The organism is Photorhabdus noenieputensis, assembly GCF_018448935.1.
In the GTDB taxonomy this organism is placed as follows: domain Bacteria; phylum Pseudomonadota; class Gammaproteobacteria; order Enterobacterales; family Enterobacteriaceae; genus Photorhabdus; species Photorhabdus noenieputensis.
The window spans coordinates 1-54,348 of sequence record NZ_RCWC01000041.1 but is presented as its reverse complement, the minus strand read 5'-3'; the positions used below and the strand labels follow the sequence as shown (position 1 = coordinate 54,348).

Sequence of the window (54,348 nt, the reverse complement as noted above, 5' to 3'; positions counted from 1 at the left end):
TATGTCTATTAATGGATTATTCGGTTACAAACTTGAATCAGATAGTCAACGGTTATATCGGTATATAAATGCAGATCTGCTTGTTGGCTTAAAACGACAAGGTATAGAAATAATGAATTACAAAGAGATAGCTCTAGAAATCACTGGCAACGCTAATACCATTTATGGACAATATAGATCATATTGAGGAGAAATAAAATGGTTGACTATTTATACATTACTTTCTCTTTACTTGCACTTTATCCTCTATACATTGCTTTTAAAAAACTCCTAACTCCCTATGATGTTTACATTAATTTTTCATCCGTATTACTTATGATAGCATCCAATCTTTTCCATATACATGTTTTCTATACCAATCAAATTCCATTTTTGGGTGTGTCAATATCAAATAATGACTTTATGATTTATACTTCTTTTACACTATCTTGGTTATGTACTATTATATTTATGATCGCACACAGCAGACATTATAGGAAAAACAAATGGTAATTTTGCAAATAGAATAAACTCACCCTAGATTAATGATTTATTCATCAGATATATTAAGGATGTAAATAATAATTCATTTTTATGCTTTATTTAATAACGGTGATTTAAACACTATATATGGTCAGAATAGGAGTTATTGATGAATTTGGCTTATATTTCATTATCCTTAATTCTTCTATTCCCTGTTTATTTCTGCATAAAAAGACTATTGATGTCATCTAATTTTTATCCCCATTTTTACGCAATAATATTACCATTGGTCTTTTCAGCATTTCATCTTTATGTTTTTAATTTCGATTCAATACCTTTTTTTAATGTGGATATCACTGACAATGACTTTTTACATTGTTACTCTTTAGCTTTAGGTTATTTAAGCTGCGTTCCTTATATAATAGTGATACGAGTTGTTATCAAATAAATATGAAAAATAGATTCTAATAATATATGGACAATACAAGTCATCTTAGTGGGTAAAAAATGGGCTACATATACATTGTTTGTTCTTTACTCATACTTCATCCTCTATATTTTACTTTTAAAAAGCTGTTAATGTCTTATGATGTCTATATTAACTTTTCAACAGCACTGCTTTTGATAGCATTTATTGCGTTTCATTTATATGCCTTTCATTTCGACTATATTCCGTTTTTTTATGTTGATGACTTTGTGTTTTATAGTTCTATTGTACTGGCTATATTGTGTAGTATTACATGTATGATTGCACATGATAGAAGTAGAAAGAAGTTGTAATTGTTGAAAGTTAAATATAATCTTTAAGCTTGTGGTGACGCAGATACTATTTAAATCATATTGAAGGAAGAAGAGAATGGTTGACTATTTATACATTACTTTTTCTTTACTTGCACTTTATCCACTATATTGTGCTTTTAAGAAACTTTTAATTCCCTATGATGTTTACATTAATTTTTTAGCTGTATTACTTATGATGGCATCTAACATTTTTCATCTAAATGTTGCCTATACTGGTCGAATTCCATTTCTTAGTGTATCTACATCAGATAATGATTTTATGCTATACACTTCTTTTATACTATCTTTCTTGTGTACCATTACATTTATGATCGCATGCGGCAAACATTATAGGAAAAACAAATGGTAATTTTGCCGGTAAAACAACACTATTTTACCGGCAATTAAATTAATAAACGCGATCATCCCAAATACTATAAGCACTTGTCCCTGCTATATGATGAGTCCATGTGATACTCTTATAACGTAAAGATATCGTTTCCTGCGGCTGTGCGCCAGCATGTGTTATCGAATGGGGGTGATAAACAGCTAAATCAACTATCGTCGCCTCAATTACCTTTATAGTGTAATATAACTCCTGAATCCCAAATCGATTCGTTCTATAAATATCAAAGATACCGTCCAATACTTCATTTTCTGACATCGCTATTCCCAAAAGTGGTGACGATTTATCAACAGGTTTCTTAAATGTTATGGGATGGTGCTTGGCATGCTGATCCCAAGTTAAAGAATGATTGAGATTATATATGAATATCTGGTCTGTATGATCTAATTGGCCTTTATTTCCTATTGAATCTATCGATGAACAACCTGCCGATATCAGGCCCTGCCTACGGCCCTTTAAAGTTAAATAAATTAAGTCTGACATATGTGCTCCTTCTCAGCGTTAAAATGCCAACTACTAACTATTAGTAGTGCTTTCCATTCTACAGAAAAAAACACCCAATGGAATTAAAATCATTCCGATTATATGGGGTAGAAGTTAATTAAATTCAGCCGTCAGTTAACATTGAAACACTTTATTACAATTATTATCAATTTGATACAATTAGAAATAATTAGCAACACTTTGTAGGAAATCATTTATCTTTTCTGGTCGCGACTTATATTTAATGCTTGTTGAACAATAGAATTAATATAATATATTTACCTAATCTCTCAATCTGACTGCATCTTCCGAGATAAAGTCAAAAAGGCGATTTGAAATATCATGTATCAACACATTAATTGGAAAATTATATGGATAATCAAAACTTAAATTTTAACTCCAACGCTATGACTAATGACCATCAGGAAGTATTTATTCCTAATGGTCAGTCCCTCAGTAGCACAGAAGGTGTGAAATGGATTGCTCAAGCATGGCAACTTGTCAAGAACAAATGGGGCATGTGGATACTACTCTATGTTATCTATTCTATATGTATAGCTAGTTTCATGCTTATTCCTTTTATTGGAATATTTTCCTTGTTTCTGAACCCAGTATTTATCGGCGGTATAATTGCCGTGTGCGAAAAACAGAGGACTAGCGGAGAATTCGAGCTAGGGCTGTTATTCAACGGATTTCAGAAAAACTTTGCGTCACTGCTCGGCGTTGGTGCTTTAACGCTTGGCATTATAATCCTCAGTGTTATCACAATGTTTATTGCCGGTGGTAGTGCCGTAATTCATATTCTATTAGCCTTAGCCTCTCAACATAGTGAAATTTCAACCGAAATGCTTCTAAATAGTCTGTCCTCATTACTTCTTGGTCTCTTTATTCTGATGATTTTCTCAATTGTGAATGCCGCATTGACCTGGTTTGCACCAGCGCTAATTGTTATCCATAATTTGAAATTTGGTGCCGCCATATCAATGAGCCTGGCAGCAGTGAAAAAAAATCTATTGCCCGGTTTATTATTCTTTATCACCTATGCGATCATTTTCATAATCTCGGTAATGACTTTTGGTCTAGGTTTTCTAATCTCTATACCAGTACTTTTAGTTAGTTATTATTCCTCCTACCGCAGCATTTTTATCAGTAAGGAGAAATCATCCACATTTTAATCGACTAAAAAATACTTAGGTTGACAAGCCTCGCTATTTTAAACGAGGTTTGTTTTTTTATGATGGGAAAACTCCTGCCATTTTCCCGATTTAACCCGTTTGATTGCTATTAGAAGCTACATTTTTACCTTAGAGCGTCAACCAATTAAGGATCGTTTAAAACGAGTAAAAAAATCCGAGGTTATACTGATATTAGCAGAAAAAACATTAGGAAAAACAAGGTCTAAATTGTTTAACAAAGTGGCAAAACAACAAATCACCGCATTAAGCAAACTTGCTTAACCAAAAGATTTTATGTAGTCGTAATACATTTTCGCAAAATCAGATAAATCATTAAAAGAAATCGGAAAATTCTTAGATTAACCAGATTAACCGCAAAAAATAAAAAAGTTTAACAATATTAAAGAAATAGGCTTTGATTTTAATACCATTAATACCAGATTTTAAAAAATACAGGCGCTAAAAACGACCTATTTCCCCATCATGTTTAATGCATTTATCGGCGATTTTATCCCCCTCTCATTTTACATTTATTTAACCTGCTATAACCATTTAAAATCACGAACATAAAGAGATTAAGGTTTTTATGTGGCAGGAAGATTTAACTATAGTGCAATTTTTTATAAAGGTAATTAATTACACTTAATAGAAAACTGAAAAGAAATCAGCATGCAAAGGAATATTATCCAAATAGATTGATATTAAAGTGTTTTCTCGCCATTATTTTATGAAACAAACCATAAAAATAACCTAATAAAAAACGGATAAAACGATTAATGTGTCGGAATTTAAGCCCTAAAAAAGAAAGGGATTATTCGAGAAAACATAAAGGTATATCTTTATATCATCATGCTATTTACTGGCTGATTTATCAAGATAAGATAAAGGTAAAACAGAGCCAGTAAAGATAAAAAAGTATGATTAATGTTGGTTAAATGTAAAACACGATGTTTCATAATGATTAAACTTAATAAAAAGCAGGCGTTAAAAGTGGTAAAAAATGGTTAAAACCTTATGCCAATTAAAACCTAAGGTTAAAACAATGGTTTTTAATAACAGTGTAAAACCTTCTCTTGATAAAGCTTACCAGTGAAAACAAAACTGATTTATTAATGCTTATATAAGCCAGGAAATAAGGATATAAGGATATAAGGATATAAGGATATAAGGATATAAGGATATAAATAGATTAATCAAACAATCTGTTTTTCCAAAGGAAACGACTTTAATAGCGTTTTCAACCACAAGAGTAAATTTCTTCAAAACCAGTTAAATAATCGACAATGAAAAAACAGCATTGAAAATATAAATATTAATTCAGTTCTATAAAATAAGATGCAATATATTACAGAGATAGCTTAGTTATTTAGGTAATGGTAAAACCATTTGATCAAGTCAAAACAAAACATTGCTTGTAAGTCCATCACTTTATTGGCTAATTACTCCTATTTAGTACTTGTTAGTTAATAAAATTAATATAATATACTTACCAGCTTTTTACGACTGACTGTGACTTTCAAGATGCAGATAGAAAAAGCGACTGAATAAATTACAAATCAATAATTAAATTGGAAAATACATGGATAACAAGAACCTAAGTTTTAATTCCAATACTATATCCAACAATCAGGAGGTATTTATTCCTGGTGGTCAATTCCTCAGTAGCGGCGAAGGCATAAAATGGATTAGTCAGTCATGGAGACTCGTCAGAAATAAATTAAGTATATGGATACTGCTCGGTATTATTTATTTCATCATTGCAATAGCTATCCAATTTATTCCTTTTCTTGGGATACTTTCTGAAATTTTTAGTTCAGTATTTCTTGGTGGTCTTATTACCATGTGTGAAAAACAAAGAACAACTGGCCAATGCAAGCCAAAATTATTATTCAGCGGATTTCAGAAAAATTTTGCATCACTGCTTGGTGTTGGTGCTTTATCGCTTGGCGTTACGCTCCTTGGCATTATCGCAATGCTTATTATTAGCAATAGTACAATGGATCACATATTGTTATATAGCCAAGATGGTGAGATCCCTATCGATATATTCGAAAATGATCTCTCTTCATTATACCTTGGTGCTTTCGTTCTGATTATTTTTAACATTTTTGCTACTGCTTTAACCTGGTTTGCACCAGCATTAATCGTTATTCATAATTTGAAATTTGGTGTTGCCGTGTCAATGAGCCTGGAAGCGGTGAAAAGAAACCTATTGCCCGGTTTATTATTTTTCATCACCTTAGCAGTCATTTTCATAATCTCGGTAATGACTTTGGGTTTAGGTTTTCTAATCTCTATTCCGGTATTTATCGTTAGTTATTACTCCTCCTACCGCAGCATTTTTATCAATACGAATAAATCATCCACTCTTTAATTAACTAAAAGATACGCCTACTATTTGCTGAGAATAAAGTGATTATTTTCAGCAAATCATCACGAAGGAAAAAAAGCGCTATTTAACCTCAAGTCGTTGAGAAGCCCTGTTATTTAAAATAAAGTTTGTTTTTTCATGATGGAAAATGCCCTGCAATTTTTCTCGATTAAATCTTAATAGCATTATCATATGATATTTATTATGCGAAACCTCGATATCTTAAATACTCCACATTAAACTTAATACAAAGTAGGCATCAAAAGTGATAAAAACAACAGTTAAAACCTCATACCGATTAAAATCATAAGTTAAAACAATGATTTTTAATAACAGGTTTAAAACCGACCTATCATCAAGCTATCGGTGAAAAATGAAAAACAAAAATTGACTTTATTAATGCTTATATTACATGAAAAAGGATAATAAAAATATAAATAGGTTAATCAGATAATCCATTGTCCTAAAAAAAATTAATTTTAATAATATTTTCAACCACAAGAGTAAACTTTTTCACAAACCAGTTAAATAGTCCATGATGAAAAATCAGCATTGAAATATAGATATTAATTAAGTTATATGATAAGAAACCACAATATATTACAGAAATAGCTTAGTTATTTAGGTAAGTATAAAACCACTTTAACAAGTTAAAGCACACGGCAACACATTGCTTGTAAATCCACCGCACCCATTAGGTAATTACTCCTATTTAGTACTTGTTGATTAATAAATTTAATATATTATACTTGCCAGCTTTTTATGACTGACTGTAACTTTGAAGATGCAGACAGAAAAAGCGATTCAATAAATTACAAGTCAATAATTAAATCGGAAAATACATGGATAATAAGAACCTAGATTTTAATTCCAACGCTATATACAACAATCAGGAGGTATTTATCCCTGGAGGTCAATCCCTCAGTAGCGGCGAAGGTATGGGATGGATTAGTCAAGCATGGGGTCTCGTCAAACGTAAATTGGGTATGTGGATACTACTTAGTATCATTTATTTCATTATCATATCTGTTTTACAGCTTATTCCTTTCCTTGGGATATTTGCAGGGATTTTGGGTCTAGTACTGACCGGGGGCATTATTGCTCTGTGTGAAAAACAGAGAACTACCGGAGAATTTGAACTAGGGCTGTTATTCAGCGGATTCCAGAAGAACTTTGCGTCACTACTTGCCGTTGGTGCTTTATCGTTTGGTATTATGATCCTTGGTATCATAGCAATGTTTATTGTCGGCGGTAGTGCAGTGATTAACATTTTTTTAGCTAGTCAATATGGTGAAATTCCTGTTGATATATTCCTAGGCGATTCGTCTCCATTATTTCTTAGTGTCTTTATTCTATTTATTTTCAGTATCATTGCTGCTGCTTTAACCTGGTTTGCACCAGCGTTAATCGTTCTTCATAATTTGAAATTTGGGGCTGCCGTATCAATGAGCCTGGAGGCAGTGAAGAAGAATTTATTGCCCGGTTTATTATTCTTTAGTATCTTTGGGTTAATGATGGTACTTTCTATAGTGACTTTAGGCTTGGGCTTTTTAGTCTCTATACCCATATTTTTCGCCAGCTATTATTCTTCTTATCGTAGCATTTTTATCGGTAAGGAAAAATCATCGACTTTAGTGAACTAAAAGATAAAGATAAAGATAAAGATAAAGATAAAGATACATTTATTATTTACTGAATTCGGTAATTTTATTTTTAGTAAATTTGTAATTAATAAAATAGACAGCAAAAAGCGCCAAACCTGGCGCTTTTCATTAACACAATAATCAACCAATATATTCCAAACCACCCATATATGGACGCAATACTTCGGGTATTTCAATGCGGCCATCGGCTTGCTGATAGTTTTCCATAATGGCAACCAGAGTACGGCCTACAGCTAAACCAGAGCCATTCAGAGTATGAAGTAATTGAGTTTTCTTATCCTCTTTACTGCGGAAACGTGCCTGCATACGGCGCGCCTGGAAATCCCACATGTTAGAACAGGAAGAGATTTCACGATATGTGTTCTGAGCCGGTAACCACACTTCCAAGTCATAAGTTTTGCATGCGCTAAAACCCATATCACCGGTACACAATAAGACTTTACGATAGGGCAGATTCAGTAATTGCAGTACTTTCTCTGCATGACCTGTCAGCGCTTCCAGTGCATCCATTGATTCATCAGGATGAACAATCTGAACCAACTCAACTTTATCAAACTGGTGCATACGGATCAGGCCACGAGTATCACGACCATAAGAACCCGCTTCTGAACGGAAGCAAGGGGTATGAGCAGTCATTTTCAGTGGCAGTTCACTTTCATCCAGAATGTCACCACGAACCAAGTTGGTTATCGGAACTTCCGCAGTCGGGATCAACGCATAATGGCTTTCTGCCTCTTCTTCCAGCGGTTTGGTATGGAAAAGGTCTTCACCAAATTTCGGCAATTGGCCCGTTCCATATAAGGTTTCGTGGTTAACCAGATAAGGAACATAAGTTTCTAAATAGCCATGCTGTTCTGTGTGAAGGTTTAGCATAAATTGCGCTAATGCCCGATGTAGACGAGCAATTTGCCCTTTCATCACCACAAAACGCGAACCCGTTAGTTTAACCGCAGCGGCAAAGTCCAGCCCATTGGTCAACTCACCTAATGAAACATGATCTTGGATCTCAAAATCATATTTACGTGGCTCGCCCCAACGGCTCACTTCCAAATTATCGTTCTCATCTTTACCTACCGGTACAGAGTCATCCGGAATGTTAGGGATACTTAAAGCCAAATCACGGATTTCAGCCTGAAGTTTTTCCAGTTCGGCTTTCGCTGTATCCAACTTTTCACCTAACTGGTTCACTTCCTGACGCAGTGGATCAATATCTTCACCACGGGCTTTTGCTGCACCAATAGCTTTCGATCGGGAATTACGTTCTGCTTGCAGGGTTTCAGTTTCAACTTGTAAAACTTTACGGCGCTCTTCTTGTTTGCGCAGCGTATCCACGTCAAGGGCATAACCCCTGCGAGCCAGTTTTTCGGCGACTGCGCCTAGCTCATTACGCAGTATGTTTGGATCGAGCATGCTAGTCCTGTGCTTGTCGTTATTAAGTTAGATGATATAAATAGGCCCACACAAGTTGATGGGCCATAAGGTATTTTTACCCGTCAACCTTACCGCAACAATAACGTTAGCGATAGCGTTTTATCGGGCTATTTTGATCCTGTTCAGCAAGCCAGGCGAGTTTATCGCCTATTTTACTTTCTAACCCTCGGTTAGTCGGATGATAATAGCGAGTTTCCCGTATCTCAGATGGAAAATAAACTTCACCCGCCGCATAAGCATTAGGCTCGTCATGGGCATAACGATATTCTTCGCCAAGCCCCATCCCTTTCATCAATTTTGTCGGCGCATTGCGCAAATGCACAGGAACATCATAATCAGGTTTTTCCTTCGCATCAGCCATCGCTGCTTTAAAAGCGGTATAAACCGCGTTACTTTTCGGCGCACAGGCAAGGTAAACAATAGCTTGAGCAATCGCTCTTTCACCTTCTGCCGGCCCAACACGCGTAAAACAATCCCACGCAGCAATGGCTACCTGCATTCCCCGCGGATCGGCATTACCAATATCTTCGGAAGCAATTGCCAATAAACGACGTGCAACATATAGCGGATCACCACCAGCAGTAATGATCCGCGCATACCAGTAAAGCGCAGCATCAGGTGCAGAACCGCGTATAGATTTATGCAGCGCTGAAATCAAATCGTAATAACGATCACCTTTATTATCAAAACGAGCACTTCGCTCTCCACTGACTTCTTTCAATAGCGCCGGTGTCAAAACCCTCTGTCCCTGAGCATTGGTTTCTGCCATATCCGCCATCATTTCCAGCAAATTCAATGAACGACGGGCATCGCCAGCAACCAGCTCGGCAATCATGTGACGGGTATTTTCAGGCAAAATGATATTCTGACCATGATAACCGCGTTCTTTATCATTCATTGCCTGATCGAGTACCTGCTCAATCTCTTCTGTTGTCAATGATTTAAGCAGATAGACTCGTGCCCGTGAAAGTAATGCGGAATTCAGTTCAAAAGAGGGGTTCTCCGTTGTCGCACCGATAAAAGTGATCGTGCCATCTTCAATGTGTGGCAGAAAAGCATCCTGTTGACTTTTGTTAAAACGATGTACTTCATCAACAAACAAGATAGTTCTACGCCCTGCGTTCCGATTCTGGCGCGCCTTTTCAATAGATTCACGTATCTCTTTGATGCCGGAAGTAACCGCGGATATCCGTTCAACATCAGCCTGAGCACAATGCCCAATAATTTCAGCTAATGTTGTTTTGCCCGTCCCCGGAGGCCCCCATAAAATCATGGAGTGCAATTGTCCAGCCCGGATAGCCCTTGGAAGCGGCTTTCCTACGGCTAATAAATGCTGCTGGCCGATATATTGCTCTAATGTCATCGGCCGCATACGCGCGGCCAATGGCTGGAATTCATTTTGTGAAAAATCGAGTGACAGGTTGTTCACTTAAACCTCACTGGCGCTGATCATCCAGCGTAACGCCTTTCGGTAGGGTAAAACTGAATTTTGCCGCATCCACATGGGTATTTTGCTGCCCTTTTAATTGATAAGCACTCTTTTGGCCATCCTGTTCTATGGCTGAAAACTTTTGGATAGTGCCATCCGTCGTGACGGTAATCGAGAAGCGTTTCAGGTTGCCAGCGACATTATTCGGCGTCAGTTCAAAATCATTCCCTTGCTGGCTAATTTTATATTGGGACCAATCTTTAGCATCGTTACGAGTAATTAACATAAACGGCGTGTTACCTGTGGCATCTTTCAACCAATTAGCCGTTACCTGCTCAACAAATGGATTATAGAACCACAATGTTTTACCGTCCGATACCAAGACGCTTTCATCAGGGGATGTCATGTGCCAGTTAAATAGGTTTGGTCGTTTAACCCACAACTGCCCTTCACCTTCCTGAATTGTTGCCCCATCATCACTGGTGACTGTCTGAGTAAAGCTGGCATGAAAACTGTTTACTTTACTCAAACGTTCCTGCAAATTCTGGCTGGCATTTGCCCATGCCGCATTGATATTCATGCCAGCCATTAAACAACCAATCAATATCAGCTTTTTCATGTAAGAGATACCTTTCTCAGCGTTATTACTTCTTTCTCAACGTTATTACTTAAGTGATTTATTATCAGAGTCTTCAACGTTCAATATTCACTATCAGCTCTCATGTGGCGGTGGGGCCAATACTTCACGATTACCATTATGACCTGGAGCACTGACAATCTGTTGCGCCTCCATCTGTTCCACAATACGCGCCGCTCGGTTATAACCAATACGGAATTGACGCTGAACACCAGAAATCGAAACTCGTCGTTTTTCCGTCACGAATTGAACTGCCTGATCAAACAGGGCGTCCAGCTCTTCATCACTGTCAAAACCTAAGCCACCCTCAGCATCATCACCACCACTGATAATACTGTCAACATACTCTGGACGACCACGGGCTTTCCAATCATTCACCACTTCATGAACTTCCTGATCCCGAACAAATGCACCATGAACACGCACCGGAATCGAGGAGTTTGGTGCTAGATAAAGCATATCTCCCATGCCCAACAGGGATTCAGCGCCACCTTGATCAAGGATGGTGCGGGAGTCAATTTTGCTGGAAACGGTAAAAGCAATACGCGTCGGAATATTTGCTTTAATCAAACCAGTAATAATATCAACCGATGGACGTTGAGTCGCCAGAACCAGATGGATACCAGCAGCACGCGCTTTCTGTGCTAATCGGGCAATCAGCTCTTCAACTTTTTTACCGACAGTCATCATTAAATCAGCAAATTCATCGACCATGACAACAATGTATGGCTCTTTTTTCAGCACCGGATGAGTAATATCCATACTGTCACCGGGCTTCCAGAATGGGTGAGGGATTGGACGTCCCATCTCTTCCGCCTGTTTAACCTTTTCGTTATAACCCGCCAGATTACGTACTCCTAATGCGGACATCAGTTTATAACGGCGTTCCATTTCACTAACGCACCAACGCAGTGCATTAGCAGCATCTTTCATATCGGTAACAACTTCGGTTAACAGATGCGGAATACCTTCATAAACCGATAATTCCAACATTTTCGGGTCAATCATAATAAAGCGGACATCCTCTGGTTTTGCTTTATAGAGGATACTGAGGATCATGGCGTTGACGCCAACAGATTTACCCGAACCGGTTGTCCCCGCCACCAGCAAGTGCGGCATTTTACCTAAATCAGCTACTACCGGCTGGCCGCCAATATCTTTACCCAACACAATGGTTAGTGGTGACGGATTATCGCGGAATTTTTCACAATCCAATACTTCACGCAAATAGACCGTCTGACGTTTTTTATTCGGTAATTCCAAACCAACATAAGGTTTACCCGGAATCACTTCAACAATACGCACGGCGACCGCTGATAGAGAGCGAGCCAAGTCTCTTGATAAGTTGGAAATACGTGCTGCTTTAACACCCGGGGCCAAATCCAGTTCAAACCGAGTAATCACCGGACCGGGTGAGAAACCCACGACATCAGCTTTAACTCGATAATCACTCAGACGCGCTTCAATTAAACGTGATGTTTGCTCAAGGGCAAACATATCAACGGGTTCTTCTTCTGCTAAAGGACTGGTTAACAGTTCGAGCGAAGGCATTGGTGTCGTTGGTTTTGGCAACGGTTGATCGTTACGAACCAAAAACGGATGAAATAAGCTATTTTGCTGCGGTTGCTGCGGTTGCTGCGGTTGCTGCGGTTGCTGCGGTTGCTGCGGTTGCTGCGGTTGCTGCGGTTGCTGCGGTTGCTGCGGTTGCTGCGGTTGCTGCGGTTGCTGCGGTTGCTGCGGTTGCTGCGCAGTATTGTGTACAGGCGCTGACGCAAAAGCAATTTCTGTCGGCCGTTCTGATTGATTTTTCGGCGCTGATTGAACAGAAGGCATAAACAGCGGCTCTGTTGGCTCCTTTTCAACTAAATCTTCAACCGGCGAGAAGTTATTTAAAATCGATAAACTCTCCAGAGCCGAGAGCTCTTTTTTCTCCTGGTGACTTTGCTCCTGATAACGCTTATGTTGCGACTGCTCAACTGTCTGTTTAACAATCTCTGTCGCGGCTTGAGCCCGTTCTTCCACCACAGGCCGATTTTCCGGCTCAAATAGATTCTGTCCTATTTGAGGAGGGATTGGGGCCTGTTTTTCTGTATCCGTCGTAATACGATAACGCTCGCGCTGTTGTTCAAGAAACTGCTGACGCAGCAACGCTGCTTGTTGTTTATCAGCCTCAATATCGCCATCCGATTCATCTACTTGCTGTTTGGCCTCCTCTTCACGCTGTTGCTCTGCAAGACGCTGTGAAGGAACTTTAATGCCATACAGTTCACGGCGGGTTGGAATACGGACAGGATTAGGACGAGGCAGTTCTGGCCCGATTCCTTGTTTAACCTGTGAGTTACCCGTTATAACCGTTGCGGCGGTTGCTGCCATAACATTTTTTTGCTCGGTATTTTTTGGCTCTATTTCAGGCATAAAAGTGAAAGTATCACTGCTATTTTGGCTACTTTCGACGGGTTCAAATGTTGGCGGCCCTTGACGGTGAGATTCAGATATAGGTTCAAAATGGTACTCAGCAGGAATTTCAAATGTATAACGAACAGGTTCGTCGTTATTATTCTTTTCACTTTCTTCCATTAATGGCTGAGACTGTACAATATCATCATCAGATGTATTGACCAGAATTTTAGGTTCAACATCAATATCAGCCATATTAATGGTAGGAATATCCGTTGGCTGTTCTTGCTCGATTTCTGTTTTCACTGATTCTGGTTCATCCAGTTCAGTTTTTGCTAACTCTGCGGCTGAAGGTGCTGTAAATAGCACATCATCATGATCAATATCAGCCGCGGTGAATTCAGGTTCTGTTTTATCATCGGCGAGATTTTCCCGCGCAATAGCCGTTTCATCGTATGGCGTATATTCTTGTTCATTACGGCTGCGGTTGGTAATAAATCCTATTGCCCCCAGAATCACTGCCCCTGTTTTTTCAGCAATAGTTAACCATGACCAGCCAGTAAATAGCGTAAACCCAATTGCCCAAATACACAGCAAGACTAAAGTCGCGCCCAATTCATTAAACCAAGGCAACATTGCGCTGCTAAACAGGCTGCCAATAATACCGCCGGAAGCAAAGTAATGGAGATCGTCAATATTCAGTGCCGCTAATCCACATGAAGTTAAGACAATTGCCAATGCGCCAATAACGCGCAAAGCCAGCGCAAAGAAATCGACATACTCCCGGTCATCATGTTGCCTAAAAGCACTCCAGCAACCCAATATCATCACCGGAGGGATGGCATAAGCTAGAATCCCAAATGCAGAAAACAACGTATCAGCCAGCCACGCACCAACTCCTCCACCCAAATTATGCACCGGCTCATGCCATGCAGTCTGAGACCAACTGGGATCAGAAGGATTAAAACTGACAAGCGCGACCATCAGATAAGCCGCTAGAATGACAATAACAAGCAACACAGCTTCTAACAGCCTGCGCCCACTACTCAGTCTCTTTAACTTAATATTTTTATCTTCTGTATATTCCTGGCTCAAGAAAGGCTCTCCAGGTTTCCTGTTGATTTAACGGAACAATTGATTTAACGGAACAACGCCGAGATAGCTCAGCGTTGAAACTGTATGCATAAACAGGAGTGTACCTAAGTTTTTCCAGTTTTGCACCTGTACATTTTTGGTAAGATTTTAGCGCGTCTTAATGACCAGACGGTTGCTCTGCTTAACTTCTTCCATTACAACATATGTGCGGGTGTCATTAACACCTGGCAAACGCAACAATGTTTCGCCCAGCAACTTACGATAAGCTGACATGTCTGGTACGCGGGTTTTTAATAGATAGTCGAAATCACCGGAAACCAAGTGACATTCCTGAATCTCTTCCAATTTTTGTACAGCAGCATTGAATTGTTCAAAAACATCTGGAGCACCACGGTTTAAAGTAATTTCAACAAATACCAGCAAAGATGCATCCAAATAGTGAGGATTCAGCAATGCCGTGTATCCAGTAATAAACCCTTGACGTTCCAAACGACGAACACGCTCCAGACACGGGGTTGGAGACAAACCTACCCGTTTAGACAGTTCTACGTTAGAAATTCGCCCATCTTTTTGTAGCTCATTTAGGATATTACGATCTATGCGATCAAGATCTTTTCCCGGACGTTTTTTATTATCTATCATCTTGTTGATCTCTCTTTATTTTCCTACACCCATAACATTTTCCCCTATCTCTCTGAGTTTGAGTTGGAAAAGATGTCTTAAAGTTAAAGCCTCGCTCTATCAGCGTAAAGCAACCCACAGGCCATTTTTTTATGCTACACAAAAGAGGATTATCCACTTGTCGATTTTTATAGAAACGAATTTAGCGAGGTGGATAATTATCTCTTACAGTGATGTTTTCGCAAATGCACAGCCGATTGTCAAAGTAAATGAGCAAAAATCAGAACAACCTGTGGAACAAATTTTCAGTTAATCGTTTCGATAGTCTACCATTAATTGATAACGAGCAAATGAAATCCAACCAACACTAAAAGAACACTTTTCTCAGGTTAAAGTCATTATTAGTTAATATCTATCGGTAAAATCGTTAGTAACATGAGTCTTTTAGCTTTTTTTACCCTCCTATTTCTCCTACAATCGCTCGATATTCGATTAGGTGATAAATGGAAATGAGGTATTCATGAGCGCCGCCAAACACCACAAACTCATTATTCTTGGCTCCGGTCCAGCAGGCTATACTGCCGCGGTTTACGCTGCCCGAGCAAATTTAAATCCGGTTCTTATTACCGGAGTTGAAAGAGGCGGTCAGTTGACTACCACCACCGAGGTCGAAAACTGGCCGGGCGATCCGGAAGGTCTGACCGGCCCTGGGTTAATGGAACGCATGCACCAACATGCTGAGAAATTCCAAACCGAAATCATTTCTGACCATATTCAAAAAGTTGATCTGCAAAACCGGCCTTTACGCCTTTATGGTGATGAACAAGAATATACCTGTGACGCACTGATTATCGCAACAGGTGCTTCTGCCCGTTATTTAGGTTTACCTTCTGAAGAGGCATTCAAAGGGCGTGGTATTTCAGCCTGTGCAACTTGTGATGGTTTCTTTTATCGTAACCAGAAAGTCGCCGTTGTCGGTGGTGGTAATACCGCCGTAGAAGAAGCTTTATATCTGGCAAATATTGCAGCAGAAGTTCACCTAATTCATCGCCGTGATACTTTCCGTTCAGAGAAGATTTTGATTGGTCGGCTGATGGATAAAGTAAAAAATGGCAATATCATCCTGCACACCGATCGTATTCTAGATGAAGTACTTGGTGATGATATGGGCGTTACTGGTGTTCGTCTACGCGATACCCAAAATGGCGCTACAGAAGAATTGGCGGTTACCGGCACATTCATTGCTATCGGCCATACTCCCAATACCGCTATCTTTAAAGGCCAATTAGAACTGGATAATGGTTACATTAAAGTTCAATCCGGTTTGCAGGGTAACGCCACTCAGACTTCAATTCCCGGTGTATTTGCCGCCGGTGATGTTATGGACCATACCTACCGTCAGGCAATTACATCCGCCGGTACAGGCTGTATGGCAGCCCTTGACGCAGAACGTTTCCTTGATGGGCTAGCCGCTAAATAAATTCTTTTTCTTTCAAGGCGCTATTTCGGTAGCGCCTTTTAACATGTAACATATCAGCAGGATGCTGACACATAGGATATGTCCAGCCTTTTGGTACACCATTACCCTCACCTGCTAGATTAGAATTTTTTCTATGGACAAAACAAGACAGTACGAATTGGTTCGCTGGCTGAAACAGCAAAGTGCCCCGGCCCAACGCTGGCTCCGCCTGTCCATGTTACTCGGCTTAATCAGTGGATTGTTGATTATCACTCAAGCCTGGTTACTTGCCTCAATTCTGCAAGCTTTAATCATGGATAACCTTCCGCGCGAGCACATCTCGAATGAATTTTGGTTGTTAGCAGCCATCTTTGCTCTACGGGCCATCATCAGTGCTATTCGGGAACGAATAGGCTTTATCTGTGGCAAAGTCGTGCGTCAAAAAATCCGCGCTATGGTATTGGATAAACTTGAACAACTTGGCCCAGCGTGGGTTAAAGGCAAACCAGCCGGTAGTTGGGCAACCATTATCCTTGAGCAAATAGAAGATATGCAGAATTATTACTCCCGCTATCTGCCGCAGATGTCTCTTGCCGTCATGATCCCTATTCTTATCCTGATCACCCTATTCCCTGTTAACTGGGCTGCCGGGCTAATTTTATTCGCGACGGCTCCGCTGATTCCCCTGTTTATGGCACTGGTTGGTTTAGGTGCCGCAGACGCTAATCGGCGTAATTTTGTCGCACTAGGCCGGTTAAGCGGTAATTTCTTGGATCGGCTACGTGGGCTGGAAACGCTGCGCCTGTTTTATCGCGGCAATGCAGAAGCACAACAAATCAGCGAATCTACCGAAAACTTCCGTCGCAGGACGATGGAAGTGCTGAGATTAGCGTTCCTTTCTTCCGCGGTGCTGGAATTCTTTGCTGCCATTTCTATTGCCATTGTCGCTGTCTATTTCGGTTTCTCCTATCTGGGGGAGCTTAATTTTGGCAGCTATGGGATGGGCGTTACCCTGTTTGCCGGTTTTCTGGTATTAACCCTCGCCCCAGAATTTTTCCAGCCATTGCGTGATCTCGGCACTTACTATCACGCCAAAGCACAGGCGGTTGGTGCCGCAGAAGCATTAGTGACTTTATTAAGCAGTGATGGCGAACACGCACCTGCCGGTGGTGATAAAACGCTAAACCCTCACGATTCGTTAACCATCATTGCTAATAATCTGGAAATTTTAGCCCACGATGGCAACCGGCTTGCTGGCCCGTTGAATTTTACTATAGAGAAAAATCAGCGGGTGGCATTAGTTGGCCTGAGCGGAGCAGGTAAAAGCTCCCTCTTGAATTTACTGTTAGGGTTCCTGCCCTATCGTGGCTCAATACAAATTAATGGCGCTGAGCTGCGTGAGTTGGATCTACAGAGATGGCGTAACCAACTGAGTTGGGTTGGACAAAATCCACATCTGCCTGAACAGACTTTGCTTGATAATATTCGTCTGAACCAACCTAATGCCAATCAACAACAAATCCATCAGGTTATGGAGCAAGCATACGTCACCGAATTCATTCATGATTTACCCGATGGGCTGAATACTATTATCGGTGATAATGCAGCACGATTATCCGTTGGTCAGGCCCAACGTATCGCTGTCGCCCGTGCCCTATTGAAACCCCGCCAGTTATTATTACTGGATGAACCTGCCGCCAGCCTGGATGCGCATAGCGAACAACGGGTTATGGCAACACTCAATCAGGCATCTCATCATCAGACAACCTTGTTAGTTACCCACCAATTGGAAGAGACACTGGAATATGATCAGATTTGGGTCATGGAAAAGGGGCTGATTATTGAACAGGGAGATTATCAGACGCTAAGCCAATCCCAAGGGGTATTCACCCGACTGTTATCCTATCGAAGTGAGGAGCTGTAATTATGCGGGTATTGCTTCCTTTTCTGGCGCTCTATCGCCGTCATTGGTTTCTTATCAGTTTAGGCATGGTTCTGGCCATTGTTACGCTACTCGCCAGTATAAGTTTACTGACTCTCTCTGGCTGGTTCCTTGCAGGCGCAGCACTAGCAGGTTTTGCCGGTTATACCTTCAACTATATGCTACCGGCCGCGGGTGTCCGTGGCTCTGCCATTCTTCGAACTGCCGGACGCTATGCTGAACGGTTGGTTAGCCATGACGCCACTTTCCGGGTATTGGCACATTTACGGGTTTTTGCCTTTCAGAAAATTTTGCCACTCTCACCGGGAGGAATGGCTCGTTTTCGTCAGGGCGAATTATTAAACCGGCTAGTCGCTGACGTTGAAACATTGGATCACCTCTATTTACGGGTGATTTCGCCGATATTATCAGCTTTTATCGTTATTATAGTTCTCACTTTCGGTCTTGGTTTTCTGGATCTCACATTAGCCTATACTCTTGGCGGTATTATGCTGACGCTGTTGATCCTGCTGCCATTGGTATTTTATAACGCAGGTAAATCCGTCGGCCGCGATCTGACTATTCTGCGTGGTCAATACCGCACCCAACTTACAGCGGCGTTGCAAGGGCAAGCTGAATTGATGGTATTTGGTGCTATTGGCCGTTTCCGCAAGTCAATGGCCGATATTGAGTCACGTTGGTTAAGACGTCAACAACAGCAAGCCAATCTGACCGGTTTGTCACAGGCAATCATGATTTTCGCCACTGGTATGACTGTCACATTGATCTTATGGCTGGCTGCTAACGGCGTAGGGGGAAACAGCCAGCCGGGAGCATTAATTGCGCTGTTTGTCTTCTGTTCTCTTGCTGCGTTTGAAAGTCTGGGGCCTGTTGCTGTTGCATTCCAACATCTGGGGCAAGTCATTACCTCTGCAACCCGTGTTTCTCAATTGATGCAACAAGAACCGGAAGTCACATTTCCTACATCAGGACCGGAAAGTTCAGCGCAAGCCAGTATTGATATCAAAAATATCAGTTTCACCTATCCTGATCAGCCAATGGCTGTCCTGAAAAATGTCTCTCTCTGCCTGAAAGCGGGAGAACATATCGCGCTGTTAGGCAAAACCGGTTGTGGTAAATCCACCTTACTACAATTACTGACCCGAGCCTGGGATGTTGATTTAGGCACAATCTGTCTGAACCAACATCCCATTACTACTTATGACGAATCCACTCTGCGCAGCATGATATCGGTTGTTCCACAACGTGTGCATGTATTCAGTCATACTTTACGCCAGAATTTATTACTGGCAAAACCACATGCAACCGATAATGAACTGGAAACTGTGCTGAAACAGGTGGGTTTAAGCAATCTACTGGAAACCAATGAGGGACTAAACTGCTGGATGGGCGAAGGTGGTCGTCAGTTATCAGGTGGTGAACAGCGTCGCTTGGGGATTGCCAGAGCGTTATTGCACTCGGCACCACTGATGTTGCTGGATGAACCTACGGAAGGACTCGATGCGGACACTGAACAGCAAATTCTGTCTTTACTGCGTCAGCATTGTCAGCATAAGTCATTAATTATTGTCACCCACCGCCTGTACGGACTTAATCATATGGATCGTATTTACGTCATGGATGGCGGCACCATCATTGAACAAGGGCAACATGATGAATTACTGACTCAGCAAGGTCGCTATTATCAATTTCATCAACGGCAACATCAGATTCGTCTTGAACCGGAGCAGTAACACACGATGCCAATAATTCAACTGAATGATGACTCATATGATTTCCCTCACCCAAAAGAAGCATTAACGGAGCCTAATGGTCTACTGGCGGTAGGAGGGGATTTATCCGCTAAACGATTAAATGCGGCTTACCATCAAGGCATTTTTCCTTGGTTTTTACCCAGCGAAGTGCCACTTTGGTGGTCTCCCGATCCACGTGCGGTAATCATTCCGGGTGAATTGCATATCGGCCGAACATTACGCCGGTTTCTGCGCAATCACCCATACCGTATTACGGTGAATCATGCCTTTGAACAAGTGGTTTATTTCTGCGCTCAACGGCAGGAAGGAACATGGATAGGTCGGGATATTCAACAAGGTTATCAGAAATTGCATCAAACAGGACAAGCACATTCGATAGAAGTCTGGCACAATGAGCGGATTGTTGGTGGCTTGTATGGTGTTAGCGTTGGTACACTATTCTGTGGTGAGTCTATGTTTAGCAGAATGGAAAATGCATCCAAATGTGCGTTCATTGCTTTCTATCACCATTTTCTGCGACACGGTGGTGAACTACTGGATTGCCAAGTGCTTAATCATCACACTGCGTCACTAGGTGCAAAAGAGATCGCTAGGGAAGAATTTATTCAGCATCTTTATCAATTCAGAAATCGGTCATTAAGACTCGGTTGCTGGTCACAACAAGTACTGGAATTATAATCAACATTTGACCGATTCATGTTGATTATAACGTAAATATCACCATGCACCATTTGCAAAATAGCGGGTTAAAATACAACATTCCTTTACATAATGAGGGTTTTTCGGCATTATCTTGCCCGTTAAAAACGATGGTTATTAAACTTAGAGGATTAGATGGCCAAAGAAGACAATATTGAAATGCAAGGTACCGTGCTAGACACACTACCAAACACTATGTTCCGCGTTGAATTAGAAAACGGGCACGTAGTCACTGCTCACATCTCAGGTAAAATGCGTAAAAACTACATTCGCATCCTGACAGGCGACAAGGTTACAGTTGAGCTGACCCCATATGACCTGAGCAAAGGCCGTATCGTCTTCCGTAGCCGCTGATTCATTACCGTTTTCAGGTATTACACCACAGGTAGCAACTTTGTATTTAACAACGTTGTTTTCACCTGTGGTGTCGCTCTTTATTAGTGCACTACATCTTCCGGCTTCTGCTTATAAGCACTGCTGAAATCGTAGGTCAATACGCGTTTTACCTTATCCAAGCCAATGCTAACCGAACCACCGTGAACTAATGAGCCGAACAGGAGTTCATTTGCCAACGGTTTTTTCAAGCTATCCTGAATAACCCGCGCCATTGGACGAGCACCCATTGCTTTATCATAGCCTTTATCACATAACCATTGACGAGCATCCGCACTGACCTCCAGCGAAACACCCTTTTCATCCAATTGCGCTTGCAAGGCGACAATGAATTTATCAACTACCTGTTGAATAACCTCGATAGAAAGCGCATTAAACCAGATGATGCCATCAAGACGGTTACGGAATTCCGGCGTAAATATTTTCTTAATCTCTTCCATTGCATCAGAGCTGTTATCCTGCTGCTTAAATCCAATGGATTTGCGCTGTGTTTCACGTACCCCCGCATTGGTTGTCATGACTAAAATGACGTTACGGAAATCCGCTTTGCGACCGTTATTATCAGTCAGAGTGCCGTTATCCATGACTTGCAATAACAGGTTAAACACATCTGGATGGGCTTTTTCAATCTCATCAAGCAGCAATACTGAATGAGGATGTTTAATCACAGCATCCGTAAGCAATCCTCCTTGATCAAAACCAACATATCCCGGTGGCGCACCAATTAAACGGCTTACGGTATGACGCTCCATATATTCTGACATATCAAAACGCAATAATTTGATATTCAGCACCTTAGCAAGCTGTACGGTGACTTCCGTTTTCCCCACGCCTGTCGGACCTGCAAGCAGGAAAGAACCCACCGGTTTATTATCCTGCCCCAACCCTGCACGACTCATCTTAATGGCTTCGGTTAATGCCGCAATCGCGGTATCCTGACCGAATACCAACATTTTCAGCCGCTCATCCAGTGTTTTTAGGACATCTTTATCACTGGCAGAAACGGTTTTTTCAGGAATCCGGGCAATCCGAGCAACAACGAATTCAATATCCGACACATTAATCGTTTTCTTACGGCGACTAATCGGCACCAAACGGGTACGCGCCCCGGCTTCATCAATCACATCGATCGCCTTATCCGGCAAGTGGCGATCGGTAATGTATTTCACTGATAAATCAACCGCCGCACGGATCGCTTTCGTGGTATAACGTACATCATGGTGCGCCTCATATTTTGGCCGCAACCCTTTAATAATCTGTACCGTCTCTTCGGGTGAAGGCTCAACAATATCAATCTTCTGAAAACGACGCGCTAACGCCCGATCTTTTTCAAAAATATTACTGAATTCATGATAGGTCGTAGAACCAATCACTCTGATACGTCCACTAGATAACAATGGCTTAATCAGATTAGCCGCATCGACCTGCCCCCCTGACGCAGCACCCGCACCGATAATGGTATGAATTTCATCTATAAATAGAATACTTTTCTTATCCTGCTCAAGGGTTTTTAACAATGCTTTGAAGCGCTTCTCAAAATCACCACGATATTTAGTTCCCGCCAGCAATGAGCCAATATCCAACGAATAAATCGTACAATCAGCCATCACTTCCGGTACATCTTTTTGCACAATCCGCCATGCCAGCCCTTCTGCAATAGCGGTCTTACCGACACCCGACTCTCCGACCAACAATGGATTGTTTTTTCGGCGACGACACAATACCTGGATTGTTCTTTCCAACTCATCCTGACGGCCAATCAATGGATCAATCTGCCCTCTTTGAGCGAGTTGATTCAGATTAGTTGTGAAATTTTCCAACCGATCCTCACCTGTAGGCACCTCTTCCGCAGATTGTGAGCCTGTCTCCTGATGATCCGATTCAGTGTCCTCTTTTTGAGTTCCATGAGAAATGAAATTAACTACATCCAGACGACTAACATCATGTTTACGCAGCAAATAAGCAGCTTGAGACTCCTGTTCGCTAAAGATAGCCACCAGCACATTAGCACCAGAGACTTCTGAGCGCCCAGAGGATTGAACATGAAATACCGCGCGCTGAAGAACGCGTTGAAAACTCAACGTCGGCTGAGTCTCCCGCTCATCATTTTCAGGTAACAACGGTGTCGTTTGTGAAATAAAATTCTCCAGCTCCTTACGCAATTGAGCCAGATTGACCTTGCAGGCTTCCAATGCTTCACGCGCTGATGAATTGCTTAACAACGCCAGCAATAGGTGCTCCACAGTCATAAACTCGTGTCTGTTATCCCGTGCTTTAGCAAAGGCAATATTAAGACTAAGTTCAAGCTCTTGGTTGAGCATAGGCACCTCCCCCTAAAATCAGTATACCTGGTCAGATTTTTTCCAGCGTACAAAGTAATGGATGCCCGTGCTCCCTGGCATACATATTTACCTGAGCCGCTTTAGTTTCTGCCACCTCAGCAGTATAAACCCCACAAACAGCTTTCCCTTGATAGTGGACATCCAACATTAACTGCGTTGCCTGTTCAATATCATAAGAAAAGAACTTTCGTAATACGTCAACTACAAACTCCATCGGAGTGTAATCATCATTGTTAAGAATAACCTGATACATTGACGGCGGCTGCAATTTTTGCTGTCGCTTATCCTTAACGGATTCCTTAGTTTTCAAACTGTTATGATACTCGTTCATTATTTTCCCAACAGGATTAATCTCTAATACCAGCCACTGCCAGCAAATAAATTATGTTGCCATTTATCTTATCATTCTCTGGGCAACTCCTTTTACCACAGACTATTCCCCTATGAAAACTCGGCATAAAAGTGAATGAACGAAACTCATATCGTTATCTATATCAAACTTTAGTCATTCAAAACAACCAGACATTTGTTCTGTGCTTGACGAGAATTTGATTTTTACTACAGTATGTTTTGTGAACAAACATAGATAATGTAACTAATTATATGTGATTGTTTACAACTGTTATATTAATGGCTCATCTCAACCGAAATTATTAAACGAGGGATGTAGAAGTATGGAGACAGGTACTGTTAAGTGGTTCAATAATGCTAAGGGCTTTGGGTTTATTTGCCCGGCAAGCGGCGGAGAAGATATATTCGCTCATTACTCAACCATTCAGATGGACGGTTACCGGACACTGAAAGCGGGCCAGAAGGTGAATTTCAGCGTTCACCAAGGCCCAAAGGGAAATCATGCCAGTATTATTGTTCCCCTTGAAAACGAACCCAAAGGCTAAATAGCCTGGCCTGTGGGTCATAACCAGGTATTATTCATACGCCGCTGGTCATTGCCTGCGGCGTAACATTATTTCATTTCCGCTTATTCTCTTGCCAACGCTTCTATCGGATCAAGGCGAGCAGCATTACGGGCAGGTAGAAACCCAAATATCACGCCAATTGCGGTAGAACAGGCGAAAGCACTGAGTAAAGCGATGGGTTGGAAGACAAAATGCCAGCCAGGCAGCGCCAGTTGAGCAATCAATGCAATCGTATAAGAGAGCACAATACCCAAAACACCGCCAACCAGACAAACCAAAATAGCCTCTATCAGAAACTGCTGCATCACATCGCTGGTTCTGGCACCTACTGCCATACGAATACCAATCTCTCTTGTACGTTCAGTCACCGAAACTAACATAATATTCATAACGCCAATACCGCCAACTATCAGCGAAATTACCGCCACCATCGTCAAAAACAGTTGTAAAGTATGGGCCGTTTTTTCCGCCGCTTTTACCATCATGTCCACGTTATAGGTGAAAATATCCTTTTTCCCGTGGCGTAAAGTGAACAATTGAACAATCTTCTTTTCTATATCCTTAGAGTTATAACCATCCTTTATTCTGACAGTAATTGAATCCAGATAATTTCGGTTCATCAGACGGCTGGTCATCGTGCTATGAGGCAACCAGACATGCAATGATTTGCTACTGCCAAATGTCGCTCTCTTATCAGATATCACTCCCACAATTGTGGCCGGCATATTACCCACCAGGATCACCTCCCCAATCACATTTTTCTGGTGAGGAAACAGCTTACGCTGAGTATTTTTATCAATAACCACAACTTGCCCCTGACGGCGTATCATATCCAATGAGAATCCCATTCCTTGGGCAAAACGCAGAGCATAAACCTGAAAAAACTCATCACCAACACCAGTCACTCTCGAAGCAACATCAATGTTCCCTCTACGAAGGCGCATTTGTCCCTCAATTTCTGGTGAAACCGCCAGAATATAGGGCTGCGCTTTAATCGCGTCTGAATCCTCTATTTTCAGCGCTTGCATACTGACCGGATCATCAAGGCCAAAATCTTCTCCCGGATAAATATCAATAGTGTTCGTCGCAATCTCTTTAATATCGGATAACACCGATGCCCTAGCCGCATCTCCGATAACCAAAATAGTCACAACAGAAGCAATACCAATGATAATCCCCAACATGGTCAGTAAAGTTCGCATCTTGTTAGCAACCATCGCCCGCCATGCCATGAATAAAGCTTCATTAAATCGCCCAAAGGTTTGGCGTATCGACGATATTTTTGATGTTAACGACGGAGTTTGAGTGACTTTTCTACTCACTTGCGTGCCAGAGTCACTCATAATGTGACCATCTTTGATCTCTATAATCCTCTGTGCCTGAGCCGCAATTTTCGGATCATGAGTGACAATAATGACGGTATGCCCTCGTTCACACAGTTGTTTGAGGATTGCCATCACCTCTTCGCCGGAATGGCTATCCAACGCTCCGGTTGGTTCATCAGCCAAAATGACCTGACCACCATTCATCAACGCCCTGGCGATACTGACCCTCTGCTGCTGTCCACCAGAGAGCTGCCCTGGCTGATAGTAGATTCGCTCTTCAAGCCCTAAACGACCAAGCAACTCTATGGCTCTCTGGCGACGTGCTGCTTTAGAGGCTCCCGCATAAATAGCGGGAATTTCCACATTCTGTTCAGCGGTTAAATGAGTCAGTAAATGATAACGCTGAAAAATAAAGCCAAAATGTTCCCGTCTCAGTGCTGCTAGTTCATCATTATTCAGTTCAGCAACATTCTGTCCCGCGACCCGATATTCACCATTACTAGGTTGATCAAGACACCCAAGAATATTCATCAGTGTCGATTTACCCGAGCCTGACGCGCCGATAATCGCAACCATCTCACCGGCGTAAATAGACAAGGTGACATCATCCAGTACTTTTACCTGTTGCTCACCTGCGGGATAGCTGCGTTCTATACCTTTCAGCTCAAGTAACGCATTCATTACTCATCCCCTGCTTCATCACTAAGACCAGTAATCACCTGCTCATGCTCTTTCAGACCAGACAGAATTTGTACATTCACATCATTGCGCACACCAATGGCCACTTCCCGTTTCTCTTCTTTATTTCCATTCAGGATATCCACCTCATAGCGGGTTGGCGTAATCTGTTTACCCAGAGCCGAGATCGGGATCATTAACACATCACGATGGGAATCGAGTTGAATTTTCACCTGGGCGGTCATTTGCAAACGCAAAAGTTGCTGAGGATTAGCCACCTCAAAGCGGGCATAGAAGAAAATTGCATCATTAATCTTTTCTGGCGTCGGCAAAATATCTTTCAACACCCCCGGAAAATTTTTATCCGGTGCGCCTAATACGGTAAAAGAGGCTTTCTGACCCGGTTTCAGGTAAATAACATCCGCCTCTGATACTTCCGCTTTTACCAACATCGTGCCCAGATCAGCTAGCGTCAGAATCGTCGGGGCTTCCTGTGCCGCAATGACTGTTTGCCCCTGAAGCGTTTTAATATTGACAACGATACCATCCATTGGTGCGGTAATCCGGGTATATTGCAAATTCGTCTCAGCAGTATCAAGGCTGGCCTGATTTTTACTGATTTGCGCCAATAAAGTTTCTACCTTCGCTCTTTTCACTTCAACGTCCGTTTTAGCCTGATCCAATTCCTGGAGCGAGACCGCCTGCACTTTTGCCAGATTGTTCTGACGCTGTAATGTAAGCCGCGCCAATTTCAATTGTGCCTTGGCTTCCATCAGATCAGCATTCAATTCTTTGATCGTGGCTTCAACTTCTTTGACCTGGTTTTGCGCCGGTTTAGGATCAATCAATGCCAATAACTGGCCTTTTGTCACCTTATCACCCACTTCAACATACAAATTCTGCAACTGACCGCTTACCTGCGCGCCAACATCTACTTTTCTGACCGCATCCAGTTTCCCTGTTGCCAGTACATTTTTTTCCAAATCACCTTTAATGACAGAAATTGTCTGATATTTAATCGCTTCTGGCCCATGCAAAAAATACCCCAGAACCAACGTGATAACTGCCACAATAGCTAACAACATAATCCATCGACGTTTCGAACGAATAAAATTCATTTAAATATCACCATATTAAGCATTGGATTCAGAGAAATTGGATTCAGAGAAATCGTAAAAACTTATTTCTTGCAATACCACGAAAACCAAGGATTTCCATTTATTCCAGATAGATACCGTTCTCTTTACGTTTCATACCCCTTGAAAGTTATTAATAACACACCCACTTAAGAATAAAAAATTCTTTGAGCAACAGCATACTTCACTCTATCTTGACTATTCTCTTAATGTAAAAAAATTGTTATCTTTTATTTTCATGGTCTTTACAACCATTTTTAAAAGTCTTTACAACCGATTTTTATACTGGATTTGGATAAAAAGACATTAACTGCTTTACAGGATGTTAATTTATGTACTCTGGGCTGCTGATCATTCTTTTACCGTTAACGCTAGGCTACCTTATCCGTTTGAATAATAAGGTACTGTTAAATGTTATTCATCGTCTTCTTAACGCGATGGTTTATATCATCCTGTTTTTAATGGGGATCAGCTTGGCTTTGTTGGACGATTTAGGCCGCAACCTCTTCTCTATCTTTCAATATGCAATAACATTTTTTTTATGTATTTTTACAGCTAATATGCTAGCGTTATTCCTGCTTGAAAAACGCGATCCTTGGATTGTTAGTCCACATAAACAGGAAAAACCGCCTTCCCGTTTACATATGATCTTCGAATCACTGAAATTATGCGGTGTGCTGATTTTAGGTTTCCTGCTTGGGCTCACTGGCTGGTCATGGCTACGCTTCTCCAATCCTGCCAGTAAAATCGCCTTAATCGTTTTACTGCTATTCGTCGGTATTCAATTACGCAACAGCGGTATGAGCCTGAAACAGATATTGCTAAACCGCCGTGGTGCCATTATTGCGATTGTCATTGCTGTCAGCGCGCTTATCGGCGGTACAATTGCAGCACTTATTCTCGGACTTCCAGTGAAAACAGGTTTAGCATTAGCTTCTGGCTACGGCTGGTATTCCCTTTCTGGCATCTTACTTTCCGACGCTTACGGGCCAGTAATCGGCAGTGCCGCATTCTTTAATGATCTGGTGCGCGAACTGGCGGCAATTATGTTAATTCCAGTTCTAATCAATCGATATCGTTCAAGCGCTCTAGGATTAAGCGGTGCAACCTCGATGGATTTTGTCTTGCCAGTATTACAACGGTGTGGTGGAGTCAGTATTGTTCCAGCAGCAATAGTTCACGGTTTTATACTGAGTTTGTTAGCGCCCTTACTGATGGCATTCTTTACTTAACCAGAATTTGAGCCACAATTAATACTTGATGTCATCAATAACGGTTCGGACGCTTCATTTGTCATAAGTCGTCCGCTGCCGCTGCTTGCCCTATATGCTTACTCACTGTGGTCGATTCATCCTCCCACAGTATGGCAACAGAATAAATAAGCTTTTGTTGATAAATCACACAAGGAGAGAATAGAGCACGTTGATCAGGCATATAATTGAAATATCAATTAATAATATTCTGTGCATAAGATGTTGCATAATTATGCTAACGGGTTTAGCATCGAACTAAATCACTGACTATTCAGAATAAAAGCATGAGTATTCAATTAAAAAGCATTGATTGCTATTACGGTGTCCATCAAGCACTGTTTGATATTAATCTTGAGTGTTCTCTAGGGGAAACAATGGTTTTGCTAGGGCCAAGCGGTGCCGGTAAAAGTACGCTGTTGCGAGTATTAAACCTGCTGGAAATACCGCGATCCGGCCAGTTACATATAGCTAATCATCAATTCGATTTCGAACAAACGCCAGGAACAAAGGAGATTCGTTCTCTACGCCAGAATGTAGGTATGGTTTTTCAGCAATATCACTTGTGGCCCCATCTTACCGTTATGGATAACCTGATCGAAGCACCCTGTCGCGTGTTGAATTTATCCAGGCAACAGGCACAGGAAAAAGCGAATAAGCTTCTTTCCCGTTTGCGCTTAGATGATTTTGCTGGCCGCTTCCCACAACATTTATCTGGAGGACAACAGCAACGGGTTGCTATCGCACGCGCATTAATGATGGAACCTCAGGTTTTATTATTTGATGAACCAACGGCAGCATTGGACCCAGAAATTACAGCACAGGTTGTCAATATCATCCATGAATTATCTGCAACGGGCATTACACAGATTATCGTTACCCATGAAGTGGAAATCGCCCGTAAGGCCGCAAACCGTGTCGTATATATGGAAAACGGCCGCATTATAGAACAAGGTGATATCAGCCATTTTACGCAACCACAGACCAAAGCCTTTGCTAATTATCTATCACACTAACTATTAATAGGATATAGCGATGAAAAAACTACTTTTTGCACTCCTCTTAGGCACAGTAACTTTATCTGCAACCGCCACGGAGAAAGAGACCATTCGTTTTGCCACAGAAGCCACTTATCCGCCGTTTGAGTTCATCGATGCAAATAATAAAATTCAGGGTTTTGATGTCGATCTGGTCAATGCTCTCTGTGAGAAAATTAATGCAACATGTACCTTCAATAACCAATCCTTTGACAGCTTGATCCCCAGTCTGAAATTTCGTCGCTTCGATGCTTTAGCCGCCGGTATTGATATCACTCCCGAGCGCCAAAAGCAGGTTGATTTTACTAACACTTATTACGACAACTCAGCGGTTTTTATTTCCGTTAAAGGCAAAGTCTCCAGCATCGCAGAGCTGAAAGGCAAACTTGTGGGTATCCAGAATGGGACCACTCACCAGAAATATCTGATGGAACAACGAAAAGAGATTAAAACCGTTCCTTATGACAGCTATCAAAATGCAATTTTGGATCTGAAAAATGGCCGTCTGGACGCTGTTTTCGGTGACACTGCCGTTGTTAACGAGTGGCTGAAAAAGAATGAAAACTTAAATACCATCGGTAACAAAGTCACTGATAAAAATTACTTTGGTATCGGTTTAGGGATTGCTGTTCGTAAGGGTAACAAAGAGCTACAAGATAAATTTAATAAAGCACTCGCTGACATCAAACGAGATGGCACTTATGACATCATCTATAAAAAATGGTTTAAATAAGTAGCTGAATCTCCATGAATGAATTCCAATCTCTAACAAGCGCCGCCGGCATCACCGTCGGCCTTGCCGTGTCTGCATTAGTGCTTGGTCTGATTTTAGCCATGCTATTTGCTGCCTGGGAATCAGCCCGTTGGAAACCCTTCGCCATACTGGGTACCTGTTGGGTCACTCTGTTCAGAGGGTTGCCGGAAATTTTGGTCGTGTTGTTCGTCTACTTCGGCGCATCACAACTTCTCATGATACTGGCTGATGGCTTTGATGTTTATCTTATCTTCTGGCATCCCAGAGTTCAGATAGATATTCAAGACTTTTATGTCAGCCCATTTCTTTGTGGCGTCATTGCACTTTCCCTGCTCTACTCTGCCTATGCATCCCAGACACTCCGTGGCGCGATAAAAGCTATTCCTGTCGGCCAATGGGAAGCCGGTCAAGCATTAGGTCTTGGCCGCGCTGAAATATTTTTCCGCCTGATCATGCCCCAAATGTGGCGACATGCTCTACCGGGGCTCGGCAACCAATGGTTAGTTTTGTTGAAAGATACCGCATTGGTATCGCTTATTAGTGTGAATGAACTGATGCAGCAAACCAAAAGTATTGCCACACGCACTCAAGAACCTTTTACCTGGTATATGATCGTGGCGCTGATTTATCTGGCTATTACTCTGATCAGTCAGTTTATTTTGAAGAAAATTGAGATGCGTACCACTCGCTTTGATCGGAGTGCTCCCTGATGCTTGAGTATATTCAACAAATTTTACCAGGGTTGACAACCAGTCTGAGCCTGACCGTCACAGCGCTTTTTGTTGCTTTCATGATGTCCGCCCTGTTCACTATGGTTCTGACCATGAAATTGCCGGTACTGACACAACTGGTAAAAACCTACATTACTCTGTTCACCGGTACGCCTTTGCTAGTGCAGTTCTTCCTGATTTACTACGGACCGGGGCAATTTCCATCTATAAAAGCGTACCCGTGGCTCTGGCAATTACTGTCTGAGCCCTGGCTGTGTGCAATGGTAGCACTGGCGCTTAACAGTGCAGCATATTCTACTCTGCTATTCCACGGCGCGGTAAAGGCAATTCCTGCTGGTCAGTGGCAATCCTGTCAAGCGTTGGGCATGTCTAAAGCACAATCTATGCGGATACTACTGCCCTATGCTTTTAAACGGGCGTTATCTTCCTATTCCAACGAAGTTGTATTGATTTTCAAAAGTACCTCTCTCGCAAGTACGATTACTTTGCTGGAAGTAATGGGATACAGTCGGCTTCTATTTGGCCGTAATTATGATGTGATGGTCTTTATCGCCGCAGGGGTGATTTATCTATGTGTTAACGGCATCCTGACTTTGCTAATGCGAATGATTGAACGCCGTGCACTCGCTTTTGAGCGCCATGACTAAACAGGATAGGGCGGTTCTTGTAGAACCCCCATTCCCCACATAATTCTTTGGTTATTTAATCGTGACTTAACCTCAATAACGTTAAAACTTCGTAATGCTCGGTATGGGGAAACATATCAAACAACTGTGTCTTTTCTACACGATAGTTGGCTAGTGCGGCAATATCTTTCGCCATTGTCTGAGCATTACAGCTTGAATAAAGAACATAAGCTGGTGCCATTTTACTGAGATAATCGCATAACGCCTTACCAATTCCCCGGCGAGGCGGATTTACCAAAACCAATTGCGGAATTTGCTCTTTTGCTATGGCGAAGTTTGTTGAGTCCAAAGCTTGAAACTCGATATTTTCCAAACCCAATATTTTCGCCGAATCACGGGCACAATTAATGGCTTCGGGGCTAATTTCGATTCCGGTTAAACAGGTATTTTTATCTGCACAATGCAGACCAAAACCCCCAACACCACAGAATAGATCCCACATACTACTGATTTTCAGTTCACGAACCCAACGTCCTGCTGTTGCATACAATTCAGAAGCCATTTTCGGGTTAGTCTGGAAAAAGCTATGTGGACGGATGTAAAGAGGAATGCCATTGAACTGTTCCTTGAGCGCTTTTTGCTCAGTAAATAGGATCTCTTTTTCTCCCTCTAAGATCGCCATATGGATCGGCTGAATATTCGCAGAGATCACCGTAAGCTGTGGCAATTGCTCACGCAACCGAGGTAAGGCACGCTCCAATTGAGCAATCTTCGTTTCAGAACGCAGTACAAAACGCAACATCATTTCACCACTATGACGACTTTCTGTCAGCAGCAAATATTTCAGTTCACCCCGCTTACGAGCAACGTTATACGGCGTCAACCCGGCACAAGCAATGAACGATTTAACAACATCGAATACAGGTTGAAAATGCGCTGGATAAAGGGGGCAATTACACAGATCAACCGCCGTGCCATCACGATGCAACATGCCTAACAATGGGCGCTCTACACTACCACTGACAACCATTTTGGCTTTATTACGAAAGGCACCTGGTTGGCTGGCGATTGGAGGTAACCATTGATTCACAAGGGTTTGAGATAATAATTGTTTTAGATTCTGCTGTTTATCTTCTAACTGCTGAGAATAGGGTTTTTCAAGCCACTGACAAGAGTGACAATGCCCCACAGAATAATGCGTACATTGCATTGTAGGATGACCGTGTTGGAAATATTAGTGCAAAGTAAAAGTCGGTGCCTTAGCAGAAGCTTGTGCTTCTTCTTCCTCTTCGATGTCACTCTCAATTTCGATATCACGATTAATATACAGCAAGTTATTACTGTGAATTTCAAAAATCACACCTGCAATCTGTTCTTCACTTTGTTGCAAGAAATGAGAAAACTGGGAAAAAGTCAGCCCGGCTGAAATAAGGAAAGATTGACATACCACCAATTTCGGTAAATTTTCATCCTGAATATCAAGGAAAGCCTTGATTGTCAGGGAACTAGCATTAATCTGACTTAGATTAGCCATCAGAGGAATAATGGCGGTTGGTTTGACTTCTGCCAAGGCAGAAAACAAGATTACATTGTCCAAAAGATCAATTTTGGCATCAAATAAACCATCAATATTCTGCATATGAGGTAGATGCAGCGCTTGGCATGAATCGCACTCAAAGTAGGAAATTTTGAGCTGATCCAACCACTCACGCAATACTGATAAGTCAGGAATGACAAGTGAACTCATCTAACAACCCCATACAACGGAAAATGAAAAAGCGCTATAGCTTACGAAATAATTCTTTATCGCGCTATCACCAATAACTGATAAATTATTTTTATCTACCGTTATCACTACCTTCTGCCTTATTTTTGCTCTCTTTTTTTATGCTCAATGCCCAAAAAAGAGAGACCGAACACTGCACGCCAAATGATATTAATCGCAACAGGGACCAAACAACCCATTACCCGTTATCTTTCAAGTTGCCTCTTTGTTGGCTACACTCGCTCACCCCAGTCACATAGTTTGCTATGCTCCCGGGGATTCACTCCCCTGCCATCGCGATGCACCTTGAAATCCATAGGGTATATGCCGGTGAAAATCATAACAACATGTGCTTCTGGCGTCATTAGTAAATCTGTTAAGACAACAATATCATTAATAGTCAAATATGCTAGGAGCAAGCCGCCAATGCCGACAATCTCTAGCAGGATAACCTGTTTTGGCATATCTGCCAATGAACTCATACTTCCTTGATGCCTTTTCATCACATCCTCTTTAACAACCTGATGCTGCATTATACTACCGGAAACTCTGTTACCAAAATTGGTATGTTGAATTAAAGCAAAAGGCAATTTCTGCTTTTTTTTACAGATCTATACAGGCATAGTAGCGATCAAATAAGCATGAACAACACATCAAACCGCATTATTTTAATATAACCAAGAGGAGTTTATATGTTTACTGTGATTTTCGGTCGTCCTGGCTGCCCATACTGCGTCCGCGCGAAAGAACTAGCGGAACGACTGAAAGAGCAACGTGATGATTTTGACTTCCGTTATGTTGATATTCACGCCGAAGGTATTACTAAAGCTGATCTGGAAAAAACGGTTGGTAAACCCGTAGAAACTGTTCCACAGATTTTCGTTGACGAGAAACATATCGGTGGCTGCACAGACTTCGAAGCCTACGTAAAAGAGCACCAACTGCTACAATAATCGAATTTCTGGTTCTACTTTGTTGTAGTAAAAACCGCGATTGATTATTAACCACAGTGGACTCGGTTGGTTTGTGCAAAAAATGTTATTTTCATCAAACTGAAAAAAATCTGATTTTTTTTTCTTATCACGAAGAACTTTCTTGCCAAATCGTAGTCTGAATTAATGCCACTGCTTTTCTTTGATATCCCAATATTGAGGAACCCGGTAGTCATCCATTTTGGTTCAAGACTATCGGGTTTTTTTATGGGATAAACAGATAACCGATTCTACAGATGATCAAACTATCAACCATTTGTACTATCACCTTGGTAATCTAGAAGTTATCATCATATATATCAATGAGTTGCTTGGTTTTTATCCTGACGACTGCCAGATATTTCCTTGACGGAAATATAAACCAAACATAAATAACACCAACAATTAAGACAATTACGCTTTACTCACAAGTCGGCCAACTTTACTCTCTTGCGTCCGACTATCGTGATGTACATAAGTGACTGTATGTGAGGCCCGATTTGTTAGAACAAATAAATCATGATCTGTTTACTTTTTTCAATGCTACGCCTGAATCATCACCAGCCATGATTGCAATGGCGGTGTTCATTGCAAAATACCTGGTTCTTATTTTCCCTCTAACCTTAGCTAGTTTCTGGTTTTGGGGTTCAGAGCGTACTCGCCCTCATCATCGGGCTATCGTCAGTAAAACCACCATTGCTTTCTGTTTTGCGATGCTAACCTCATTCTGTATCGGCTTACTCTGCCCTCACGACCGCCCTTTTGCAGAAGGTTTTGGTTATAACTTTCTTCCTCACGCACCAACAACCTCATTCCCAAGTCATCATGGAACAACTGTCTTCACTTTCGCTTTATCCTTTTTATTCTGGTATAGGGTTTGGCCGGGCTTATGTATGATGGCAATTGCACTGGCTATCGCATGGGCCAGAGTCTATTTAGGCGTTCATTGGCCGATGGATATGGTCGGGGCATTTATCGTCAGCCTAATGGGATGCACTTTTGCGCAAATAATATGGAGCCTGTCTGGTGAAAGTTTACAAAAAAGATTGAACAGTCTGTATCAACGTTGCTGCGCTTTTCCTATCCGTAAAGGCTGGATAAAGAGCTAGTAACATAAGTGCAACTCAGTGACTTGAGATAAACAAACCCTGTTTCAATCAAGGTCTTTTTATTAGAAATTATTGGCTAATTTTACATGCCAAAATGAACATGAGTTAACCAGCAAGATAATATTCTGTACCCTATTTAACATTTATTTGCGCTTAAATTCAGCTCAACGATTTTCATATAAATCAATAAATCTGTATAAATCATTGTGTAAATAGATATATAACGAAAGAGATTATTAAAACTTGATCAAAGGATAGCGAGTACATCTTTCATGCATATTATTGATGCCATTAATCTATTATCCTGATTTTATATATATCTTTCACAAAGATACAAACATTACATCATAGACACCTATTCTTCAAATTCGGTAACAAATTGATATTTATCAATTTATTAACCATTTCTTCTATTTGTTATTTTCATTCATTAATATGTAAATAAATAGATGTAAAATAACAAAAACATAAGATAATAATGAGAGTTGAGTAATGGGAAAATTGAGGTTATAATTTGACCTCATTAAAATTCGCAATATTTAGGCAACAATTACACTAAATCTCGCAACATGATGACTTTTCGAGATATATTACGCATTTGAGACTATGATCACGGTACTATTCACTAAAAATCGCTATCTTGCCGCTATCAAAAGTCTGGTCTTAAAATTTCCAGACTTTCTTTCAAAAAAGAAAGTAAAGCGAAAATTTTGGCTTGTTAATTCAAAGTCCAATTTTCGACCAGGATGCTAATATGGTAATAAAAACGTTCAAATAAACACCAAAGATATTTAAAGAATTTATTTTTATAAAGAAAGAGTTAAGCCACATGTATTTGCATTTATTGCATACTTGCGGCATTGTAATTTCATTTTTTAATTTACCGCGTTATTCTCGGAGATAACTATGGATATGACTCAAACAGGTACGATCGCATCGCAGGCGACCAGCCCAAGCGATTATAAAACCTGGCGTAAATCAGATACAGTATGGATGCTTGGCTTATACGGTACCGCAATTGGTGCTGGTGTATTATTCTTACCTATCAACGCCGGTATTGGCGGCCTGCTGCCTCTTCTGGTGATGGCACTACTAGCTTTCCCAATGACTTTCTTCGCCCACCGTGGGATGTGTCGTTTCGTTCTATCAGGCAAAAACCCTGGTGAAGATATTACCGAAGTCGTAGAAGAGCACTTTGGCAGCCTGGCAGGTAAACTTATCACCCTGCTCTACTTCTTCGCTATCTACCCAATTCTCTTGGTTTACAGCGTTGCTATTACCAACACCGTAGACAGCTTTATTGTTCACCAATTACATCTGCCATCACCTCCTCGTGCCCTGCTGGCTCTGATCCTGATTATTGGTATAATGACCATCGTCCGTTTCGGTGAACAGGCTATTGTTAAGGCGATGAGTGTGCTGGTATTCCCATTTGTTGCCGTTTTGATGCTACTAGCGTTCTATCTGATCCCTAACTGGAACACCGCAATCTTCGAAAACATCACCGTCTCTGCATCAGGTGCAAGTCATGGGCTGCTGATTACGCTATGGCTGGCTATCCCGGTGATGGTGTTCTCTTTTAACCACTCGCCAATTATCTCAGCGTTTGCTGTGGCAAAACGTGAAGAATATGGTGATAACGCTGAGAAAAAATGCTCCCGCATTCTGGCATACGCCCATATCATGATGGTTGCCACCGTGATGTTCTTCGTATTTAGCTGCGTATTGAGCCTGTCTCCAGAAAATCTGGCAGAAGCCAAAGCACAAAATATTTCTATTCTGTCTTATCTGGCTAACCACTTTAATACACCAGTGGTTGCCTATATTGCTCCGTTTATTGCCTTCATAGCCATTACCAAATCTTTCCTTGGCCATTATCTGGGAGCACGTGAAGGTTTTAATGGTATGGTTGTTAAAACATTGCGCGACCAAGGCAAAACTATTGAGCCTAAAAAGCTGAATCGTATCACGTCCATTTTTATGTTAGTCACAACTTGGATTGTCGCGACTCTGAACCCAAGTATTTTGGAAATGATCGAAAGATTAGGCGGGCCTATTATCGCAATGTTGCTGTTCATTATGCCGATGTATGCAATCCGCAAAGTTCCTGCAATGCGCAAATATAGTGGCAAGCTGAGTAATGTATTTGTCGTCTTTATGGGATTGGTGGCTATCTCTGCGGTCCTCTATTCACTGTTTGCATAGATAAACACGACTTGGTTGCTGTTCTCTTCAAACGAACAGCAACCAAACTAATGACATGAACTAACCGGCGGAAAAATTTAAACTACACTATCCACTTCACCCAATCCCTCTGCTGTTCATCATATTGCCACAAATCATCTTCGTTAAAATATCCACGTTCATCTATTGGCACTCCCTGCTCTTCTTCCTCGTCCCATTGTTGCCGCAACTTATCTGTCAGGATATAAGGCGTCTTGGTCGCAACCTCTCCAGTAAAAGGAAACCTACTGCCAGTCTCCTCAAGACGGATAAACCTGGCATCGGTAGGAATATTAGAGATAACTACAGCACCGGTTGCTGAAGGAAAGAGAACATAACCGTTAATCAATGGGAAATATCGTGGCAAACCCGGTTTATATGGTGGTGGAATGATATCAACGGCATTCCACATAAGATGATAATCTAACCCCTCATCGTTATTAGGCCCCATTGGATAACCTTGGTAAAAATAACGATTATGAATGGAATAATTACCCGTCAATACATATGCAATATAAAAATAGTAACTAATCAGATCGACTTCTTCTGTTCTGAACGTACCGAATATTGAATGTAAAGGAAATGTTCCCATACCGCCCAGGAGACCAAGAACTTCATACTGTTCATTATGACCATATTGATCAATATATTTCCCCGTCTTGATTTTTGACACCTGTATATCTGTCAAAATATTATCGCGTCCATTATTTGGGTTGAATCTATATCGACCATAAAGAAAGTGCAAACTATCCTCATAAACGTAAGTAAATTGCTCCTGATTAAGCATCCGGAGAGGATTAGGTTTATCCGTCCATCGCTTGTCAGCACTTAAATTATTGCGATTTCCGAAACGGATAGAAAGCGCTAACGGATCAATATATGACATATAACCACCTTTTCATCATAGAATAGTGAGCCTATACGCCCATTAAAAAAAGATAATTATTTCTCTAACAACGGTTTAACACTATATTGTCTTGCTAATTTATAATTTCCTATCCAGAATTATCTTAAATGTGTTACTGCTAAAGCACTAAATATGAATGTATTAACTCCCTACCCAAAATAAGCAATCTATACCCGTTATCTTTCAAGTTGCCTCTTTGTTGGCTGCGCTCACTCACCCCGGTCACATAGTTACCTATGCGACCGGGGATTCACTCCATTGCCGCCGCAATGCATCTTGAAATCCATAAGGTATATATTCAATAGAATAATGAATTCTAATTATTTTATTTCTAATAACATTCTTTTATTGATAAATATAAAATTGCTCTAATACAATTTAGCCTTAATATTGAAATAGTTATTTTTATGGCTATTTTATTTACTATTGAGTTTTTTAAAGAATAGACCAATACTTCATAAAGAAAAGTTTTTTTTATAAAAAACACATACAACATCTCATTTACATTAATATTTATATAAATTTCAAACAAATAAATTAACCATGTTTATTTACAATAATCAAAAATATAATTTAAATTTTTAATTATCAAACTAATCATTCAAAATAAATAAATCACCAATAACATTTTAATTTAATCTAATTATATGAAATATAAAAAATTCCGGTTATTTTATATTTATCACGTTGACAATTTATTTTCTATTTTTTTGGCAATATAACTCTACTTATCAATTAATTACATTATTTTTTCAAATTTATTTGACAACCTATAAATGGCACCTATAGTTATATGTGTTAGAGAAAATGTTATATGCCAATTAAAAATGTTAACTGCCCTATATTTTTAGCGCAAAAAAATTTCTTATGTAGATTGCTTTTAATAGTAGAAGTACCAACCATCTTATATTTCTCAAAAAAACGGTTTTCCGTTATTTATTCAGAGACAATATAAGTTATTAATTAAATTATATTTTGGAGTTTATATTATGATTAACGACATGCATCCTTCTTTAATCAAAGACAAAGATATGGTAGATGACGTAATGTTACGTAGCTGTAAAGTCATTGCAATGAAAGTTATGCCAGACAAAGTTATGCAAGTCATGGTGACTGTATTAATGCTTGATGGCACATCTGAAGAAATGCTTTTAAAATGGAATCTGCTAGACAATAGAGGCATGGCGATTTATAAAGTCCTAATGGAAGCACTTTGCGCGAAGAAAGATGTGAAAATAGGAACCGTAGGAAAAGTTGGTCCTCTCGGTTGCGATTATATTAATTGCGTAGAAATCTCTATGTAAAATAATCGTCTGTGAAATGCTTGAGCCAAATAATAGATTCCTAATAGAAACTCGATCTGATTGAAGCGATTTCATTAATCGCAAAATACAGTACTTTTGTGATAGGAGTTTGGCACAACATTTCTCTGGTATAATGAGGCTGATTTTTATAACAGCACATTTTACCCTATTTAAGGCAGAGCGTAATATTAACGCCCTGCCTGCCTGATTATATTTAATATAAAAATAGAATCTCATGAAAATAATAGAAAACAAACTTTCAATAAATTAAAAGTAATTAACCTGATTATCTATTTTACACAGACAATATCAATATATTATTATCATAACTTAATTCCATTCAAAAAAAATTTCTTATAAAAACTACTTTTAAGATAGCACATAGCACCCACTCAATTTTAAAAAAACAAGGCATAACAATATCCTCTTATTGTACGCTGTGAATAATTAATAACAGATGTAATTACAACAATAACATTCGTAATATGTAATTATTAATAAAATATCATACACACAGGTATTATTAATATTAAAATAGATTTAAATTAATTAATTACAAACCTTGCAGTAATATATATCTATGCGAAACATTATAGAATAAGAATAATTTCATAATGTTTTATCTGAATATTAACTAGAAAAAATTTTTAAATCATTCACTACATCTTGCTTGTACGTTTCAATGTCTGTGGCTTCTTTCTTACTCACACTCTATTAATAAGAATATCCTGCATAAATAATTCCTATTGGAACAGATTGTTAATCTTTCCATTTCAACGACACGAAATAAATATCAATATTATTTTTTGATTAGAGTTATTGATTTAATTACTATAACCATTTAGAGGAAATATATTATTGGCAACCTTTTAACAGCATCAATAATTATATGACACAGATAAACTTTTAATATGGATTACAATTACCAATTACCTTATATTTCTTCGGCGGACAAATTACTGTTCTGCACACTTTAGTAATAAATTCTATTTTTCAATTACATTAAATTAAAAGGTTAACACAATGAACTATGTAAATCCTTCTTCTAATGAAGCGGTAACAGAAAATAAACCTGAACAAACTTCTCCAAATCCTAATTACTATTTCGCTGTTGGTACAGTAACTTCAGTTCAGGCTGCACCTGATCAAAACCAATTGCAAGTGACTGTAACCATGCAATTCCCTAACGGCAAATTTAACTATCTGTTATGGTGGAATGCGCAGGACTACAGAGGTGCCGCACTGTATCATCTTCTTCTGAGCGCTTGCAGTAATAACAAACGTGTAAATATAACTTCTTCATCAGCGGTTTCTCCTGGTGGTTACAATTATATCTACAACGCAACATTGTTGGCTTCTTAATATAAAGTCATAAATTGCTAAATAGCTGCACCTAACTCCTTATTGTTACAATAGAAATTGAGTGTGGTATTTCTCTGGTAGAACAACGCTGATATTGAGTAAAAGCTAACAGTATTTTTCTACCAGATATTCCCTTCTCCAGGCAGAACCTTAATCACAAGGTTCTGCCTGTTTTCGTAACATCGTTTTAAGTTCACGATAATTAATAAATAATATCTTATTTCAATAATGCTATTTTGATATCATTAATCTATATTCAATGAATTCATTGAACATACATTTAATATATCCAATAACAACATATTAAAACAATTGTATTTGATCTATTTTTGAACATTGATATTTCAATTCTTCGCAAATTAATTTCCTATCTAATATTACCTATAAAATAACAAAAAACAATTAAAACTCATTTTCTTGACAAATATCAATAACGCTTACTACTATTTTTAATACTTGAATATCTATACCCTATGGATTTCAAGATGCATCACGACGGCAAGGGAGCGAATCCCCGGGAGCATAGATAACGATGTGACCGGGGTGAGAGAGTGCAGCCAACAAAGAGGCAACTTGAAAGATAACGGGTATATTTTTCTCTCACTCACTTCTCTTCATAATAGGTGATAAAATGTCAGAAGAAAGCCAACGTATTAAAAAGCCATCCTCAGGTTACGTAACAGATCATTTCTACGATGGAGCATGGCATAGAGCTGTCAAATTTGTTGAGGGCAGTGTTGAATTTTTTGATGTTTATGATGTTATCTTTGAGGGGATTACTTACCAATCTCCACCGATCTTAGTTTCTGAGAATCTCATTATTGTTCCCATAGCAAAAGATGAAGTCGCCTGGAACAGTAAAATAGAAATATATGGCGCTATCGGCACTGGAGAAAGTGAAAAAATTTTTTCTGACGGTGATGCCGTCCGACCTTTTGCCGGTGAACTTGATGTTTCAAATCCTCAGGAACCCCTTGTTATTTTCGGCGGAGGCAATGTTAGTCGTTTTCCCAATTACACAGCCAGTGTCAATGGGGTTGAATATGGTGGTTTGATGATAGATCCAGAAAAGAACTCAATATCCTTATTGCGCCCCATTGAAGATGGAAAGCTGATGGTATTTGGTAAAACTGAAACTGGCAAAAATGTCATTGTTTTTGAAATAGAAACTGAAGGTGAAAATAAACCGCTTAATGGATGGGTAGAGTTTCATGACGTAGCAACCTGTATCCTATTCAGAAGCGGCGATTTAACAGGATTCGCTAATAGCTATGAACTGCGATATGAAGGAACATCAACCCGCAATTATCGAGGTTTATCACCTACGCATATTCGTTACGAAAATATTGGTCATCATATTAGAACTGAGGTCGAATTATGGGCTTACTGGCAAGATAAACCTGATGGTGTCTTGTTATTCAAAGGCCGGTACAATGGATCTGCTGTAAAAAACAACAAACGTTGCTCTTTAGATGAAAAAAAGTAAGTGTAAAACGTGCGCGGCAAAATGCCGCGCCCTAAATCAGGCAGAATATAACTCCATACAATCTGCCGCGTAAATCATATATCGACATCAAATCAACCAAAAATCGCCTTAAACCAACCACTCACTTTCATCACAATCAAATCCCAAATACGACTGAAAAAGCCACCTTCCTCCACCGCCTCTTTAACCACCAAAGGACGTTGCTCAATCACCTTGTCCCCCAATTGGAAATTAATCACGCCGACAACCTGATTTTTCGCCAAAGGCGCTGTCAATGGCGTCTGATTTAACGTGTAACTGGCTTTCAAATTTTTTAGCTGCCCACGAGGAATGGTGATCGCCGCATCTTTTTCCACGCCAAGAGCAACATCTGAACGATCGCCATACCAAATCTTTTCTGAAACAAACGGTTCACTAGCTTTAATGGGCGTCACTGTTTCATAAAAACGGAGTCCCCATGCAAGTAATTTTTCACTTTCAGCGAAACGAACCCGATCACTTGGCGCACCTAGCACAACAGAAATCAGCCGCATAGGTCCCTCTGTCGCTGAAGCAACCAGGTTATAACCAGCGCCGCTGGTATATCCTGTTTTCACACCATCGACATTTATATTCTTATTCCACAACAATCGGTTACGGTTAGGCTGTTGGATTTTATTAAAAGTGAATGTTTTCTCTTTATGCAGGGCATACTCATCAGGAACGTCACGAATCATGGCCTGACTCAATATCGCCATATCACGAGCAGTACTGAATTGCCCCTCAGCATCCAATCCATGAACCGTACGAAAATGGGTGTTGGTCAACCCAAGTGCTTTTGCATAATTATTCATCAAACTGACAAATACATCCTGACTACCCGCCACATAATCAGCTAAAGCAATACTGGCATCATTGCCAGACTGAATAACAACACCACGATTCAAATCGATCACTTTTACCCTGTCGCCGGGTTTAAGAAACATGAGAGAAGAACCTTTCAATATAGGATTACCCGTCGCCCAAGCATCTTTCCCCACAGTAACGATATCTTCCGGCGTGATTTTTCCCGCTTTTATCGCCTGACCGACAACATAACTGGTCATAATTTTTGTCAGACTGGCTGGATCAAGCCGCTCATCGGGATTACCGGCCGCCAGAATTTTACCGCTGTCATAATCCATTAACACATAAGCTCTAGCGTCCACTGGTGGAACGACAGGTTCATCCGATGCATAAACACCGGCACTTGCCATTGATGCCACTGTCAGCACCGCAATAACACATTTCATCGTCATCGCCAGACTTTTCTTCATCCTCGTTCCCCTTTACTTAATAAGAAAAAATGTCAAATTCTTCTACCCTATGGATTTCAAGATGCATCGCGGCGGCAAGGGAGCGAATCCCCGGGAGCATAGAGAACTATAGTGACCGGAGTGAGTGCAGCCAACAAAGAAGCAACTTGAAAGACGATAGGTATATTAATATAAAATGTTGTACGACAAGAAACCAACATAAATAGGATAAAGATTGTTCTGATCACGGGTTTTCATTTAATCTAATAAAGCGTTATTGGTAGCAAATAACAGACTTTCATATTATCCCGATTCAAGGAGAAGCCCATGCTGACCATTTGGGGCCGTAAAAACTCTTCCAATGTAAAAAAAGTGCTCTGGTGTCTGAAAGAACTCGATATACCATATCATCAGATAGATATTGGCGGTAAATTTGGCAAACTGGATGACCCGCAATATCTGAAAATGAATCCGAATGGAAAAATCCCTTGTTTACAGGAGGGCGATTTTATTTTGTGGGAATCCAACGCCATTGTGCGTTATCTTGCAGCAAAATTTGGTAAAGATGTACTTTATCCGCAAGATCTACAGGAAAGAGCGAATGGAGATAAATGGATGGATTGGGTTGGTTCACATCTGTTTCCTCATATCAAACAACTTGTAATAGGTTTTATTCGCACACCGGAAGCTGAGCGGGATCAAAAACAACTAGAACAAACCTTGGCTGAAATCGAAAAACTGATGGAAGTACTCGATGATACCCTGGCAGAACAGAAATATCTTTCTGGCGATAAATTTGGCATGGCTGATATTGCGTTAGGCCCCATGATTTATCCTTGGCTTAATATTCCAATCAAACGTCCATCTCTGCCAAATATTGAACGCTGGTACCAGTTAATAGCAGAAAGACCAGCGTTCAAAGAAATTGTCATGATTGAGTTAAGTTGAGAAAAATCAGCTCATTGGCATCCATCTAGGATCGGGATATTGATACTTAAATCCTAACTCCTGGCAAATACGGCTGCCATCAACAATTCTGCTTCCCACCTGAGTTTCCTCTCTGGAAAACTCAGGTGGAACTAAATCAAGCTGATTACTGGCCTTGGGGTAAAATTCAGCTTTGGTTGGGTGAACCGGCGCACATAAATTATAAATATGCCCACCGTTAGTCCTCTGAATTAATAAGTTAATGGCTGAAATAACATCATCCTGATGAACTAAATTAACCGACTGATTACCCCCTTTAACTTCCTTTTTTCCCGCCAGAAAACGCCCGGCATGACGGCCACTGCCTACTAAACCGGCTAAGCGCAAAATATCAACGGAAATATTTGGCAATTTGTGCAACCAATTCTCTAATTCAACCAATGCCTGAGCGGAAGATGTTTCAGGGCAAAAAGGTGCATCTTCATTGAGATTACCAGTAACAAAACCATAAACAGAGGTAGAACTAGTAAAAATAATCCTTGGCACAGAATATGAAAGAGCGGTATCGACAATTAACTGAACTGCCTTAACATAGTTATAACTGCCACCCGCCGTGTGGCTTGCCGGTAAAGTGATAATCATCACATCGGCTACCATCAGTTGCTCTAAATCATCAAGCGCACAATTAATCTGAGGTTCCAGTTGTAACAAATAACATTCGATACCAGACATACGTGCTGCTTCTACACCATCTGGTGTCGTTTTACTGCCAACAACCTGCATACCACTACGACTCAATGCCTTGGCTAATGGCATCCCCAACCAACCCAGACCGATAATGGAAACTTTTTTCATCGCCACTCCTACTATGCCTGATATTATTTTGATTATGCAAACAATTTGAACATTAAGCCACTGTTATTATTGGTACTGTATTTCTCCCATAGAAAACAATATTTCAAGTAAAAACAAAACATTATTGCAATATAAATTTATTATTAAAAAAATAGATTGCTTTTAGTCCATTAAATCGTATAGGTTGAATAGCGAGCAAAAAATTTAATCTCTGCTGGTCAGTGAATAAAAGCAACCGGCAATAAATAATCACCAATAGCAATAATAAATTAAAGAGAAACCATTATGATCCGCATTCAATTCAGCCATTACCACCATCATCATCCTGATTAGTCTTTCAGGCGGTTGTGTGCTGGAAGACGTTTAGCGAGTCTTCCGGTGGCATGAATGCGATAAACCCTCGGAAGGATCTTCCGGGGGTTTTTTTATGTTTTTGATTTTAAGTGGGGATAAAAATGTTAGATAAATCACGTTTACGTATCGCAATGCAGAAATCAGGCCGATTAAGCGAAGATTCACGAGAACTACTGGCTCGCTGTGGTATTAAAATTAATCTGCAACAACAGCGCCTAATTGCATTTGCTGAAAATATGCCAATTGATATCTTGCGGGTACGTGATGACGATATTCCAGGGTTGGTTATGGATGGCGTCGTCGATCTGGGTATTATCGGTGAAAATGTGCTGGAAGAGGAGCTATTAAGCCGTCGAGCTCAGGGAGAAGATCCTCGTTATTTCACCTTACGCCGTCTTGATTTCGGCACCTGTCACCTTTCACTGGCCGCGCCTCTAGACTACAACTATACCGGCGTCGAATGTTTACAAAATGCCCGTATCGCAACCTCTTACCCTCACCTACTGAAACGTTATCTCGATCAGAAAAAAATCCACTTTAAATCCTGTCTGCTAAATGGCTCAGTTGAAGTTGCCCCCCGCGCCGGGTTAGCAGACGCTATCTGCGATCTGGTTTCAACTGGCGCAACACTGGAAGCGAATGGTCTGCGGGAAGTAGAAATTATCTACCGTTCCAAAGCCTGTCTTATTCAACGTGATGGTGAAATGCCCGCCGATAAACAGCAACTGATTGAGAAACTGTTGACCCGCATTCAAGGGGTGATTCAGGCCCGTGAATCCAAATACATCATGTTGCACGCACCAAGTGCAAAACTCGAACAAGTGATTGCCCTGCTACCTGGGGCAGAACGCCCAACGATTCTACCGCTGGCGGGGGATCAGAACCGCGTTGCCATGCACATGGTAAGCAGTGAAACACTGTTTTGGGAAACTATGGAGAAACTTAAATCCCTTGGTGCCAGCTCCATTTTAGTATTGCCGATTGAAAAGATGATGGAGTAAACGAAAATGACTAATCGTTTCGATACCCTGATCCACTGGCAAGAATGCCATGATGACCAACAAAGCGCTTTACTGACACGCCCTGCTATTTCAGCTTCCGAAGAAATCTCCCGTACAGTGGGGCACATTCTGCATGCGGTAAAAGAGTATGGCGATCACACTCTGCGTGAATTCAGCCGCCGTTTCGACAAAACGGTTATTGAAAATATCCGTATTTCGCCGGAAGAGATAGCCGCCGCAGAAAATAGTCTGAATGATGACATTAAACAAGCAATGCAACAGGCAATGAATAATATCCGTGTTTTCCACGAAGCGCAGAAGCCTACAAAGATCGAAGTAGAAACCCAACCAGGGGTTTATTGTCAACAAGTAACACGGCCTATTAATTCGGTTGGGCTTTATATCCCCGGGGGTTCCGCGCCATTACTTTCTACCGTTTTGATGCTCGGAACACCTGCTCAAATAGCGGGCTGCCATAAAGTTGTACTTTGTTCTCCACCACCGATTGCCAATGAAATTCTCTATGCAGCCACACTGTGTGGAATTACGGAAATATTCCAGATTGGCGGCGCTCAAGCCATTGCCGCTATGGCATTTGGAACAGAATCCGTACCCAAAGTAGATAAGATTTTTGGTCCAGGTAACGCTTATGTTACCGAAGCCAAAAGACAAATTAGTCAGCGCATAGATGGCGCTGCCATTGATATGCCTGCTGGCCCATCGGAACTGCTTATTATCGCCGATGCGGGGGCAAACCCCATCTTTGTGGCTGCCGATTTACTCTCTCAAGCAGAACATGGCCCTGATTCACAAGTGATATTGGTTACCCCTGATGAAGCATTAGCCAAAAAAGTGATAACGGAAATCGAAAAACAGCTTACCCTGCTTCCCCGCAACCAGATTGCCGCCAAGGCATTAGCACATAGCCGGATTATTGTGACAAAAAACCTGCAACAGTGCGTAGAAATCAGCAACCGCTATGGCCCAGAGCACTTGATTATCCAAACCCGCCAGCCAGAACAACTGGTTGAAAAAATCACTAGCGCCGGTTCTGTTTTCCTCGGTGACTGGTCGCCGGAATCTGCGGGAGATTATGCATCAGGAACCAATCACGTACTACCAACTTATGGCTACACTTCAACCTATTCCAGCCTTGCTCTGGCAGATTTCCTAAAACGTATGACAATTCAGCAACTGACACCACAAGGGCTGCTGAACTTATCTCACACCATTGAAACACTGGCGCAAGCAGAACAACTGACCGCTCATCAAAACGCGGTCACTTTACGGGTGGCGGCGCTAAATACTGCCGGCCAAGGAGTAAATATGAATAACATTTTTGATGCCAATCTATTGGCACGAGAAAATATCCGCAAATTAACACCTTATATGTCTGCCCGTCGCCTTGGCGGCACAGGTGATGTTTGGTTGAATGCCAATGAATACCCACTAGCACCTGATTTCCAATGCACTGAGCAAACATTAAACCGTTATCCTGACTGTCAGCCAGCCTCGGTTATCCGTCGTTATGCCGCCTATGCCGGCTTACAACCTGAGCAAGTGCTAGCCTGCCGTGGTGCTGATGAATCCATTGAACTTCTAATCCGCGTATTTTGTGAACCCGGACAAGATGTGGTTCTGTTTTGTCCTCCAACTTATGGTATGTACAGTGTCAGCGCTGAAACTTTTGGTGTCGAACAAAAAAAAATTGCCGCACTGGAAAATTGGCAACCGGATATCAAAGCGATCGAAAATAACCTCGACCGGGTAAAATTGATCTATATCTGTAGCCCTAATAACCCAACAGGAAACTCAATAAATCCTGATTCATTGCGTAAAATTCTGGAACTGACCGCCAACCGTGCCATTGTCACTATCGATGAAGCCTATATTGAATTTTGCCCGGAAAATAGTATCGCAAGTTGGCTAAAAAACTATCCAAATTTAGTCATTTTGCGAACCCTCTCGAAAGCTTTTGCTTTAGCTGGTCTGCGCTGTGGATTTACTCTCGCATCTGTGGATATCATCACCCTGTTGTTAAAAGTGATTGCACCTTACCCGCTTTCTACTCCTGTTGTGAATATTGCAGCACAGGCACTGACAGCAGAAGGCATTGCCGTTATGCAAAAACGGGTTATTGAAACCAGAAAGAACCGCGATTATTTGCAACAAGCTTTGAATAAATTGGCTATCGTTGAAAAGGTATTTCCCAGTGAAACCAACTATATATTGGTGAAATTCTATGACGCAGAAACTGTTTTCAAAACATTATGGCATCAGGGCATCATCTTGCGCGATCAGCGCAAACAGCCCGGTTTAGAAGGTTGTCTGCGGATCACCATCGGCAGCCGTAAGGAGTGTGAGCAGGTGGTTGAAGCCATCAGCAACCTTTCCACTATAAATCAACAACCAAAGGAGACCGCAAGCTGATGAACCAGAAACTCCTTTTTATTGATCGAGATGGTACGCTGATCACTGAACCACCAACAGATTTTCAGGTTGATCGTCTGGATAAACTGGCACTGGAAACCGGGGTTATTCCGGCTCTGCTTGCCCTACAAAAATCGGGGTTCAAGCTGATTATGATCACCAATCAGGACGGCCTTGGCACAGATAGTTTTCCATTAGAACAGTTTGAACCGCCGCATAACCTGATGATGCAGATTTTCAGTTCTCAAGGCATCCATTTTGATGAAGTTTTAATCTGCCCTCACAAGCCAGAAGAGAACTGTCATTGCCGTAAGCCAAAAATCAAACTAGTGGAAAAATATCTGGCAGCAGGCTTGATGGACACCGCTAACAGCTATGTGATTGGCGACCGGGAAACTGATCTGCAACTGGCAAAAAATATGGGCATTCAGGGGTTACGTTATCATCCGAAAAACCTTGGCTGGTCTGCCATCAGTGAACAACTAACCCGTAAAGATCGCCACGCTCATATTCAACGCGTCACTAAAGAGACATCCATCAATATTGACATTTGGCTCGATCGTGAAGGTGACAGCGATATCAATACCGGTGTCGGGTTCTTCGACCATATGTTGGATCAAATTGCTACTCACGGTGGTTTCCGCATGCATGCTCAGGTCAAAGGCGATCTCTGTATTGATGATCACCACACCGTTGAAGATACCGGTCTGGCATTAGGGGAAGCGTTGAAACTGGCTTTGGGAGATAAACGGGGCATTTGCCGCTTTGGTTTTATGTTGCCAATGGACGAATGCCTTGCACGCTGTGTTCTCGATATCTCCGGTCGTCCTCATCTGGAATATAAAGCTGAATTCAAACACCAGCGGGTGGGTGATCTGAGTACTGAAATGATTGAGCATTTCTTTCGTTCACTCTCTTATGCAATGGCCTGTACACTGCATCTGAAAACAAGAGGCAGTAACGATCATCACAGAGCAGAAAGCCTGTTTAAAGCCTTTGGTCGAACACTACGTCAGGCGATTCGGGTAGAAGGCGATATATTACCTAGCTCCAAAGGGGTTCTGTGATGAAAGTCGTCATTCTTGATACTGGCTGCGCCAACTTATCATCGGTAGCTTATGCCATCCGAAAATTAGGCTATCAACCTGAAATCAGCCAAGAAGCAACGGCGATCCTGGCAGCAGATAAATTACTTTTACCTGGTGTCGGCACTGCCAGTGCCGCAATGGATCAATTGAAACAGCGGGAACTTATACCGTTAATTAAAGTACTCAGCCAACCTGTATTAGGCATTTGCCTTGGCATGCAGCTATTCGCTACCACCAGCGAAGAAAGCAATAATGTTACCGGTGATAATATCACCCTACTCGAAACTATTGATTCCCCGGTCCAAAAAATGGCTACTCATGGTCTTCCATTACCACACATGGGCTGGAACCAAGTTCTGCCAAAAGCCGGGCACCCGCTATTCCGTGGTATTGAAGACAATGCCTATTTTTATTTTGTCCATAGCTACGCGATCCCACTGAATACCTACACCATTGCGCAAACTGAATATGGCCATACTTTCAGCAGTGCAATCGCCAAAGATAACTTCTTTGGCGTGCAGTTTCACCCTGAACGTTCCGGTACTGCCGGAGCCAGACTATTAAAGAATTTTCTGGAGATGTAAGCACAATGATTATACCGGCATTAGATTTGATTGATGGCAAAGTAGTACGGTTACATCAGGGGGATTATGCTCAGCAACGGGATTATCAACACGATCCTCTGTCCCACTTTCAACAATATGAACAACAGGGAGCAAAACGACTCCATCTGGTTGATCTGACCGGTGCTAAAGATCCATCCGCCCGCCAGATCCCTTTACTACGCAAATTACTTGCCGCGGTTTCTATACCTGTCCAAGTTGGCGGTGGCATCCGTACAGAAGAAGATGTGAAAACATTGCTTGATGCAGGAGCCAACCGGATAGTGATTGGCTCTATCGCCATCAAACAACCAGCACTCGTTACCCAATGGTTTAAACGTTATGGGGCGGAAAATATTGTGCTGGCGCTGGATGTCCGTATCAATGATACAGGCATGAAACAAGTTGCCATCAATGGCTGGCGGGAGAACTCCTCCGTCACTCTGGAACAGGTTATTGAGCAATATTTGCCTTGCGGGTTGAAATATGTACTGTGTACAGATATCTCCCGCGATGGCACTCTAACTGGCTCAAATGTCGAATTATATCGGGCAATTTGCCAATACTATCCACAAATCGCGTTTCAGGCTTCCGGTGGCATCGGCACGTTAAATGATATCGCTTCTCTGCCTGCCAGCGGCGTGGCCGGAGTGATTATTGGCCGCGCATTACTTGATGAGAAATTTACCCTGACGGAGGCAATTCAATGCTGGCAAAACGCATAATTCCTTGCCTTGATGTTCGCGACGGGCAAGTAGTTAAAGGCATTCAATTTCGCCATCACGAAATTATCGGCGATATTGTGCCACTCGCTCAACGTTATGCAACAGAAGGTGCTGATGAACTGGTTTTCTACGATATCACCGCCTCATCTGATGGACGGGTAATCGATAAAAGTTGGGTAGCCAAAGTTGCGGAAGTGATCGATATTCCTTTTTGCGTTGCCGGCGGCATTAAAACCGTCGAAGATGCAGGGCAAATCCTCTCATTTGGGGCAGATAAAATCTCTATCAACTCCCCTGCACTGGCCGATCCAACCTTAATTACCCGTTTGGCCGATCGTTATGGCGTTCAATGCATTGTCGTAGGGATTGATACTTGGTTTGATGAAAGCACCGGCCGCTATCAAGTTTATCAGTTTACCGGTGACGAAAAACGCACAAGGGCCACTCAATGGCAAACCCTCGATTGGGTAAAAGAAGCGCAACGCCGTGGTGCAGGTGAAATCGTACTCAATATGATGAACCAGGATGGTGTTCGCAATGGCTATGATCTGACTCAACTAAAACAGGTGCGCGACATTTGCCATGTCCCTCTCATTGCCTCTGGCGGCGCAGGCGCACCAGAACATTTTCTTGATGCCTTTAAACAGGCAAATGTCGATGGTGCACTAGCAGCATCTGTATTCCATAAACACATTATTAATATTGGTGAATTAAAACAGTACCTTTCACAACAAGGCGTGGAGATAAGAACTTGCTGACCGCACAACAAATCGAAAAACTGGATTGGGAAAAAGTCGCTTATATGATGCCGGTTATTGTGCAACATACTATATCCGGCGATGTCCTAATGATGGGCTATATGAATAAAGAAGCACTGAATATTACTATCAGTTCAGGCAAAATTACTTTCTTTTCCCGTAGTAAACAACGTCTATGGACCAAAGGTGAAAGCTCCGGCCATTTTCTTAATTTGGTCGATATCTATCCTGATTGTGACAACGATACCCTGTTGGCACTCGCAGATCCAATCGGCCCTACCTGCCACTTTGGTACACACAGTTGCTTTGCTCCGGCACAAACTGAATGGGGATTTCTCTATCAGCTTGAAAAATTGCTGGCGAGTCGCAAAACAGCCGATCCTGGCCATTCATACACCGCGAAGTTATATGCCAGTGGTACTAAACGAATCGCTCAGAAAGTGGGTGAAGAAGGGGTAGAAACCGCTTTGGCCGCGGTAGTGAATAATAGAGAAGAGCTAACGAATGAAGCAGCGGATCTGCTGTATCACCTAATAGTTCTACTACAGGATCAAGAGCTGGATCTTAGCTCTGTTATTCGTCGATTACGGGAAAGATGAAGCAGAAGACAGTCTAATTTTAGCTCCTTATCCCGTCAATACAATTGATTTTCCATTCCAGCTTCACCATTGAAAAACAACTTCACCTCAAAATAGCCGATTTGCGAATCGGCTGTTACTTTCAGACTTAGCCCATTAATAGGTTTGTGGGGAGACAATTAATTCCACATTAGATAAAAAAATAGGTATTTGGCCGAATGGTTTTTGGTTATATGCTCCAATTTAAATAAAACTTTCTCAGTAAGAAAAAGTTTCATTCAAATAGGATTTTAATTACTAATCTGAATTTTGGATAAAAGATTGAACTAACTGCCTGTTTTAAGATCAAAATCTTTCCCCCGAAAACCGATCTTATTTAGAAAATGGATTTGTATGGTATTAATGTGAAATAGCACTGGAATCGCATCGAAAGTGGTATATATGCGGGTTACTAACTGCATGATGTAAATACAAATACCTTTAATTATAAAAAACAGACTTACACTGCTAGGTAGTGTCCCTTAATTATATAATCTCCGGCAAAAGAGTCGAATACAGCCTAATTTCACCATCGACAGATAGTTTCGTGCTGTTTTTTCATAGCGTGTTGCAATACGTCGATTACCTTTCAAAAA

General features: G+C 41.2%; 46 protein-coding genes, 3 pseudogenes and 1 other annotated feature. Of the genes and pseudogenes, 31 read left to right on the top strand and 18 right to left on the bottom strand.

Annotated elements, in window-relative coordinates:
• Window positions 1-187, top strand: a pseudogene (locus EAE91_RS20825) (DUF4225 domain-containing protein); the annotation flags it as partial.
• A gap of 1,464 nt (window positions 188-1,651) precedes the next feature.
• On the opposite strand, the gene EAE91_RS20820 reads toward EAE91_RS20825, so the two are convergent.
• Complete coding sequence (locus tag EAE91_RS20820) at window positions 1,652-2,131, bottom strand: Hcp family type VI secretion system effector (RefSeq protein WP_214090159.1); 480 nt, start codon at window positions 2,129-2,131, stop codon at window positions 1,652-1,654.
• Window positions 2,132-2,502: 371 nt separating this feature from the next.
• On the opposite strand from EAE91_RS20820, the gene EAE91_RS20815 reads away from it, so the two are divergent.
• The 3 genes from EAE91_RS20815 (at window position 2,503) to EAE91_RS20805 (ending at window position 7,320) form a co-directional block, all read left to right on the top strand.
• Window positions 2,503-3,306, top strand: a complete 804-nt coding sequence (locus tag EAE91_RS20815) for a BPSS1780 family membrane protein (protein WP_244868969.1) — start codon at window positions 2,503-2,505, stop codon at window positions 3,304-3,306.
• A gap of 1,579 nt (window positions 3,307-4,885) precedes the next feature.
• Window positions 4,886-5,680, top strand: a complete 795-nt coding sequence (locus tag EAE91_RS20810) for a BPSS1780 family membrane protein (RefSeq protein ID WP_214090158.1) — start codon at window positions 4,886-4,888, stop codon at window positions 5,678-5,680.
• Between the two features lie 839 nt (window positions 5,681-6,519).
• A complete protein-coding gene (locus EAE91_RS20805) occupies window positions 6,520-7,320 on the top strand; it encodes a BPSS1780 family membrane protein (protein ID WP_244868968.1) in 801 nt (266 codons plus the stop codon).
• Between the two features lie 141 nt (window positions 7,321-7,461).
• Here EAE91_RS20805 and serS read toward each other — a convergent pair whose 3' ends face one another.
• The 5 genes from serS to lrp all read right to left on the bottom strand — a co-directional run bounded on the left by serS (window position 7,462) and on the right by lrp (window position 14,972).
• A complete protein-coding gene (serS, locus tag EAE91_RS20800; RefSeq protein ID WP_214090157.1) occupies window positions 7,462-8,751 on the bottom strand; it encodes a serine--tRNA ligase in 1,290 nt (429 codons plus the stop codon).
• Window positions 8,752-8,857: 106 nt separating this feature from the next.
• Window positions 8,858-10,201 carry a replication-associated recombination protein A gene (locus EAE91_RS20795; protein ID WP_214090156.1) on the bottom strand — a complete coding sequence of 448 codons (1,344 nt, stop codon included), beginning with the start codon at window positions 10,199-10,201 and terminating at the stop codon, window positions 8,858-8,860.
• Window positions 10,202-10,208: 7 nt separating this feature from the next.
• Entirely contained in the window at window positions 10,209-10,820 is a 612-nt protein-coding gene (gene lolA, locus EAE91_RS20790) for an outer membrane lipoprotein periplasmic chaperone LolA (RefSeq protein WP_214090155.1), read from the bottom strand.
• A 93-nt stretch (window positions 10,821-10,913) separates the two neighbouring features.
• Window positions 10,914-14,330, bottom strand: a complete 3,417-nt coding sequence (locus tag EAE91_RS20785; RefSeq protein ID WP_214090154.1) for a DNA translocase FtsK 4TM domain-containing protein — start codon at window positions 14,328-14,330, stop codon at window positions 10,914-10,916.
• 147 nt (window positions 14,331-14,477) lie between these two features.
• Window positions 14,478-14,972: a leucine-responsive transcriptional regulator Lrp gene (gene lrp, locus EAE91_RS20780; RefSeq protein WP_011145896.1), complete on the bottom strand. Its 495-nt coding sequence runs from the start codon at window positions 14,970-14,972 to the stop codon at window positions 14,478-14,480.
• 499 nt (window positions 14,973-15,471) lie between these two features.
• On the opposite strand from lrp, the gene trxB reads away from it, so the two are divergent.
• From trxB to infA, 5 genes are all read left to right on the top strand, one after another.
• Window positions 15,472-16,431, top strand: a complete 960-nt coding sequence (trxB, locus tag EAE91_RS20775) for a thioredoxin-disulfide reductase (RefSeq protein ID WP_214090153.1) — start codon at window positions 15,472-15,474, stop codon at window positions 16,429-16,431.
• Between the two features lie 133 nt (window positions 16,432-16,564).
• A complete protein-coding gene (gene cydD, locus EAE91_RS20770) occupies window positions 16,565-18,334 on the top strand; it encodes a heme ABC transporter permease/ATP-binding protein CydD (RefSeq protein WP_214090152.1) in 1,770 nt (589 codons plus the stop codon).
• Window positions 18,335-18,336: 2 nt separating this feature from the next.
• Window positions 18,337-20,085, top strand: a complete 1,749-nt coding sequence (gene cydC, locus EAE91_RS20765) for a heme ABC transporter ATP-binding protein/permease CydC (protein ID WP_214090151.1) — start codon at window positions 18,337-18,339, stop codon at window positions 20,083-20,085.
• Window positions 20,086-20,091: 6 nt separating this feature from the next.
• On the top strand, window positions 20,092-20,784 hold the full coding sequence (gene aat / locus EAE91_RS20760) for a leucyl/phenylalanyl-tRNA--protein transferase (protein WP_214090150.1): 693 nt from the start codon (window positions 20,092-20,094) through the stop codon (window positions 20,782-20,784).
• 156 nt (window positions 20,785-20,940) lie between these two features.
• A complete protein-coding gene (gene infA / locus EAE91_RS20755; protein WP_002211347.1) occupies window positions 20,941-21,159 on the top strand; it encodes a translation initiation factor IF-1 in 219 nt (72 codons plus the stop codon).
• Window positions 21,160-21,242: 83 nt separating this feature from the next.
• Here the strand turns inward: infA and clpA are convergent, their stop codons facing one another.
• Window positions 21,243-23,519, bottom strand: a complete 2,277-nt coding sequence (gene clpA, locus EAE91_RS20750) for an ATP-dependent Clp protease ATP-binding subunit ClpA (RefSeq protein WP_214090149.1) — start codon at window positions 23,517-23,519, stop codon at window positions 21,243-21,245.
• 31 nt (window positions 23,520-23,550) lie between these two features.
• Entirely contained in the window at window positions 23,551-23,871 is a 321-nt protein-coding gene (clpS, locus tag EAE91_RS20745) for an ATP-dependent Clp protease adapter ClpS (protein WP_214090148.1), read from the bottom strand.
• Between the two features lie 343 nt (window positions 23,872-24,214).
• On the opposite strand from clpS, the gene cspD reads away from it, so the two are divergent.
• Window positions 24,215-24,436, top strand: a complete 222-nt coding sequence (cspD, locus tag EAE91_RS20740) for a cold shock-like protein CspD (RefSeq protein WP_036814644.1) — start codon at window positions 24,215-24,217, stop codon at window positions 24,434-24,436.
• 83 nt (window positions 24,437-24,519) lie between these two features.
• Here the strand turns inward: cspD and macB are convergent, their stop codons facing one another.
• Together macB and macA are read right to left on the bottom strand one after the other, a co-directional pair.
• Window positions 24,520-26,463, bottom strand: a complete 1,944-nt coding sequence (gene macB / locus EAE91_RS20735; RefSeq protein WP_214090147.1) for a macrolide ABC transporter ATP-binding protein/permease MacB — start codon at window positions 26,461-26,463, stop codon at window positions 24,520-24,522.
• The gene (gene macA / locus EAE91_RS20730; RefSeq protein WP_214090146.1) at window positions 26,463-27,578 is read right to left on the bottom strand and encodes a macrolide transporter subunit MacA; all 1,116 of its coding nucleotides are present in this window, start codon (window positions 27,576-27,578) and stop codon (window positions 26,463-26,465) included. Before macA ends, macB begins: the two co-directional genes overlap by 1 nt.
• 350 nt (window positions 27,579-27,928) lie before the next feature.
• On the opposite strand from macA, the gene EAE91_RS20725 reads away from it, so the two are divergent.
• On the top strand, window positions 27,929-28,828 hold the full coding sequence (locus EAE91_RS20725) for a LysO family transporter (RefSeq protein WP_214090145.1): 900 nt from the start codon (window positions 27,929-27,931) through the stop codon (window positions 28,826-28,828).
• Window positions 28,829-28,889: 61 nt separating this feature from the next.
• Here EAE91_RS20725 and EAE91_RS20720 read toward each other — a convergent pair whose 3' ends face one another.
• A complete protein-coding gene (locus tag EAE91_RS20720) occupies window positions 28,890-29,030 on the bottom strand; it encodes a hypothetical protein (protein WP_214090144.1) in 141 nt (46 codons plus the stop codon).
• Window positions 29,031-29,133: 103 nt separating this feature from the next.
• Between EAE91_RS20720 and artP the strand changes: the two genes are divergently transcribed.
• Genes artP through artM form a run of 4 tightly spaced genes read left to right on the top strand, consistent with a single transcriptional unit; the run spans window position 29,134 to window position 32,015 of the window.
• Window positions 29,134-29,862 (top strand): arginine ABC transporter ATP-binding protein ArtP, encoded by a 729-nt coding sequence (gene artP / locus EAE91_RS20715; protein ID WP_214090143.1) that lies wholly within the window; start codon window positions 29,134-29,136, stop codon window positions 29,860-29,862.
• A gap of 19 nt (window positions 29,863-29,881) precedes the next feature.
• The gene (gene artJ, locus EAE91_RS20710) at window positions 29,882-30,616 is read left to right on the top strand and encodes an arginine ABC transporter substrate-binding protein (RefSeq protein ID WP_214090142.1); all 735 of its coding nucleotides are present in this window, start codon (window positions 29,882-29,884) and stop codon (window positions 30,614-30,616) included.
• A gap of 14 nt (window positions 30,617-30,630) precedes the next feature.
• A complete protein-coding gene (gene artQ / locus EAE91_RS20705; RefSeq protein ID WP_214090141.1) occupies window positions 30,631-31,347 on the top strand; it encodes an arginine ABC transporter permease ArtQ in 717 nt (238 codons plus the stop codon).
• Window positions 31,347-32,015, top strand: a complete 669-nt coding sequence (gene artM / locus EAE91_RS20700; RefSeq protein ID WP_214090140.1) for an arginine ABC transporter permease ArtM — start codon at window positions 31,347-31,349, stop codon at window positions 32,013-32,015. Before artQ ends, artM begins: the two co-directional genes overlap by 1 nt.
• Window positions 32,016-32,070: 55 nt before the next feature.
• On the opposite strand, the gene rlmC is transcribed toward artM, so the two are convergent.
• The 3 genes from rlmC to EAE91_RS24370 all read right to left on the bottom strand — a co-directional run bounded on the left by rlmC (window position 32,071) and on the right by EAE91_RS24370 (window position 34,292).
• The gene (gene rlmC, locus EAE91_RS20695; protein WP_214090139.1) at window positions 32,071-33,204 is read right to left on the bottom strand and encodes a 23S rRNA (uracil(747)-C(5))-methyltransferase RlmC; all 1,134 of its coding nucleotides are present in this window, start codon (window positions 33,202-33,204) and stop codon (window positions 32,071-32,073) included.
• A gap of 24 nt (window positions 33,205-33,228) precedes the next feature.
• A complete protein-coding gene (locus EAE91_RS20690) occupies window positions 33,229-33,741 on the bottom strand; it encodes a type III secretion system chaperone family protein (RefSeq protein ID WP_139655022.1) in 513 nt (170 codons plus the stop codon).
• Between the two features lie 251 nt (window positions 33,742-33,992).
• Window positions 33,993-34,292 carry a YbjC family protein gene (locus EAE91_RS24370; RefSeq protein ID WP_244868967.1) on the bottom strand — a complete coding sequence of 100 codons (300 nt, stop codon included), beginning with the start codon at window positions 34,290-34,292 and terminating at the stop codon, window positions 33,993-33,995.
• A 159-nt stretch (window positions 34,293-34,451) separates the two neighbouring features.
• Here EAE91_RS24370 and EAE91_RS20680 point away from each other — a divergent pair, with 159 nt between their 5' ends.
• The 3 genes from EAE91_RS20680 (at window position 34,452) to EAE91_RS20670 (ending at window position 38,044) form a co-directional block, all read left to right on the top strand.
• Window positions 34,452-34,712, top strand: a complete 261-nt coding sequence (locus EAE91_RS20680) for a GrxA family glutaredoxin (protein WP_011145878.1) — start codon at window positions 34,452-34,454, stop codon at window positions 34,710-34,712.
• Window positions 34,713-35,230: 518 nt separating this feature from the next.
• A complete protein-coding gene (ybjG, locus tag EAE91_RS20675; RefSeq protein WP_214090138.1) occupies window positions 35,231-35,839 on the top strand; it encodes an undecaprenyl-diphosphate phosphatase in 609 nt (202 codons plus the stop codon).
• Between the two features lie 906 nt (window positions 35,840-36,745).
• A complete protein-coding gene (locus EAE91_RS20670) occupies window positions 36,746-38,044 on the top strand; it encodes an HAAAP family serine/threonine permease (protein WP_214090137.1) in 1,299 nt (432 codons plus the stop codon).
• Between the two features lie 82 nt (window positions 38,045-38,126).
• Here the strand turns inward: EAE91_RS20670 and EAE91_RS20665 are convergent, their stop codons facing one another.
• Window positions 38,127-38,948: a hypothetical protein gene (locus tag EAE91_RS20665; protein WP_214090136.1), complete on the bottom strand. Its 822-nt coding sequence runs from the start codon at window positions 38,946-38,948 to the stop codon at window positions 38,127-38,129.
• Window positions 38,949-39,958: 1,010 nt separating this feature from the next.
• Between EAE91_RS20665 and EAE91_RS20660 the strand changes: the two genes are divergently transcribed.
• The 3 genes from EAE91_RS20660 (at window position 39,959) to EAE91_RS20650 (ending at window position 43,121) form a co-directional block, all read left to right on the top strand.
• Window positions 39,959-40,273 (top strand): hypothetical protein, encoded by a 315-nt coding sequence (locus EAE91_RS20660; protein WP_036780034.1) that lies wholly within the window; start codon window positions 39,959-39,961, stop codon window positions 40,271-40,273.
• A gap of 1,023 nt (window positions 40,274-41,296) precedes the next feature.
• On the top strand, window positions 41,297-41,635 hold the full coding sequence (locus EAE91_RS20655) for a hypothetical protein (RefSeq protein WP_214090135.1): 339 nt from the start codon (window positions 41,297-41,299) through the stop codon (window positions 41,633-41,635).
• A 631-nt stretch (window positions 41,636-42,266) separates the two neighbouring features.
• On the top strand, window positions 42,267-43,121 hold the full coding sequence (locus tag EAE91_RS20650) for a hypothetical protein (RefSeq protein WP_214090134.1): 855 nt from the start codon (window positions 42,267-42,269) through the stop codon (window positions 43,119-43,121).
• Window positions 43,122-43,213: 92 nt separating this feature from the next.
• On the opposite strand, the gene EAE91_RS20645 is transcribed toward EAE91_RS20650, so the two are convergent.
• Window positions 43,214-44,356 (bottom strand): serine hydrolase, encoded by a 1,143-nt coding sequence (locus EAE91_RS20645; protein ID WP_376744765.1) that lies wholly within the window; start codon window positions 44,354-44,356, stop codon window positions 43,214-43,216.
• A 366-nt stretch (window positions 44,357-44,722) separates the two neighbouring features.
• On the opposite strand from EAE91_RS20645, the gene EAE91_RS20640 reads away from it, so the two are divergent.
• The gene (locus EAE91_RS20640; protein ID WP_214090132.1) at window positions 44,723-45,343 is read left to right on the top strand and encodes a glutathione S-transferase family protein; all 621 of its coding nucleotides are present in this window, start codon (window positions 44,723-44,725) and stop codon (window positions 45,341-45,343) included.
• A 6-nt stretch (window positions 45,344-45,349) separates the two neighbouring features.
• On the opposite strand, the gene EAE91_RS20635 is transcribed toward EAE91_RS20640, so the two are convergent.
• The gene (locus EAE91_RS20635) at window positions 45,350-46,177 is read right to left on the bottom strand and encodes an SDR family oxidoreductase (RefSeq protein ID WP_214090131.1); all 828 of its coding nucleotides are present in this window, start codon (window positions 46,175-46,177) and stop codon (window positions 45,350-45,352) included.
• Between the two features lie 285 nt (window positions 46,178-46,462).
• Between EAE91_RS20635 and hisL the strand changes: the two genes are divergently transcribed.
• The 9 genes and pseudogenes from hisL (at window position 46,463) to hisIE (ending at window position 53,734) form a co-directional block, all read left to right on the top strand.
• Entirely contained in the window at window positions 46,463-46,510 is a 48-nt protein-coding gene (gene hisL / locus EAE91_RS25100) for a his operon leader peptide (RefSeq protein WP_109791964.1), read from the top strand.
• Window positions 46,486-46,606: a sequence feature (His leader region), on the top strand. (Overlaps the previous gene by 25 nt.)
• Before the next feature lie 26 nt (window positions 46,607-46,632).
• Window positions 46,633-47,532, top strand: a complete 900-nt coding sequence (gene hisG / locus EAE91_RS20625) for an ATP phosphoribosyltransferase (protein WP_214090130.1) — start codon at window positions 46,633-46,635, stop codon at window positions 47,530-47,532.
• A 6-nt stretch (window positions 47,533-47,538) separates the two neighbouring features.
• Window positions 47,539-48,858: pseudogene (gene hisD / locus EAE91_RS20620) on the top strand (histidinol dehydrogenase); the annotation flags it as partial.
• Window positions 48,859-49,962 carry a histidinol-phosphate transaminase gene (gene hisC / locus EAE91_RS20615; protein ID WP_214090161.1) on the top strand — a complete coding sequence of 368 codons (1,104 nt, stop codon included), beginning with the start codon at window positions 48,859-48,861 and terminating at the stop codon, window positions 49,960-49,962.
• A complete protein-coding gene (gene hisB, locus EAE91_RS20610) occupies window positions 49,962-51,029 on the top strand; it encodes a bifunctional histidinol-phosphatase/imidazoleglycerol-phosphate dehydratase HisB (protein ID WP_214090129.1) in 1,068 nt (355 codons plus the stop codon). The genes hisC and hisB overlap by 1 nt, the downstream gene beginning before the upstream one ends.
• Window positions 51,029-51,634: an imidazole glycerol phosphate synthase subunit HisH gene (hisH, locus tag EAE91_RS20605; RefSeq protein WP_214090128.1), complete on the top strand. Its 606-nt coding sequence runs from the start codon at window positions 51,029-51,031 to the stop codon at window positions 51,632-51,634. Before hisB ends, hisH begins: the two co-directional genes overlap by 1 nt.
• A gap of 5 nt (window positions 51,635-51,639) precedes the next feature.
• The gene (hisA, locus tag EAE91_RS20600) at window positions 51,640-52,377 is read left to right on the top strand and encodes a 1-(5-phosphoribosyl)-5-[(5-phosphoribosylamino)methylideneamino]imidazole-4-carboxamide isomerase (protein ID WP_214090127.1); all 738 of its coding nucleotides are present in this window, start codon (window positions 51,640-51,642) and stop codon (window positions 52,375-52,377) included.
• Window positions 52,359-53,135, top strand: a complete 777-nt coding sequence (gene hisF / locus EAE91_RS20595) for an imidazole glycerol phosphate synthase subunit HisF (protein ID WP_214090126.1) — start codon at window positions 52,359-52,361, stop codon at window positions 53,133-53,135. The genes hisA and hisF overlap by 19 nt, the downstream gene beginning before the upstream one ends.
• Window positions 53,129-53,734, top strand: a complete 606-nt coding sequence (gene hisIE, locus EAE91_RS20590) for a bifunctional phosphoribosyl-AMP cyclohydrolase/phosphoribosyl-ATP diphosphatase HisIE (protein ID WP_214090125.1) — start codon at window positions 53,129-53,131, stop codon at window positions 53,732-53,734. The genes hisF and hisIE overlap by 7 nt, the downstream gene beginning before the upstream one ends.
• A 500-nt stretch (window positions 53,735-54,234) precedes the next feature.
• Here hisIE and EAE91_RS20585 read toward each other — a convergent pair.
• Window positions 54,235-54,348: pseudogene (locus EAE91_RS20585) on the bottom strand (IS5/IS1182 family transposase); the annotation flags it as partial.

Bases quoted from the DNA above. Each gene is read 5' to 3' on its own strand.
- EAE91_RS20665 (WP_214090136.1), bottom strand. From the start codon at position 38,948: ATGTCATATATTGATCCGTTAGCGCTTTCTATCCGTTTCGGAAATCGC.
- EAE91_RS20670 (WP_214090137.1), top strand. From the start codon at position 36,746: ATGGATATGACTCAAACAGGTACGATCGCATCGCAGGCGACCAGCCCA.
- artM (WP_214090140.1), top strand. From the start codon at position 31,347: ATGCTTGAGTATATTCAACAAATTTTACCAGGGTTGACAACCAGTCTG.
- EAE91_RS20680 (WP_011145878.1), top strand. From the start codon at position 34,452: ATGTTTACTGTGATTTTCGGTCGTCCTGGCTGCCCATACTGCGTCCGC.
- cydC (WP_214090151.1), top strand. From the start codon at position 18,337: ATGCGGGTATTGCTTCCTTTTCTGGCGCTCTATCGCCGTCATTGGTTT.
- rlmC (WP_214090139.1), bottom strand. From the start codon at position 33,204: ATGCAATGTACGCATTATTCTGTGGGGCATTGTCACTCTTGTCAGTGG.
- EAE91_RS20660 (WP_036780034.1), top strand. From the start codon at position 39,959: ATGATTAACGACATGCATCCTTCTTTAATCAAAGACAAAGATATGGTA.
- hisG (WP_214090130.1), top strand. From the start codon at position 46,633: ATGTTAGATAAATCACGTTTACGTATCGCAATGCAGAAATCAGGCCGA.
- artJ (WP_214090142.1), top strand. From the start codon at position 29,882: ATGAAAAAACTACTTTTTGCACTCCTCTTAGGCACAGTAACTTTATCT.
- clpA (WP_214090149.1), bottom strand. From the start codon at position 23,519: ATGCTCAACCAAGAGCTTGAACTTAGTCTTAATATTGCCTTTGCTAAA.
- artP (WP_214090143.1), top strand. From the start codon at position 29,134: ATGAGTATTCAATTAAAAAGCATTGATTGCTATTACGGTGTCCATCAA.
- hisB (WP_214090129.1), top strand. From the start codon at position 49,962: ATGAACCAGAAACTCCTTTTTATTGATCGAGATGGTACGCTGATCACT.
- EAE91_RS20820 (WP_214090159.1), bottom strand. From the start codon at position 2,131: ATGTCAGACTTAATTTATTTAACTTTAAAGGGCCGTAGGCAGGGCCTG.
- EAE91_RS20720 (WP_214090144.1), bottom strand. From the start codon at position 29,030: ATGCCTGATCAACGTGCTCTATTCTCTCCTTGTGTGATTTATCAACAA.
- EAE91_RS24370 (WP_244868967.1), bottom strand. From the start codon at position 34,292: ATGCAGCATCAGGTTGTTAAAGAGGATGTGATGAAAAGGCATCAAGGA.
- clpS (WP_214090148.1), bottom strand. From the start codon at position 23,871: ATGAACGAGTATCATAACAGTTTGAAAACTAAGGAATCCGTTAAGGAT.
- hisA (WP_214090127.1), top strand. From the start codon at position 51,640: ATGATTATACCGGCATTAGATTTGATTGATGGCAAAGTAGTACGGTTA.
- EAE91_RS20690 (WP_139655022.1), bottom strand. From the start codon at position 33,741: ATGAGTTCACTTGTCATTCCTGACTTATCAGTATTGCGTGAGTGGTTG.
- hisC (WP_214090161.1), top strand. From the start codon at position 48,859: ATGAATAACATTTTTGATGCCAATCTATTGGCACGAGAAAATATCCGC.
- hisH (WP_214090128.1), top strand. From the start codon at position 51,029: ATGAAAGTCGTCATTCTTGATACTGGCTGCGCCAACTTATCATCGGTA.
- EAE91_RS20805 (WP_244868968.1), top strand. From the start codon at position 6,520: ATGGATAATAAGAACCTAGATTTTAATTCCAACGCTATATACAACAAT.
- cydD (WP_214090152.1), top strand. From the start codon at position 16,565: ATGGACAAAACAAGACAGTACGAATTGGTTCGCTGGCTGAAACAGCAA.
- macB (WP_214090147.1), bottom strand. From the start codon at position 26,463: ATGAATGCGTTACTTGAGCTGAAAGGTATAGAACGCAGCTATCCCGCA.
- cspD (WP_036814644.1), top strand. From the start codon at position 24,215: ATGGAGACAGGTACTGTTAAGTGGTTCAATAATGCTAAGGGCTTTGGG.
- aat (WP_214090150.1), top strand. From the start codon at position 20,092: ATGCCAATAATTCAACTGAATGATGACTCATATGATTTCCCTCACCCA.
- EAE91_RS20725 (WP_214090145.1), top strand. From the start codon at position 27,929: ATGTACTCTGGGCTGCTGATCATTCTTTTACCGTTAACGCTAGGCTAC.
- macA (WP_214090146.1), bottom strand. From the start codon at position 27,578: ATGAATTTTATTCGTTCGAAACGTCGATGGATTATGTTGTTAGCTATT.
- EAE91_RS20640 (WP_214090132.1), top strand. From the start codon at position 44,723: ATGCTGACCATTTGGGGCCGTAAAAACTCTTCCAATGTAAAAAAAGTG.
- EAE91_RS20815 (WP_244868969.1), top strand. From the start codon at position 2,503: ATGGATAATCAAAACTTAAATTTTAACTCCAACGCTATGACTAATGAC.
- EAE91_RS20635 (WP_214090131.1), bottom strand. From the start codon at position 46,177: ATGAAAAAAGTTTCCATTATCGGTCTGGGTTGGTTGGGGATGCCATTA.
- EAE91_RS20650 (WP_214090134.1), top strand. From the start codon at position 42,267: ATGTCAGAAGAAAGCCAACGTATTAAAAAGCCATCCTCAGGTTACGTA.
- EAE91_RS20645 (WP_376744765.1), bottom strand. From the start codon at position 44,356: ATGGCAAGTGCCGGTGTTTATGCATCGGATGAACCTGTCGTTCCACCA.
- hisF (WP_214090126.1), top strand. From the start codon at position 52,359: ATGCTGGCAAAACGCATAATTCCTTGCCTTGATGTTCGCGACGGGCAA.
- infA (WP_002211347.1), top strand. From the start codon at position 20,941: ATGGCCAAAGAAGACAATATTGAAATGCAAGGTACCGTGCTAGACACA.
- trxB (WP_214090153.1), top strand. From the start codon at position 15,472: ATGAGCGCCGCCAAACACCACAAACTCATTATTCTTGGCTCCGGTCCA.
- artQ (WP_214090141.1), top strand. From the start codon at position 30,631: ATGAATGAATTCCAATCTCTAACAAGCGCCGCCGGCATCACCGTCGGC.
- lrp (WP_011145896.1), bottom strand. From the start codon at position 14,972: ATGATAGATAATAAAAAACGTCCGGGAAAAGATCTTGATCGCATAGAT.
- serS (WP_214090157.1), bottom strand. From the start codon at position 8,751: ATGCTCGATCCAAACATACTGCGTAATGAGCTAGGCGCAGTCGCCGAA.
- lolA (WP_214090155.1), bottom strand. From the start codon at position 10,820: ATGAAAAAGCTGATATTGATTGGTTGTTTAATGGCTGGCATGAATATC.
- EAE91_RS20655 (WP_214090135.1), top strand. From the start codon at position 41,297: ATGAACTATGTAAATCCTTCTTCTAATGAAGCGGTAACAGAAAATAAA.
- EAE91_RS20810 (WP_214090158.1), top strand. From the start codon at position 4,886: ATGGATAACAAGAACCTAAGTTTTAATTCCAATACTATATCCAACAAT.